This is a genomic window from Allofournierella sp. CML151 (assembly GCF_027853465.1).
In the GTDB taxonomy this organism is placed as follows: Bacteria; Bacillota; Clostridia; order Oscillospirales; family Ruminococcaceae; genus Allofournierella.
Map to the genome: position 1 here is coordinate 1 of NZ_JAPNNW010000016.1, position 55,312 is coordinate 55,312.

Annotated in this window: 53 protein-coding genes (1 of these 53 cut by a window edge); 22 read left to right on the forward strand and 31 right to left on the reverse strand. The window is 62.9% G+C overall.

Annotation, left to right across the window (positions count from 1 at the left end):
* Positions 1 to 85 precede the first annotated feature (85 nt).
* The 3 genes from PH256_RS11280 to PH256_RS11290 are packed head-to-tail and all read right to left on the reverse strand — an operon-like array spanning position 86 to position 3,236.
* Positions 86 to 997, reverse strand: coding sequence for an alpha/beta hydrolase fold domain-containing protein (locus PH256_RS11280; RefSeq protein ID WP_270914262.1), 912 nt, complete (start codon positions 995 to 997; stop codon positions 86 to 88).
* Positions 998 to 1,027: 30 nt separating this feature from the next.
* On the reverse strand, positions 1,028 to 1,915 hold the full coding sequence (locus PH256_RS11285) for an alpha/beta hydrolase (protein WP_270914264.1): 888 nt from the start codon (positions 1,913 to 1,915) through the stop codon (positions 1,028 to 1,030).
* A gap of 19 nt (positions 1,916 to 1,934) precedes the next feature.
* Entirely contained in the window at positions 1,935 to 3,236 is a 1,302-nt protein-coding gene (locus PH256_RS11290; protein WP_270914265.1) for an SLC13 family permease, read from the reverse strand.
* A 592-nt stretch (positions 3,237 to 3,828) separates the two neighbouring features.
* Between PH256_RS11290 and PH256_RS11295 the strand changes: the two genes are divergently transcribed.
* Both PH256_RS11295 and PH256_RS11300 read left to right on the forward strand, forming a co-directional pair.
* Positions 3,829 to 4,827, forward strand: a complete 999-nt coding sequence (locus tag PH256_RS11295) for a LysR family transcriptional regulator (RefSeq protein WP_270914266.1) — start codon at positions 3,829 to 3,831, stop codon at positions 4,825 to 4,827.
* A 2-nt stretch (positions 4,828 to 4,829) separates the two neighbouring features.
* On the forward strand, positions 4,830 to 5,720 hold the full coding sequence (locus PH256_RS11300; RefSeq protein ID WP_270914267.1) for a LysR family transcriptional regulator: 891 nt from the start codon (positions 4,830 to 4,832) through the stop codon (positions 5,718 to 5,720).
* A 65-nt stretch (positions 5,721 to 5,785) separates the two neighbouring features.
* On the opposite strand, the gene PH256_RS11305 is transcribed toward PH256_RS11300, so the two are convergent.
* Positions 5,786 to 6,949, reverse strand: a complete 1,164-nt coding sequence (locus PH256_RS11305; protein WP_270914268.1) for an MFS transporter — start codon at positions 6,947 to 6,949, stop codon at positions 5,786 to 5,788.
* A 321-nt stretch (positions 6,950 to 7,270) separates the two neighbouring features.
* Between PH256_RS11305 and hisS the strand changes: the two genes are divergently transcribed.
* Positions 7,271 to 8,515, forward strand: coding sequence for a histidine--tRNA ligase (hisS, locus tag PH256_RS11310; RefSeq protein ID WP_270914269.1), 1,245 nt, complete (start codon positions 7,271 to 7,273; stop codon positions 8,513 to 8,515).
* 75 nt (positions 8,516 to 8,590) lie between these two features.
* On the opposite strand, the gene PH256_RS11315 is transcribed toward hisS, so the two are convergent.
* Positions 8,591 to 9,340 (reverse strand): TraX family protein, encoded by a 750-nt coding sequence (locus tag PH256_RS11315; protein ID WP_270914270.1) that lies wholly within the window; start codon positions 9,338 to 9,340, stop codon positions 8,591 to 8,593.
* A gap of 220 nt (positions 9,341 to 9,560) precedes the next feature.
* Here PH256_RS11315 and PH256_RS11320 point away from each other — a divergent pair, with 220 nt between their 5' ends.
* Both PH256_RS11320 and PH256_RS11325 read left to right on the forward strand, forming a co-directional pair.
* Positions 9,561 to 12,074 (forward strand): ribonucleoside-diphosphate reductase subunit alpha, encoded by a 2,514-nt coding sequence (locus PH256_RS11320; RefSeq protein WP_270914271.1) that lies wholly within the window; start codon positions 9,561 to 9,563, stop codon positions 12,072 to 12,074.
* A 30-nt stretch (positions 12,075 to 12,104) separates the two neighbouring features.
* Positions 12,105 to 13,148, forward strand: coding sequence for a ribonucleotide-diphosphate reductase subunit beta (locus PH256_RS11325; protein ID WP_270914272.1), 1,044 nt, complete (start codon positions 12,105 to 12,107; stop codon positions 13,146 to 13,148).
* A gap of 71 nt (positions 13,149 to 13,219) precedes the next feature.
* On the opposite strand, the gene glpK is transcribed toward PH256_RS11325, so the two are convergent.
* The 5 genes from glpK to PH256_RS11350 are packed head-to-tail and all read right to left on the reverse strand — an operon-like array spanning position 13,220 to position 18,952.
* The gene (gene glpK / locus PH256_RS11330; RefSeq protein WP_270914273.1) at positions 13,220 to 14,719 is read right to left on the reverse strand and encodes a glycerol kinase GlpK; all 1,500 of its coding nucleotides are present in this window, start codon (positions 14,717 to 14,719) and stop codon (positions 13,220 to 13,222) included.
* Entirely contained in the window at positions 14,716 to 15,093 is a 378-nt protein-coding gene (locus PH256_RS11335; RefSeq protein ID WP_270914274.1) for a DUF1667 domain-containing protein, read from the reverse strand. The genes glpK and PH256_RS11335 overlap by 4 nt, the downstream gene beginning before the upstream one ends.
* Entirely contained in the window at positions 15,090 to 16,361 is a 1,272-nt protein-coding gene (locus PH256_RS11340; protein ID WP_270914275.1) for an NAD(P)/FAD-dependent oxidoreductase, read from the reverse strand. The genes PH256_RS11335 and PH256_RS11340 overlap by 4 nt, the downstream gene beginning before the upstream one ends.
* Positions 16,358 to 17,803, reverse strand: coding sequence for an NAD(P)/FAD-dependent oxidoreductase (locus PH256_RS11345; protein ID WP_270914276.1), 1,446 nt, complete (start codon positions 17,801 to 17,803; stop codon positions 16,358 to 16,360). The genes PH256_RS11340 and PH256_RS11345 overlap by 4 nt, the downstream gene beginning before the upstream one ends.
* A 15-nt stretch (positions 17,804 to 17,818) precedes the next feature.
* Entirely contained in the window at positions 17,819 to 18,952 is a 1,134-nt protein-coding gene (locus PH256_RS11350; protein WP_270914277.1) for an endonuclease/exonuclease/phosphatase family protein, read from the reverse strand.
* Positions 18,953 to 19,302: 350 nt separating this feature from the next.
* Between PH256_RS11350 and PH256_RS11355 the strand changes: the two genes are divergently transcribed.
* Positions 19,303 to 19,869 (forward strand): glycerol-3-phosphate responsive antiterminator, encoded by a 567-nt coding sequence (locus PH256_RS11355; RefSeq protein WP_087184960.1) that lies wholly within the window; start codon positions 19,303 to 19,305, stop codon positions 19,867 to 19,869.
* A 5-nt stretch (positions 19,870 to 19,874) separates the two neighbouring features.
* Here the strand turns inward: PH256_RS11355 and PH256_RS11360 are convergent, their stop codons facing one another.
* A complete protein-coding gene (locus PH256_RS11360) occupies positions 19,875 to 20,225 on the reverse strand; it encodes a hypothetical protein (protein ID WP_270914278.1) in 351 nt (116 codons plus the stop codon).
* 126 nt (positions 20,226 to 20,351) lie between these two features.
* Positions 20,352 to 20,771 (reverse strand): Hsp20/alpha crystallin family protein, encoded by a 420-nt coding sequence (locus PH256_RS11365; protein ID WP_270914279.1) that lies wholly within the window; start codon positions 20,769 to 20,771, stop codon positions 20,352 to 20,354.
* Between the two features lie 409 nt (positions 20,772 to 21,180).
* Here PH256_RS11365 and PH256_RS11370 point away from each other — a divergent pair, with 409 nt between their 5' ends.
* From PH256_RS11370 to PH256_RS11410, 9 genes are all read left to right on the forward strand, one after another.
* On the forward strand, positions 21,181 to 21,501 hold the full coding sequence (locus PH256_RS11370; protein ID WP_087184957.1) for a PadR family transcriptional regulator: 321 nt from the start codon (positions 21,181 to 21,183) through the stop codon (positions 21,499 to 21,501).
* Positions 21,498 to 22,007, forward strand: a complete 510-nt coding sequence (locus tag PH256_RS11375) for a DUF2812 domain-containing protein (RefSeq protein ID WP_270914280.1) — start codon at positions 21,498 to 21,500, stop codon at positions 22,005 to 22,007. The genes PH256_RS11370 and PH256_RS11375 overlap by 4 nt, the downstream gene beginning before the upstream one ends.
* A 58-nt stretch (positions 22,008 to 22,065) precedes the next feature.
* A complete protein-coding gene (locus PH256_RS11380) occupies positions 22,066 to 22,440 on the forward strand; it encodes a DUF5655 domain-containing protein (RefSeq protein ID WP_270914281.1) in 375 nt (124 codons plus the stop codon).
* Between the two features lie 105 nt (positions 22,441 to 22,545).
* Complete coding sequence (locus tag PH256_RS11385) at positions 22,546 to 22,995, forward strand: helix-turn-helix transcriptional regulator (protein ID WP_270914282.1); 450 nt, start codon at positions 22,546 to 22,548, stop codon at positions 22,993 to 22,995.
* Positions 22,992 to 23,222 carry a hypothetical protein gene (locus PH256_RS11390; RefSeq protein WP_442866662.1) on the forward strand — a complete coding sequence of 77 codons (231 nt, stop codon included), beginning with the start codon at positions 22,992 to 22,994 and terminating at the stop codon, positions 23,220 to 23,222. Before PH256_RS11385 ends, PH256_RS11390 begins: the two co-directional genes overlap by 4 nt.
* Positions 23,223 to 23,325: 103 nt before the next feature.
* The gene (locus tag PH256_RS11395; protein ID WP_270914284.1) at positions 23,326 to 23,871 is read left to right on the forward strand and encodes a hypothetical protein; all 546 of its coding nucleotides are present in this window, start codon (positions 23,326 to 23,328) and stop codon (positions 23,869 to 23,871) included.
* A gap of 203 nt (positions 23,872 to 24,074) precedes the next feature.
* Positions 24,075 to 25,058, forward strand: a complete 984-nt coding sequence (locus PH256_RS11400) for a helix-turn-helix domain-containing protein (protein ID WP_270914285.1) — start codon at positions 24,075 to 24,077, stop codon at positions 25,056 to 25,058.
* Between the two features lie 185 nt (positions 25,059 to 25,243).
* Positions 25,244 to 27,613 carry a chitobiase/beta-hexosaminidase C-terminal domain-containing protein gene (locus PH256_RS11405; protein WP_270914286.1) on the forward strand — a complete coding sequence of 790 codons (2,370 nt, stop codon included), beginning with the start codon at positions 25,244 to 25,246 and terminating at the stop codon, positions 27,611 to 27,613.
* A gap of 122 nt (positions 27,614 to 27,735) precedes the next feature.
* Positions 27,736 to 28,890: a helix-turn-helix domain-containing protein gene (locus tag PH256_RS11410; RefSeq protein WP_270914287.1), complete on the forward strand. Its 1,155-nt coding sequence runs from the start codon at positions 27,736 to 27,738 to the stop codon at positions 28,888 to 28,890.
* An 89-nt stretch (positions 28,891 to 28,979) separates the two neighbouring features.
* On the opposite strand, the gene PH256_RS11415 is transcribed toward PH256_RS11410, so the two are convergent.
* The 4 genes from PH256_RS11415 to PH256_RS11430 all read right to left on the reverse strand — a co-directional run bounded on the left by PH256_RS11415 (position 28,980) and on the right by PH256_RS11430 (position 33,046).
* Positions 28,980 to 30,191, reverse strand: a complete 1,212-nt coding sequence (locus tag PH256_RS11415) for an NADP-dependent isocitrate dehydrogenase (protein ID WP_270914288.1) — start codon at positions 30,189 to 30,191, stop codon at positions 28,980 to 28,982.
* 48 nt (positions 30,192 to 30,239) lie between these two features.
* Positions 30,240 to 31,424 carry an aminotransferase-like domain-containing protein gene (locus PH256_RS11420; RefSeq protein ID WP_270914289.1) on the reverse strand — a complete coding sequence of 395 codons (1,185 nt, stop codon included), beginning with the start codon at positions 31,422 to 31,424 and terminating at the stop codon, positions 30,240 to 30,242.
* 67 nt (positions 31,425 to 31,491) lie between these two features.
* Positions 31,492 to 32,670 (reverse strand): cation diffusion facilitator family transporter, encoded by a 1,179-nt coding sequence (locus tag PH256_RS11425; protein ID WP_270914290.1) that lies wholly within the window; start codon positions 32,668 to 32,670, stop codon positions 31,492 to 31,494.
* Positions 32,671 to 32,827: 157 nt separating this feature from the next.
* The gene (locus PH256_RS11430; protein ID WP_087184946.1) at positions 32,828 to 33,046 is read right to left on the reverse strand and encodes a DUF896 domain-containing protein; all 219 of its coding nucleotides are present in this window, start codon (positions 33,044 to 33,046) and stop codon (positions 32,828 to 32,830) included.
* Between the two features lie 65 nt (positions 33,047 to 33,111).
* Here PH256_RS11430 and PH256_RS11435 point away from each other — a divergent pair, with 65 nt between their 5' ends.
* From PH256_RS11435 to PH256_RS11445, 3 genes are all read left to right on the forward strand, one after another.
* Entirely contained in the window at positions 33,112 to 33,258 is a 147-nt protein-coding gene (locus PH256_RS11435; RefSeq protein ID WP_270914291.1) for a hypothetical protein, read from the forward strand.
* Positions 33,259 to 33,621: 363 nt separating this feature from the next.
* The gene (locus PH256_RS11440) at positions 33,622 to 34,263 is read left to right on the forward strand and encodes an epoxyqueuosine reductase QueH (protein WP_270914292.1); all 642 of its coding nucleotides are present in this window, start codon (positions 33,622 to 33,624) and stop codon (positions 34,261 to 34,263) included.
* Positions 34,264 to 34,575: 312 nt separating this feature from the next.
* The gene (locus PH256_RS11445) at positions 34,576 to 35,445 is read left to right on the forward strand and encodes a hypothetical protein (protein WP_270914293.1); all 870 of its coding nucleotides are present in this window, start codon (positions 34,576 to 34,578) and stop codon (positions 35,443 to 35,445) included.
* Positions 35,446 to 35,518: 73 nt separating this feature from the next.
* Here PH256_RS11445 and PH256_RS11450 read toward each other — a convergent pair whose 3' ends face one another.
* From PH256_RS11450 to PH256_RS11495, 10 genes are all read right to left on the reverse strand, one after another.
* On the reverse strand, positions 35,519 to 36,664 hold the full coding sequence (locus PH256_RS11450; protein WP_270914294.1) for an aldo/keto reductase: 1,146 nt from the start codon (positions 36,662 to 36,664) through the stop codon (positions 35,519 to 35,521).
* 191 nt (positions 36,665 to 36,855) lie between these two features.
* Complete coding sequence (locus PH256_RS11455) at positions 36,856 to 40,077, reverse strand: M56 family metallopeptidase (protein WP_270914295.1); 3,222 nt, start codon at positions 40,075 to 40,077, stop codon at positions 36,856 to 36,858.
* A gap of 17 nt (positions 40,078 to 40,094) precedes the next feature.
* Positions 40,095 to 42,260, reverse strand: a complete 2,166-nt coding sequence (locus PH256_RS11460) for a M56 family metallopeptidase (protein ID WP_270914297.1) — start codon at positions 42,258 to 42,260, stop codon at positions 40,095 to 40,097.
* Between the two features lie 4 nt (positions 42,261 to 42,264).
* Complete coding sequence (locus tag PH256_RS11465; RefSeq protein ID WP_270914298.1) at positions 42,265 to 42,645, reverse strand: BlaI/MecI/CopY family transcriptional regulator; 381 nt, start codon at positions 42,643 to 42,645, stop codon at positions 42,265 to 42,267.
* A 199-nt stretch (positions 42,646 to 42,844) separates the two neighbouring features.
* Positions 42,845 to 43,738: a TPM domain-containing protein gene (locus PH256_RS11470; RefSeq protein WP_270914299.1), complete on the reverse strand. Its 894-nt coding sequence runs from the start codon at positions 43,736 to 43,738 to the stop codon at positions 42,845 to 42,847.
* On the reverse strand, positions 43,735 to 44,301 hold the full coding sequence (locus tag PH256_RS11475; RefSeq protein WP_270914301.1) for a LemA family protein: 567 nt from the start codon (positions 44,299 to 44,301) through the stop codon (positions 43,735 to 43,737). The genes PH256_RS11470 and PH256_RS11475 overlap by 4 nt, the downstream gene beginning before the upstream one ends.
* A 3-nt stretch (positions 44,302 to 44,304) precedes the next feature.
* A complete protein-coding gene (locus PH256_RS11480; protein WP_087292985.1) occupies positions 44,305 to 45,474 on the reverse strand; it encodes a toxic anion resistance protein in 1,170 nt (389 codons plus the stop codon).
* 80 nt (positions 45,475 to 45,554) lie between these two features.
* Positions 45,555 to 46,184, reverse strand: a complete 630-nt coding sequence (locus PH256_RS11485; protein ID WP_270914302.1) for a 5-bromo-4-chloroindolyl phosphate hydrolysis family protein — start codon at positions 46,182 to 46,184, stop codon at positions 45,555 to 45,557.
* Between the two features lie 130 nt (positions 46,185 to 46,314).
* Positions 46,315 to 46,794, reverse strand: coding sequence for a DNA-deoxyinosine glycosylase (locus PH256_RS11490; protein WP_270914303.1), 480 nt, complete (start codon positions 46,792 to 46,794; stop codon positions 46,315 to 46,317).
* A 12-nt stretch (positions 46,795 to 46,806) separates the two neighbouring features.
* The gene (locus PH256_RS11495; RefSeq protein WP_270914304.1) at positions 46,807 to 47,604 is read right to left on the reverse strand and encodes a Cof-type HAD-IIB family hydrolase; all 798 of its coding nucleotides are present in this window, start codon (positions 47,602 to 47,604) and stop codon (positions 46,807 to 46,809) included.
* Between the two features lie 195 nt (positions 47,605 to 47,799).
* On the opposite strand from PH256_RS11495, the gene PH256_RS11500 reads away from it, so the two are divergent.
* Both PH256_RS11500 and PH256_RS11505 read left to right on the forward strand, forming a co-directional pair.
* A complete protein-coding gene (locus tag PH256_RS11500) occupies positions 47,800 to 48,531 on the forward strand; it encodes an AzlC family ABC transporter permease (RefSeq protein WP_270914305.1) in 732 nt (243 codons plus the stop codon).
* Entirely contained in the window at positions 48,528 to 48,836 is a 309-nt protein-coding gene (locus PH256_RS11505; protein ID WP_058962706.1) for an AzlD domain-containing protein, read from the forward strand. The genes PH256_RS11500 and PH256_RS11505 overlap by 4 nt, the downstream gene beginning before the upstream one ends.
* A gap of 74 nt (positions 48,837 to 48,910) precedes the next feature.
* On the opposite strand, the gene PH256_RS11510 is transcribed toward PH256_RS11505, so the two are convergent.
* Complete coding sequence (locus PH256_RS11510; protein ID WP_270914306.1) at positions 48,911 to 49,261, reverse strand: arsenate reductase family protein; 351 nt, start codon at positions 49,259 to 49,261, stop codon at positions 48,911 to 48,913.
* A 19-nt stretch (positions 49,262 to 49,280) separates the two neighbouring features.
* On the reverse strand, positions 49,281 to 50,135 hold the full coding sequence (locus tag PH256_RS11515) for a Cof-type HAD-IIB family hydrolase (RefSeq protein ID WP_270914307.1): 855 nt from the start codon (positions 50,133 to 50,135) through the stop codon (positions 49,281 to 49,283).
* 317 nt (positions 50,136 to 50,452) lie between these two features.
* Here PH256_RS11515 and PH256_RS11520 point away from each other — a divergent pair, with 317 nt between their 5' ends.
* Together PH256_RS11520 and PH256_RS11525 are read left to right on the forward strand one after the other, a co-directional pair.
* Positions 50,453 to 51,793, forward strand: a complete 1,341-nt coding sequence (locus PH256_RS11520; protein ID WP_270914308.1) for a D-serine ammonia-lyase — start codon at positions 50,453 to 50,455, stop codon at positions 51,791 to 51,793.
* Between the two features lie 69 nt (positions 51,794 to 51,862).
* Positions 51,863 to 52,417, forward strand: coding sequence for a cupin domain-containing protein (locus PH256_RS11525; protein ID WP_270914309.1), 555 nt, complete (start codon positions 51,863 to 51,865; stop codon positions 52,415 to 52,417).
* A gap of 104 nt (positions 52,418 to 52,521) precedes the next feature.
* Here the strand turns inward: PH256_RS11525 and nagA are convergent, their stop codons facing one another.
* From nagA to PH256_RS11540, 3 genes are all read right to left on the reverse strand, one after another.
* Positions 52,522 to 53,652 (reverse strand): N-acetylglucosamine-6-phosphate deacetylase, encoded by a 1,131-nt coding sequence (nagA, locus tag PH256_RS11530; protein ID WP_270914310.1) that lies wholly within the window; start codon positions 53,650 to 53,652, stop codon positions 52,522 to 52,524.
* Between the two features lie 223 nt (positions 53,653 to 53,875).
* Positions 53,876 to 54,745 carry a putative manganese transporter gene (locus PH256_RS11535; RefSeq protein WP_242956202.1) on the reverse strand — a complete coding sequence of 290 codons (870 nt, stop codon included), beginning with the start codon at positions 54,743 to 54,745 and terminating at the stop codon, positions 53,876 to 53,878.
* A 241-nt stretch (positions 54,746 to 54,986) separates the two neighbouring features.
* Positions 54,987 to 55,312, reverse strand: the 3' portion of a protein-coding gene (locus PH256_RS11540; protein ID WP_270914311.1) for a hypothetical protein. It continues 235 nt past the right edge of the window; only the last 326 of its 561 coding nucleotides appear in the window; its start codon lies beyond the right edge, outside the window — the gene reads right to left on this strand; its stop codon occupies positions 54,987 to 54,989.

The following is a 55,312-nucleotide window of genomic DNA, read 5'->3' on the forward strand; positions in this document are numbered from 1 at the left end:
GGGGCGCCGTATACACGGCGCCCCTTCTGCTGTGAGAAATAGAAATGAACTTGGACGTGGATATCGAAAGAGCAATGATCTCGGGTCAGACCCGTGCGCTGCAAATGCTGCGCACGATCAGGTCCGCCGCCTCCCGCCAGCCCTCGATCAGGTGGGGAATGAAGCCGTGCCGCTCCTGCACAAAGCGCTTTACGGTAACCTCCACTCCCACGGAGGCGATGCGCATGGCATACTCCTCATCCTCGTAGCGGAAGTTGCACCCGCCCGCCGAAATCACCAGAGTACGGGGCAAGCGGCGCAGCTGTTCATCGGTGGCGTAATTGGGTGAGCCGTAGGCACTGGCCATGGCCGCGGTATCATCGCCGAAATACAGCTCACTGAAGGCCCGCTCCCGTTCGGCAGGCAGCACCCGCTGCAGGCCGCCCCGCTTGTAAATGGGGTCGATCACATTGTCCAGCGGAGGGTAGCCCAGCACCTGCAGGCAGAGCCGGAAATCGCCGGTATCCGCCGCCTTCAGGGCAACGCCCGCCGCCAGCACACCACCGGCACTGTAGCCGCCCACGGAGACCCGGCTCGAGTCCGCGCCCCACTCGGCGCAATGGGCAAAGGCATACTGCACCGCGTCGTAGCACTGGTCAAAGGCCACCGGCCACTGGGCATACAGCGAGGTGGTGTAATCCAGATCCACCACAATGCCTTCGGTACGGTCGGCCAGATAGGCACTGTACATGGAATCACAGTCCGCGTGCGGTCCAACAAAGCCGCCGCCGTGGATGTTCACGTGCACCGGACAGCCCGGGGTGCGGTTCTTCGCCCGGTGGATATAAAGGTGGTAATCGTGACCATCCACTGTGCGGGTCACGGTCTCCTGCTCCGTCAGGGTCAGATAGTCCTTGTATTCCTGAGGATATTCCGGCGCGGGCGCATTCTTGGGGCGCAGCGAGGTGCGCTCCAAGACCTCCAGCAGCTCCCGGCGGCGCTGTTCACTCAAAGCCATGTAAAAACGCTCCTTTCTCTGGGCACAGGCTCACAGCCCGGCCTCGTTGATAGTGCGGATAATCAGCTCCTGAGCCTGCTGCCACTCCCCTGCCATGCGTACAGTAAAGCCGTGGGGGCTTTCCATAAAGCAGCGAATGGTCACCTCAGTTCCCATGGCGGCCATGCGCAGGGCATACTGCTCGTTGTCCTTTTTGAAGGGGCAGCGGCCTCCGTTGATCACCAGGGTGCGGGGCAAGCCGCGCAGCATCTCGTCGGTGGCAAAGGCCGGGCTGCAGAAGGGAAGCTGCAGCACCCGGTCATCGCCGTCCGCATACAGCTTGGAAAAGGCGCGGGAACGCTCGTTGCCGTCCGGCAGCACCGACTGGTAGTTGTCCAGCGCGGAATAATCCAGAACCTGCAGGCAGAGGTCGAAATCCTTGGTGGCGGCAGCGCGCATCGAAATGGCAGCCGACAGGCAGCCCCCGGCACTGTGGCCGCCGATGGAGATCCGCTTGGGGTCACCGCCCCAGCTCTCGCACTGCTGGAACACCCATTTCACCACCGCGTAGCTCTGCTCAAAGGCACAGGGAAAGGGATGGTCCCAGGAGGTGGCATAGTCAATATCCACCACGATGCCGCGAATTCCGGCAGCCAGATGGGCACAGTACAGATCGTCGTCGTGGTCCTGCGGGTAAACAAATCCGCCGCCGTGCATGTTCACGTGGACGGGGCAGCCGGGCTGCTTGTCCTTCGCGGTGGAGATCACCAGCCGCACCGGGGCAGCCGGAGCCTCCAACGGCAGGGTCATTTCCTTCTGCTCCACCTGGTCCAGAAAGGCGGTGTATTCCGGCGGGATCACCCGCTCGGCGTTCCGGTGGCCGCTGGTGGTATTCAAAATTTCCTTGTAATATGCCTTATCGGCCTGTGTCAGTGCCATAAAACCAAAACCTCCAGACTTAACCGTAAACAGGGAAGAAGATGTTCGCGCTGATGATCAGCGTGACGATCATAATCAGAACATAGGGCAGGGTAAACTTAAGAGTCTTGATGGGGTTAAAGCGGCCCACTGCATAAGCTACGGTGGCAGCAGCGCAGCCGGTGGGGAAACCGATGGCCAGGCAGGAACCGCAGAAGACCAGGCTCACCACGGCGCGGGGGTCCATGCCGCCGGCGATGGCAGTGGAGGCGGCGATGGGAGTCAAGATAGCACTCGTTCCGGTGTTGGACATGAAGGTGGTCAGGATCGCGGCGACCAAAACGAACACCACGGTGACCAGCAGGCCGCTGGGGTTTTCACCCAGCATCTTCAGCACCAGATTGCCCACAAATTCGCCGGCGCCGGACTGGCTCAGCGCAGTGGAGAACACCAGTACACCGGCGACCATAAAGACCATATCGCTGGCCAGACCACCCAGAATATCGCGGGTGCTCATTACGCCGGTGAAGGCAAACACGATGATGACGATGGCAGGAATCAGGTAGACCAAATTCCCCAACTGGTTGGAGAAGAAGAAGCCCACGATGGTAGCCAGGAAGCCGACGTAGACCAGCAGCTCATGGGTCTTGGACATGGTGGACTTGCCACCCTGGCCAGCTGCGCCCAAGTCAATGGCGGAGGTGTCGATCTTCTGCTTGGGAATGAGCTTCCAGGCAAACAGGCAGTACAGCGTGCCCACGATGGAGGGCAGCAGACCAACCTTCAAGAAATCGAACACGCCCAGCAGATATTCGGAGTTTCCGCCGACCAGACCCTCGTAGTAGGCATTGCTGGTCAGGGGCAGGGCCGCGCCCATGCCGATGGGGAAACGGCCGAACCAGGTGCAGATGGTGGTGGCGCACAGGAACAGCAGCCGGGACTGGCAAAGTTCACTGTCATCGTCCATCGTCTGGATGAACATGAGCATAATGGCCATTACAGCGGTCTGGCCCATCAGCTGAGTCAGAAGCGCAGTAAAGGCGCAAACCAGCAAAATCAGCAGGATACCGCTTTTGCCCTGGGCCTTGGCCATGGCGCTGCGGACGCGCTGGATCAGGCTGGTTTTGCCAATGGCACCCGCAATAACCATCATGGTGGCAATCAGGATCGTGGTAGTATTGGAAAAACCGGAAAACGCGGTTTTCACATCAACTACACCGGTCAGCGCAAGAGCAATAATACAGGTCATGGCGGTCAGGCCATAGGACCATTTTTGAATGACGAACGAAACCATCATAAAGACCATCACGACGAGTGTGATGATCAGATTGATATTTTCCACAAATAAGCCTCCTTCAGCGAAAAACGGGCGAAACAAAACGGCTGCTGCCGCAAACCTCGTGTCCCGGGGGCCCTTCCGGAATCCGCACAGCCTTTCCCGGAACAAGTCCGGAAAGGCAAGCGAAAAAACTTGCATTCGCCTTTTCTGCCTTCATTATACCGTTCGCACTGTGCGGGAACAATCTGAAAAAATCTGGCGATTGCATAGAAAAAAATTATGGTTTGATTCGGCTTCAACCATAATAAACCTTTATGAAAACCGGAACAAATGGTTATGCAGCGCCTGTTTTTCCGCTTTTTTGTTGCAGGTTCGCCAAACACAAGCTCAAATTCCGGGCAGTTTTACCCAAGCATTTTTGCCAGAAAATAGGCGGAGAATGAGGGGAAATACAGTAAAATCCGCTTACCCGCCTTTGTGACCTGCTTTGTTGTTTGACAACCGACCGCTGCCGTCTTACAATACAAGCAGGAACACAACGCAGCGGCCGCCTGCCGGCAAGCTCGCATAACTTTTATCTATGGGTTTTCCGGGTGTTTTGCATGTCCGCAGGGGTGCGGGTTTACCCGGGCACGCGCGAGGGAGGAAATCCGCCATGAATCTCAAACAGCTGCCCTATTTTGTATCCATCGCCGAAACCGGCAGTCTCTCGGCGGCCGCCCGGCGGTCCGGTGTTTCGCAGCCCGCTATCAGCAATTATCTGCAGGAGCTGGAGCGTGAGCTGCAGATCACGCTTTTTCGTCGCGTCCGCGGCCGGATGGAGCCCACCGAGGCCGGACGCATCTATCTGGAAATGGCCCGTCAGGTGCTGGCGCTCCAGGCGGATGCCCAGGCACTGATCGGTGCCCGTGGCCGTCAAAAAAAGCAGGTGATTCGGGTGGGCATCTCGCCTCACCGGGGCGCGCAGGCCCTGGCGGCAGCCTATCCTCAGTTTGCCCGCCGCTTCCCGGACATTGGCCTGCAACCGGTGGAAAGTTACGCACAGGGGGTACTTACCCTGCTGCAGGAAGGCAAAACAGACCTGAGCTTTGCCACCGCAGGGCAGTCTGAGTCGGGCGGCGAGCTGCACTTTCTTCCGCTGCATCGGGAAGAGATCGTGCTTGCCCTCCCCTCTTTCCACCGGCTTGCTTTCTTCGCCAGCCGGGATGTGACCCAGGCTCCCCGGCTTGCTTTGGAGGAATTCCGCGACACGCCCTTTGTAATGATGTCGCCCTCCAGCACGGTGGGGCAGGTCAGCCGCCATCTGTTTGCACAAAGCGGCTTTGAGCCGGTCAGCGTATTCGAATCCAGCAACGTGATCATGGTGACGGATATGATCCGGGCCGGGTCCGGTGCCGGGCTGATTCCCGCCTATTACGCGCTGCCCTCGGATAAAATGGTATACTTCCGCCTGAAGCAGCCCGGTTATCTCACCTTTTCCGTGGTCTGGCGCGCCGGCCGGCAGCTCAGCGAAGCCGAGCGGTATCTGATTTATCTGAAGGAACGGTTGTACGACCGCAAGCAACTGCGGCTTTTGAACGAGATTCTGCCTTCGGAGGAGTTCGACCGCATCGCAGCGGAATTCGAGCAAACACCCCCGGAAAAGGAGCCGTAAGTATGAATACACAGGTATTGGAATATCTCATCGCCATCTCGGAGGAACACAGCCTGACCCGCGCTGCGGAACGGTTTTATCTGTCCCAGCCGTCGTTGTCCCATCATCTGGCCAACGTGGAGCGGGAACTGGGAGCCAAGCTCTTCCGCAAGGAGGGCCGCGCCCTCTGGCCCAACGAGGAAGGGGTTATCTTCATCAACAAAGCCCGGGCCATCCTGCACGCCGAAGCCCAGGCCCGCCAGCAGATCGAGGCCCTGCGGGCCCAGGCACGGCCCTACCTTCGCCTCTGTATGGATACAACGGAGGGAACCTGGTTCCGGCAGAGGGTACAGCCTCACCTGGAACGGCTGCAGGTCCGCATCGAGTGTACCCGGCTGCCCGCCGGGCAGGCCCTGACCGCGCTGGAACAGGGCGAGCAGGACCTCGCCCTGCTGCTTGTGTGCGGCCCGCCGCCCCAGCTTCCGTGCAGCACTCGAACCCTCTGGCAGGGCGAGATCGCTCTGGCGGTTCCCGCCGCAGCGGTCGGAGAAGCACGCGCCGCTCTGACGGACCTGTGCTATCTTCGGTTCGAAGCGCCGCCCGCCTGGGATGCCCAGGCGGAGCATAGCCTGACCAGTGCCGGAATCACACCGCGCATGGTGTGCACCGCACCGGATCAGACCACCGCGTCGGAAATGGTTGCTGCCGGGCACGCCTTCGCCTTTCTCCCCCGCGCACGCATTGCAGCCGGAGCGGGGCTTGCGGCATACTCGTCTGCTCCCGCCTGGCAGGCAACACTCCTGGCCTGTTTTTCCACGCCAGAGCATTCCGCCTGCGCCGAAGCGCTTCCTGCCGTGCTGGAGGCTCTCCAGCAAGCGGCCGGACAAGATTCACAAACCGGCACACCGGGTTAAAGCCGGATCCTCCCCGTTTGCATCCGCCGGGGCGGGTCCTTTTTCTTTCCGTTTTCGGGGCGCTGTCAACCAGCGGGTTTCTTCTTTTTCGCCGGGCCCAGCCTCCACAGGCAGAAGGCCCCGGCCAGCGCCGCCCCCACCGCCAGCCAGTGCCGCCCGGTGTCCAGCCCGAAGGCCTTTGCCGCGAAGGGAAAGCCCAGACTGCCCGCCGCCATGCCCAGCGCCAGCAGGCCGTAGTTTGCCCCGGTGTGGGCCAGGCCGAACCGCTCGGTGCAGAGGCTGGGCAGCACCGCCGCCTGCCCGGCGTAGAAAAAGCACAGCCCGGCGTAAACGGCCAGAAAGAGCCATTCCTTTGCAAAGGCAAACCCGGCGGACAAAGCGGCCAGCGCCCCGAAGGCGGCAATCAGCACCGCCCGGCGGCCCAGCTTATCCCCCGCCGCGGCAAGGCTCAGCCGCCCGGCGGCAGACCCCGCCGCGCCCACCGCCACCATCCAGGCAGCGGCGGTCTCCGGCAGGCCGCTCTGCCGGGCCAGTTCCAGAATACGGGGGCTGAACAGCAGCACCGCCGGGGTGGCCAGCGCCACCGAGGCGGTGATCCACCAGTAGGCGGAGGTGCACAGCATTTCACCCGGGGTCATGCCCTGCTGCGTTTGGGCGGCGGGCCTTTCTTCCGGATTCTGCAAAAAAAGGCTGGCCCCGCCGCACACAAGGCCCAGCAGCGCACCCAGCGCCCAGAAGCAGCCCCGGATGCCCCAGAGCCCGGTGAACCACTTCACCAGCACCGTGAGCGCCGCACCGGACAGCCCCACCGCCACGCCGATCACCCCGGTGGCAAGGCCCTTTTTCTCCGCGTACCATTTCTGGGCGCAGCCCATCACCGCCGGGTACAGAAAGGCGCAGCCCGCCCCCACCGGGGCACTGAAGGCCAGATAAAAGAGCCAGGGCTTTTTCGCCGGTACAAAGCCCGCCGCCACAAACCCGGCACAGAGCCCGGCGCTGCCCAGAAGGGCCGCGAAGCGGGGGCCGAGCCTGTCCTGCAAAAAGCCCCCGGCCACCCCGCCCGCGCCGAAGGCTGCCACCAGCCAGCTGAGCACAAAGCTGGCCGTTTCCTCCTCAAAGCCGTATTCCGCCCGCACCGGCTCCTGGAACACGCCCCAGGCGGTGGGGATGCCCGCCAGCAGCTGGATGGCCGCCCCCGCCGCCAGAATCACGAAAGGGTGTTTTTTCACAAACTGCCCCATTGTTCGTTTTCCTCCCATGCTTTTTTGACTTAGTATACCCCCTTTTTGTTGAGGCAATACCGCACAATTCACGGCAAACGCCTCAGACGGCGTATCGCGCCAAAATTTTCCGTGATATTTCCCAAAAATGCTCGCGGGTCCCCCCAAGGATTGTCTGCGCTTTTTGCTTCATCTCACAAAAAATTTTACGGCGTGCTCCACCATCTGGAATTGCGCGGTATTGCCTTGACAAATACTTCCCCGCCGGGCTATCATTAGAAGATAAAAGTGCTTTATTCTGTTAAAATATAAAATGTGGGAGGAACATCAATGAAAACCAATCCGCTGAAGGGCATGAAGGACTACCTGCCCGCCGAGCAGGCACTGCGCGACTATGTGCAGGGCCGTATTCTGGAAACCTACCGCGCCAGCGGCTTCGAGCGCATCTCCACCCCCATGCTGGAGGATATGGAGAACCTGGACAAGAGCGACGGCGGCGACAACCTGAATCTGATCTTCAAGGTGCTCAAGCGGGGCGACAAGCTGGCTTCTGCCATCGCCTCCGGCAATGAGAAGGATCTGTCGGACATGGGCCTGCGGTACGACCTGACCCTGCCCCTCTCCCGCTACTATGCCGCCAACAAGGACAAGCTGCCCACCCCCTGCAAGGTCATCCAGACCGACCGGGTGTTCCGTGCCGAGCGGCCCCAGAAGGGCCGGATGCGGGAGTTCGTCCAGTGCGACATCGACATTCTGGGCGACGGCTCCTGCAACGCGGAGATCGAGCTGATCGACGTGACCGCCCGGGCTCTTTTGAACATCGGCTTTGACGACTTCACCGTGAACATCAACGACCGGCGCCTGCTGCGCGGCATGCTGACCAGCATGGGCTTTGCCCCCGAAAGCCTGGACAGCGTGTGCATCACCTTCGACAAGCTGGATAAGATCGGCGCGGAGGGCGTGGCCAAAGAGCTGACCGAGAAGGAGTGCCCCGCCGAGGCGGTTGCCGCCCTGAGCGATTTCCTGGCCAAGGGCGAGTTCAGCCTGGAGGCCATCGGCGCTCTGTGCGAGGACAAGACTCTTGCCGAGAACCTGGGCAAGGTGATCGCCACTGTGGAGACTCTGGCAAACGGCAAGTATAAAATTGCCTACTGCCCCAGCCTGGTGCGCGGCCAGGGCTACTACACCGGCATGGTGTTCGAGGTCACCTGCGCGGCCTTCAGCGGCGCGGTGGCAGGCGGCGGCCGCTACGACAACATGATCGGCAAGTTCATCGGCCAGCAGGTGCCCGCGGTGGGCTTCTCCATCGGCTTCGAGCGCATCTGCGGCATTCTGGCCGAGCAGGGCTTCGCCATTCCGGCCCAGAAGCCCAAGATGGCCCTGCTCTACCTGCCCGACGCGGACTTCGCCCAAGTGCTGGCCAAGGCGGCCACCCTGCGGGAGGGCTACACCGTGACCGTGCTGCCCCAGGCCAAGAAGCTGGGCAAGCAGTTCGGCACCCTGGAAAACCAGGGCTTTGCCGCCGTGGCCTTCGCGGACAACGACGACGTGAAGACCCTGGGCGCAAACGGCTGATTTTCCGGCCCCATTTTTCAACACAAAAAGGCTCTGCCTGTGGAAAACCCACGGGCAGAGCCTTTTTCTTTTTTATTATTGTAATACCAGCAGCTTCACCGCCGCCAGCACCGCCAGGTGGGCCGGATAGAACAGATAGAAAAACCACTTCCAGAACGCCCGGCCGTGCTCGGCCCGCTTTCCATTATAAAACAGCAGGATCACCGCGCCCGCCGCCAGAATGCCCAGCGAGCTTGCCGCGGCCTGCAGCATTGCCTGCGCCGTCCACTCCTCCTGCAGGTTCAAAAAGAAAAAGATCAGCGCGTCCCCCACAAAGAGCCTCGCCAGCCCTGACCGGGTGCCGCAGGCTGGGGTATCGCCGTACCGCCAGGACGCAAACATCAGGGTGAACACAGGGGCCAGGATTGCCCAATCCATGAACAGGCTGGCGAAAACCAGGCCCAGCACCGCCAGCGCCTTCTGAGGCCCCTTGTCCGCGCCCCAGCTCACCCACACATGCACGATGCCGAAGCAGACCAGCAGGGTGAACAGCATGTTCAGCTGGAAAAATCCCAGCGCCAGCTGGTAGGGGATCTGGGCAATGAGGGCAAATACCAGCAGCCGCAGCGCGTAGGCCTTGCGGTCATGGGTGTACTCGTAGCCCTCGGCCAGAAAATAGCACATGGTCACCGCGGTGAAGTAGCCGATGTCCACCAGCGGCTCAAACCAGGGATTTTCCGGCGAGAGCAGCGCATTTGCAATATGATTCAACAGCATGGTGGCCATGGCGATGGCCTTGATGGCATCCCGGTTCAAGCAGGGCCATACTCCGATACTGGGCTTCATGGGCGTTTTCCCTCCCCTTGTTTTGTTTTCTTTATTCTAACAGAACATGGGGCAGCTTGTCATCCCGCCCGGCGTTTCTCTTGGTTGCATTTTCTCTATTTTGTACACTATTTCAGTATAATTCACACACCAGATATGGGTTTTGCGCATTGAACCGGATGCTAGATGTGGTGTATAATAGGAAACGTTGCAAAATAGACGATTCACGGGAGGAAACACCATGCAGATTCAAAAGCGCAGCGGCCAGGCCGAGGCCTTCGACGGGGGCAAGATTCTTGCCGCCATGGAAAAATCCTTTGCCAGCGTGGGCCAGGCCCCCAGCGTGGAGCAGCTGGCCGGGCTGCTGGACGCGGTGACCGAGCGGCTGACCGGCGAACTGGTCACGGTGGAGCAGATTCAGGACCAGGTGGAGCGGGCGCTGATGGAGCAGGGCCACTTTGAGGCCGCCAAAAGCTACATTCTTTACCGTTCCCGCCACGCCGAGCTGCGGGCTGCCCGCCAGACCATTGCGGCGCAGGTGAACGCGCCCGGTCTGGAGGAGTGCCTGGTGGGCATCCAGAAGGACTTTGACCAGCTGGTTTATCCCCTCACCGCGCTGGCGGCCCGGTTCGCGGGCTTTGCAAAGCCGGAGATGGACACCGCCGAGCTGCTGGCCGCTCTGACCAAGGCGGCGGTGGAGCTGACCAGCCCCGAGGCCCCCAGGTGGGAGTTCGTGGCGGCGCGGCTGTTGAACCTCTCGTTTTCGCTGCGGCTGGAGAGCGAGCTTTCCCGCCGGGGCATTCATACCCTTTATGACAAGCTGCGCTACCTGACCGACGAGGGTCTCTACGGCAGCTACATTCTGGAGCACTATTCCCGGGCCGAGATCGGCGAGGCCGAGAGCTTCCTCTGCCCCGAGCGGGACAAGCTGTTCACCTATTCCGGTCTGGACCTGCTGCTCAAGCGGTATGTGATCCACACCCGTCAGCACGTGGCGCTGGAAACGCCCCAGGAGATGTTCTTGGGCATCGCGCTGCATCTTGCCATGGAGGAGAAAACCGACCGGCTGGGCTGGGTGAAAAAGTTCTACGACATGCTCAGCCGGATGGAGGTGACCATGGCCACCCCCACCCTGTCCAACGCCCGCAAGCCCTACCACCAGCTGTCCAGCTGCTTCATCGACACGGTGCCGGACAGCCTGGAGGGCATCTACCGCAGCGTGGACAACTTCGCCCAGGTGAGCAAGTTCGGCGGCGGCATGGGCCTTTACTTCGGCAAGGTGCGGGCCGCGGGCGGCAGCATCCGGGGCTTTGAGGGCGCGGCCGGCGGCGTGATCCGCTGGATTCGTCTGGTGAACGACACCGCGGTGGCGGTGGACCAGCTGGGCGTGCGCCAGGGCGCCGTGGCGGTGTATCTGGACGCCTGGCACAAGGACCTGCCGGAGTTTCTGCAGCTGCGCACCAACAACGGCGACGACCGGATGAAGGCCCACGACGTATTCCCGGCGGTGTGCTACCCGGACCTGTTCTGGAGGCTGGCCAAGGAAAATCTGGACGCCCCCTGGCACCTGATGTGCCCCCACCAGATCGAGACGGTGAAGGGCTACTGCCTGGAGGATTACTGGGGTGAGGAGTGGGAGACCCGTTACCGGGACTGCGTGGCCGACCCCCGCATCCAGAAGCGCACCGTCACCGTAAAAGAACTGGTGCGGCTGATTCTGAAAAGCGCGGTGGAGACCGGCACCCCCTTCACCTTCAACCGGGACGCGGTGAACCGGGCCAACCCCAACGGCCACAAGGGCATGATCTACTGCTCGAACCTCTGCACCGAGATCGCCCAGAACATGGCCCCCATCGAGACGGTGAGCACCGAGATTTCCACCGAACAGGGTGACCCGGTGGTGGTCACCACCACCCGCCCCGGCGAGTTCGTGGTCTGCAATCTGGCCAGCCTGTCGCTGGGCAACCTGCCGGTGACCAACAAGGCCTACATGAGCCAGGTGGTAGCCACCGCGGTGCGGGCGCTGGACAACGTGATCGACCTGAACTTCTATCCCCTGCCCTATGCCAAGCTCACCAACCGGAAGTACCGGAGCATCGGTCTTGGCGTGAGCGGCTACCACCACATGCTGGCCAAGGCGGGCATCCGGTGGGAGAGCGAGGAGCACCTGACCTTCGCGGATGAGGTGTTCGAGACCATCAACAGGGCGGCCATCGCCGCCAGCAGCGCCATTGCCGCCGAAAAGGGCAGCTACTCCGCCTTTGAGGGCAGCGACTGGCAGACCGGGGCGTACTTCACCAAGCGCGGCTACGACAGCCCCGAATGGCGGCAGCTGGCCGCCACCGTGGCAAAACAGGGCATGCGCAACGCCTATCTGTTGGCCGTGGCCCCCACCAGCTCCACCAGCATTCTGGCGGGCACCACCGCGGGCGTGGACCCGGTGATGAAGCGCTTCTTCTTAGAGGAGAAAAAAGGCAGCATGCTGCCCCGGGTGGCCCCCGAGCTGGGCCCCCGTACCTACTGGTATTACAAGAACGCCCACCAGATCGACCAGAGCTGGAGCGTGCGGGCGGCGGGCGTGCGCGGGCGGCACATCGACCAGGCCCAGAGCATGAACCTGTACATCACCAACGACTACACCCTGCGCCAGGTGCTGAACCTGTATCTGCTGGCCTGGGAGCAGGGCGTGAAGACCATCTACTACATCCGCAGCAAATCCCTGGAGGTGGAGGAGTGCGAGAGCTGCTCTTCCTGACCCCCGGCCCATTTTGAAGGAGTGTGAACCATGACTCAGCTGATCAAAAAGCCCCTCTTCAACCCGGGCGGCGACACCGACGTGCGCCTGCGGCGGATGATCGGGGGCAACACCACCAACCTGAACGACTTCAACAACATGCGCTACGCCTGGGTGAGCGACTGGTACCGTCAGGCCATGAACAACTTCTGGATTCCCGAGGAGATCAATCTGGCCCAGGACACCAAGGATTACCCGAACCTTTCCGCTGCCGAGCGCACCGCCTACGACAAAATCCTCAGCTTTCTGGTGTTTCTGGACTCCATCCAGACCGCCAATCTGCCCAACATCGGCGAGTACATCACCGCCAACGAGGTGAACCTGTGCCTGTCCATCCAGGCGTTTCAGGAGTGTGTGCACAGCCAGAGCTACAGCTATATGCTGGACAGCATCTGCAGCCCGGTGGAGCGCAACGACATCCTCTATCAGTGGAAGACCGACGAGCACCTGCTGCGCCGGAACACCTTCATCGGCGATCTGTACAATGAGTTCCAGCAGCACAAGGACCCCTTCACCCTGCTCAAAGTGATGATGGCCAACTACATTCTGGAGGGCATCTACTTTTACAGCGGCTTCATGTTCTTCTACAATCTGGCCCGCAACGGCAAGATGCCCGGCTCGGCCCAGGAGATCCGCTACATCAACCGGGACGAGAACACCCACCTGTGGCTGTTCCGGAACATCCTGCTGGAATTGCAGAAGGAGGAGCCGGAGCTGTTCAGCCCCGAGAACGTGCAGGTCTTAAAGGCGATGCTGGAGGAGGGCGTGCGGCAGGAAATCGCCTGGGGCCATTACGTGATCGGCGACGCCATCCCCGGCCTGACCAAGCAGATGGTCACCGACTACATCCGTTATCTGGGCAATCTGCGCTGGACCGGCCTCGGGTTCGGGCCCCTCTTTGAAGACAACCAGACCGAACCCGCCTCCATGAGCTGGGTGAGCCAGTATTCCAACGCCAACATGGTGAAGACCGATTTCTTCGAGGCCAAAAGCACCGCCTACGCCAAGAGCACCGCGCTGGTGGATGATTTGTAAGCCTGATTTTAACTTTCCCATAACAGCAAAAATCCCCGATGGGTTTCCATCGGGGATTTTTGTATACTCGGTTATTCCTCCGGCCGGGCCCAGTCGAGACTGCGGCCCACGGCCTTGTGCCAGCCTGCCAGCAGCTGATGGCGCTTGTCCTCGGCCATGTCGGGGGCGAAGTCCACATCACAGCTCCACAGGCGGCTGATCTCGCCGGTGTCCTTCCAGACGCCCACCGCCAGACCGGCCAGGTAGGCCGCGCCCAGGGCGGTGGTCTCCCGAATCATGGGGCGGCGCACCGCCTTGTTCAGGATGTCCGCCTGGAACTGCATCAAAAAGCGGTCCCGGGAGGCGCCGCCGTCCACCTTCAATACGCTTAAGGGGATGCCGGTGTCCTTCTCCATGGCAGCCACTAAATCCGCCGACTGATAGGCGATGGACTCCTGGGCCGCCCGGATGATGTGCTCCCGCTTGGTGCCCCGGGTGATGCCCACAATGCAGCCCCGGGCGTACATATCCCAGTGGGGCGCGCCGAGGCCGGTGAAGGCGGGCACCAGATACACGCCGCCGGTGTCCTGCACCTTCTGGGCGTAGTACTCCGCATCCCGGCTTTCGGTGAAGAAGCGCATCTCGTCCCGCAGCCACTGGATGACCGCGCCGCCCACGAACACGCTGCCCTCCAGCGCATACTGCACCGGCTGGCCCTTCACGGTGGCGGCGATGGTAGTGAGCAGGCCGTTCTGGCTCTGGTGGCGGGTCTCGCCGGTATTCATTAAAAGGAAGCAGCCGGTGCCGTAGGTATTTTTGGCCTGCCCGGCTTCAAAGCACCCCTGCCCGAAGAGGGCGGCCTGCTGGTCGCCCGCGATGCCCGCCACCGGCACCTGCACCGGGCCGATGGTGGTATAGCCGTAAATCTCGCTGGAAGAGCAGACGGTGGGCAGCATGGCCCGGGGAATGTCCAGCAGCTCCAGCAGCTCGTCGTCCCAGTCCAGGGTGTCGATGTTATACAGCATGGTGCGGGAGGCATTGGTGCGGTCGGTCACGTGGGCCGCCCCGCCGGTGAGCTTCCAGACCAGCCAGGTGTCCACGGTGCCGAACAGGATTTCGCCCTTGGCGGCCCGTTCCCGGCTGCCGGGCACCTGGTCCAGAATCCACTTGATCTTGCTGGCGGAGAAGTAGGCGTCCGGCACAAGACCGGTCTTTTTGCGGATCATGTCGCCGTAGCCCTTCGCCACCAGCTCGTCGATGATGGGGGCGGTGCGGCGGCACTGCCACACGATGGCGTTATAAATGGGGCGGCCGGTCTCCTTTTCCCACAGGATGGTGGTCTCCCGCTGGTTGGTGATGCCGATGCCCGCGATGGCCGCCGGGTCCACCCCGCTTTTTGCCACCACCTCCATCATCACGCTGTACTGGCTGGACCAGATCTCCATGGCGTCGTGCTCCACCCAGCCCTCTTTGGGGTAGATCTGCTCAAACTCCCGCTGGGTCATTTCCAGGATGTTCTGCTCCTCATCGAACAGAATCGCCCGGCTGCTGGTGGTTCCCTGGTCCAGGGCAAGGATATACCGGCTGCTCATTGCATTTCCTCCTTTGCCGCGCCCTGGGCCTCCAGCGCGCGGGTGGTCACAAAGTCCGCCCCGGTGCCGCACACGTTGGCCACCGCCACCTGGCCAAGGGCCACCGGTGCGGTCAGCTCCAGGCCGTCCAGCGTTTGCATGGCTTCAAAAATCAGTCCCTTGGGAATGGGTTTGGTGGTCTTCACCGGGCAGCGGGGATGGGCCGCCCCCCGCACGGCCACCGTGCTGGTGATGGTGCGGGTGGGGTTCGTTAGTTCTATTTTACCATATTCTTCGCCCCGTGGGCAGGTATTTCCCGTCACTTTGTACCCATCGTTCTCGTCCACGCGCAGACGGCAGCCCTTGGGGCACACAATGCAGATCAGTTCCTTCATGCCTGTTCCTCCTCTACCGCCACTTCCAGCGCGCCCTTTGCCTTTGCCAGCAGGGCGGCGGGCAGGGTGATATGCTCCATCTCGCCGGGGGCCAGATGCTCCCGCTTGAAGCGGGCCAACGGCTGGCCCTCACTGGTGACCACCACCGCCGAATTGCCGTACACCCGGCGCACCCGGAAGAAGATTTCCAGCTTTTTGTCCACCGCTGCCGGGCGGACTTTCTGTGGCACGGTGTAGCCCACGCCCTCGCCGTTGGTGATCTCCACCGCCGGGCCGTGGTTTGTCTGGCCGCTCGCATACCGGGCGGCGGCGGCGCCGGCCCGCTGGCTCTCGGCGGTGACGAAGTCCACCAGATCGTGCACATGCACCACGTTGCCGCAGGCGAACACGCCGGGGGCGCTGGTCTCCATGTTTTCAAATACCACCGGCCCCTTGGTGCGCGGGTCCAAAGTGATGCCCGCGCCGCTGGTGAGCTCGTTTTCCGGAATCAGGCCCACACTCAGGAGGATGGTATCGCAGTCAAAGACCATCTCGGTGCCGGGGATGGGGCGGCGGTTTTCGTCCACCTTTGCCACCACGGCCCGCTCCACCCGGTCCTTGCCCTGGATGTCGATGATGGTATGGGAGAGATACAGGGGGATATCGTAGTCCTGCAGGCACTGGACGATGTTGCGCATCAGGCCCCCGGAATAGGGCATGACCTCCACGCAGGCCAACACCTTGGCGCCCTCCAGCGTCATGCGGCGGGCCATGATGAGGCCGATGTCGCCGCTGCCCAGGATCAGCACCCGCTTGCCCACCATGTAGCCTTCCATGTTCACATACCGCTGGGCCGCACCCGCAGTGAACACGCCCGCCGGGCGGGTGCCGGGGATGCCGATGGCGCCCCTTGTGCGTTCCCGGCAGCCCATGGCCAGCAGGATGCTTTTGCCCCGCAGCAGCCGGTAGCCCAGCGTTTTGCTGATGGCCTGCACGGTATGGGCCTGGGCGTTTACCTCCAGCACCATGGCCCCCAGCATCACTTCGATGCCGGTGCCCTCCAGCTGCTGGATGAACCGCCCGGCGTATTCCGGGCCGGTGAGCTCCTCTTTAAAATGGTGCAGGCCGAAGCCGTTGTGGATGCACTGGTTCAGAATGCCGCCCAGCTCCTCGTCCCGCTCTAAGATCAGCACCTGCTCCGCGCCGTTTTCCCGGGCGCTCAGGGCGGCTGCAAGGCCCGCCGGGCCGCCGCCCACCACAATTACATCATATTCCTGCCGGTCTGTCATACGGTTTTGTCCCCCTTTGCCTGTTTCGTCCGGCCGGTGAGCAGAATGCTCGCCGCCCCCTCCTGCGGGATGTCCAGCGGGCTTTTGCCCAGCTCCCGGCTTAAAATCTCCATCACCCGCGGCCCGCAGAAGCCGCCCTGGCAGCGGCCCATGCCCGCGCCCACCCGACGCTTGACCCCGTCGATGCTGCGGGGCGGGATGGCCGTATGGCAGGCGGCGATGATCTCGCCCTCGGTCACGGTCTCGCACCGGCAGATCACCCGGCCATAGCTGGGCTCCCGGGCGATGATCTCCGCTTTTTCCTCGCCGGTCAGTTCTTTGAAGCGAATCCGGGTGCGTCTGGTCACCGGGTTCGGTTTCTCCGTCAGAACAAGGCCCGCCCGCTCGAGCAGGGCCACGGCCTCCTCACCCACCGTGGCAGCGGCGGAAAGGCCCGGGCTCTTCATGCCCGCCAGGTCCAGCATACCGGGGGCCGCCCACTGGATGACGAAGTCCGGCCGGTCGGTGTTGGCCCGGATGCCCGCAAAGTTGCGGATGCAGGCGGAAAGGTCCACGCCGGGCACGCTTTTGCGGGCGCTTTGCGCCACCTGGGCAAGGCCCTGGGCGGTGGTGGCTGTGTCGGCGGAATCGGGAATGTCCTGGGCGTTGGGGCCGACGATCAAGTTGCCGTGTACCGTGGGGGCCACCAGCACGCCCTTGCCCGCGGCGGTGGGGCACTGGAAGATGACCCGGCCCACGGTATTGCCGGCGGATTTGTCCAGCAGGTAATACTCGCCCCGGCAGGGTTTCGTCACAAAATTCTCCGGCGCGGCCAGCGCGTGCACTTTGCCCGCGTCCACACCGGCGGCGTTCACCACAAAGCGGGCTTCAAAGTCGCCCTTTGTGGTCTCGATCTTCCAGCCGCCCTCGATGGGAGCAAGGCCGGTGACCCGGGTTTCCAAGCGCAGGTCAGCCCCGTTTTCCACCGCGTTTTCCGCCATGGCCAGCGCGAACTCCCAGGGGCTCACGATGGCCGCGCTGGGCGCGTGCAGGGCGGCGGTGATCTCCGGCGAGAGGTTCGGCTCCAGCTCCCGGGCGGTTTCGCCGCTTAAAATCTCCAGCCCTGGCACCCCGTTGGCGATGCCGTTTTCATACAGCCGCCGCAGGGTCTTCTCCTGCTCGGGGCCGAAGGCCACCACGAAGCTGCCGGTCTGCTTATAAGGCACATCCAGCGCGGCGCAGATTTCCTTTGCCATTGCGCTGCCCCGTACGTTCAGCCGGGCCATGGCGGTGCCGGGCTCCGGGTCGTAGCCCGCGTGCAGAATGGCGCTGTTGGCCTTGGTGGTACCCATGGACACATCGTTTTCCGCTTCCAGAATCAGCACGCTGACCTGCTTTTTCGCCAGGTGGTATGCCACCGCCGCGCCGGTCACGCCGCAGCCGATGATTGCCACATCTACCATAACTGTTTCCTCCTTTTATTCCGCAGCCTGACCCAGCCGGAAGGTGAGCTTCACCGGGTTGTGGTCGCTGTAAGCAAAATTGGTGTCGATATTTTCCGCCGTGGCGGTGATGTTATCCGAAACGATAAACCCGTCCAGCACGGTGGTGTAGTTGACCCCCGGCTCCCAGGGAATGTCTGCCGTGCGGCAGGTGGGGGTCTGGTACTGGTTTTCCGCCCGCTGGAGGGAAAAGCCCTCGGGCAGGTCCTCGTCGGTGAGCTGGGCCACCCAGCCCGGCAGCTGCTGGCCGCTTTCAAAGGCCTCGGCCATCCCCTCGCCCAGGGCGTGGTTGAAGTCGCCGCCCACGATCACGTAATTCCCCTTTTCGTATTCCTCACGCATCACGCCGCAGAGCATTTCCAGCTGGCGGGCCCGCACGGTGCCGCCCTCGTCGTAGGCGGACATGTGGCTGTTGATGAGCACCAGCTCTCCCCCGCCCTCCACCGGGATGCGCAGCTGGGCAAAGCAGCGGTCCAGGTCGGTGAATTTTACAAAGAAGCTCTCGTCCACCGGGTAGCTGCGGCGCACCGCCTCGCTGACCGAATACCGGCTGAAGGTGAGCAGGCCCGCGTCCACCGCGCCGTGGGGGTCGTGGAAGGGGTAGAACAGGTACCGGGTGTGAAAGTTGGAGGCAAACACCGCGCCGTAGCCGGGCAGGCCCTCTTTCAGCAGGGCGCTCTGGTCCACCTGCCAGCTGCGATGGGCGTCCACGTCCACCTCCTGCAGCAGCAGGAAGTCCGCGTTCTGGGCGGCGATGGTATCCAGCGCGCCCTGGGTGTTGGCCAGCACCGCATCCTTGCTTTTGGCCTTGCCCCAGCGGCCCTGCACCGGGGTGCCGTCCGCCATGGTGCCGGTATCCATGAAGAAGCTGTAGTCCGGCCCATAGGCCCCGAAGCCGATGTTGTAGGTCAGGGCGGTGTAGTCCTGCCCGGGGGCCAGCTGCCCAGCCTGGGGATTTTCCACTGCCAGAACCTCCCCGTCCGGAATGCGGTAATAGCCGGTTTGCAAATAGAGCACATAGCCGCCCACCGCCAGCACCAGAGCCAGCAGAAGCACCAGCAGCGCCAGTGCGATTCGTTTGAACCATTTTCGTTTGGGTTTTGTCATCATGCACCTCGTTTTGATCGCTGAATTTCGGGGCAGGCTCGCCCAACTGGGCGGTGACACGGCCTTCCAGGTGGCAAAAAAGAGCAGCAGAAATACACCGTCATGGCGTTTGTTCTGCTGCTCTTCACTCTTGCACAGGCCGGAGCCTGCCGAAAGCCCCGGGCATTTTTTTGGCGGCACCGTGGCCGCGTTTATTGGTCATACTATTATTATAGAGGCCGCTGCCGCCGGGGCGCAATGGGCAGACCCGCAAAAAATATCCCCGGCTTTTTGTGCCATGCGCACAAAGCGTTGTGGGGCCCGGCTTTTGGGTGCTATAATAGGTATCATCACAAACGAAAAGAGGATGCCCCATGATCACCCCGCTGCCCGCTCTGCTGGAGGAAAACCCCATCATCATCGCCATCAAGGACGAGGAGGGCCTTTCCCGCTGCCTTCAAAACCCGAAGCCGGTGGTGTTTGTTTTGTACGGCTCGGTGGTGAGCATCCCGGACATCGTCCGGCGGCTGAAAGAGGCGGGCAAGACCGTCTTCGTGGACGTGGACCTGCTGGACGGCCTTTCCGCCCGGGAGGCGGCGGTGGAATATCTGGTCGGGGCCACCGAGGCGGACGGGGTCATCAGCACCAAGGCGGCGCTGGTGCGGCGGGCCAAGGCCCTGGGGCTTGCGGGGGTGTACCGCACCTTTTTGTTGGACAACATGGCCCTGCAAAGCCTGCGCAAAAGCGGCGGCAGCCAGTGGGCGGACTTCATCGAGATTCTGCCCGGCCTGATGCCCAAGCTCATCGCCCGCTTAAGCCACGAGCTGAACGCACCACTCATTGCCAGCGGCCTGATTGCCGACAAGCAGGATGTGATCGATGCACTGGGCGCGGGCGCGGTGGCGGTGTCCAGCACCTGCCCGGCGGTGTGGGAGCTGTAACGCCGTTACAGCCGTCGGTATTCCCGCGCGATGCACACCCCACCTGCCCCGGCCATTCCGATGCCCAGCATCAGCAGCCACACCCGCCAGGTGCAGAACAGATGGCTGGCATACGGCCCCAGTACCGTATACCAGGCCTGATAGGGCTGCTGGCTTTCAATCAGAGCAAACAGCAGCGCCGCTGCCGCCAGCACCACTGCCGCCGCCATGCGAAAATGTGCCTTTGCCCGCCGGGACTGCTCCCGACCGTCCGGCTGCTCCAGATCTCCCGGCTGCGCCGGGCTTTGAGCGCCGAACAGCAGGGCATCGGCGCTGACCGAAAAGACGCCGCACAGCTGTTCGAATTTTTCCAGCACGCCGGGCGGGAATTCCGCCCGCCGGATGCGTCATCCTGCTCAAACATACAAAAAAAGTGCCCCGGCCAGCGGACTGCTGGCCGGGGCACTTTTCTGTTTTTTTGCCGCGGGGGCTCTGCTCTGCGCTTAGCCCTCGATCTGGATGCTGCGGGAGGCGGGGGTGACTTCGCCCTTCTTGGGCAGGGTCAGCTCCAGAATGCCGTTGTTGTAGGCAGCCTTGATGGCGGTGGTGTCGATGCCGCTCACGTCGAAGCTCCGGCTGAAGGAACCGAACTTCCGTTCACGGCGCACGTAGTTGCCCTTGTCGTCCTTCTCGCCGCTCTCGGAGTTGTGGCGGGCGGTGATCATCAGGTTGTCACCGTTCAGGTCGATGGCGATGTCCTCTTTGTTGAAGCCGGGCAGCTCCGCCTCCATCAGGTAGGAATCGCCCTTATCCTGAATGTCGCAGCGGAACTGGCTCATATCGCCGAAACCGGTGAACAGGCTGCGCTCCATGTTATCCAGATAGTTGAACAAACTGTTTTCTTCACGGCCAAACGGAATCATACCAAACATAAATTGCTCCTTTGCTCCGCGCCATTTGAAATGGATTTTTATTGTAAAGCGGTGCGCATGGTACGCGGGGGCTGCACCGCTTTGTCAATCGGAATTGTCCGGGTCGGCTTCCAAGGACCCTTGCCCTTGGCTCCCGTTCCCTTTTGACAACTATATTCTACCGCCGGTTTGTGACATAAAATCGGTTGATTTATGAACATTTTGTTAATTATTAGCACTCTACCGCTTAGAGTGCTAATTCATTTTTCCTACCCTTTCCGCCATAGATTTTTGTCGCAAACCTTCCCATTTCAACCCTGCTGCCGGGCACCCGGCCGCTTGACAAATATATCGGCACCTGATATAGTTATATCGGAAGACGATATAACGCTTTCCGAGCAAGCGAAAAGGAGGGCCGCAGATGAACGAACACATCGCGCTGACCGAGGCCTTTTATTACATTCTGCTTTCGCTGTATCAGCCGCTGCACGGCTACGGCATCATGCAGAAGGCCGAGGAATTTTCCGGCGGGCGGGTGCGGCTGGCGGCGGGCACCTTATACGGCGCGCTGAACACCCTGCAGGACAAGGGCTGGATTGAGGCGCTGCCCTGCACCCCGGGCAGCCGGAAGAAGGAATACCGCATCACCGCCGCGGGCCGCGCCGCCGTGGAAAACGAGCTGGCCCGGCTGCGTGAGCTGGTGAAAAACGGCGAACAGGTCACAGGAGGGAATCCGGTATGAAAAAGATCATCCACCGCACGTTTTTTATCTGGAACTTTGAAAAGGAGATCGCCTGGCTGAACGAGATGAGCCGCCAGGGCTGGCAGCTGTGCCGGGCGGGGTTCTTTGTGTATGAATTCGAGCAGGGCGAGCCGGACGAGTACCAGTACCAGCTGCAGCTGCTGCGCAAGGCCGACCCGGATTACCTGGCCTTTCTGGAGGAGACCGGCATCCAGGTGGTGGGCCGCTGCCTGAACTGGATCTATCTGAAAAAGAAATCGGACGGCCAGCCCTTTGAAATCTTCTCGGACCTGGAGGGCGTGCTGCGCCATCTGGACGGCGTGCTGGCCCTCTGCGGCGTGATCACGGCGGCGAACCTGCTGCCCGGCTTTGCCAATCTGGCCAACAGCAACCTGCACCAGCTCAGCTGGCTGAACCTGGCGCTGGCCGCCGTGGGCGCGTTTGGCTTCTGCAAGCTGTATCTGCGCCGCCGGGCGCTGACCGCCGGGCAGGACCTGCACCGCTGACCGTTGCCCCGCCCCGCCCGCCGGGGATATAATAAAGAAAAAAGGCAGGTGTGCAACCATGACCGACGACGAGCTGCTGTTTTTTGACTCCATGCCCCAAATGCTGCCCATCTACGAGGCGTTTTGCCAAGGGCTTGCGGACCGGGGCCTTGCCTTCACCGCCAAGGTGAGCCGCACCCAGATTTCGCTGCGCAACCGGTATGTGTTCGCGGCGGTGTCGCTGCCCTGGCGCAAGGTGAAGGGCTGGCCGGAGGAATACCTGCTGGTGAGCCTGGGGCTTTCCTATCGCAAGGAGTCCCCCCGGGTGGCGGTGGCCACCGAGCCCTACCCCAACCGCTGGACCCACCACATCCTGCTCACGACCCCCAAAGAGGTGGACGCCGAGCTGCTGGACTGGACCGAAGAGGCCTACCAATTTGCCCTCATCAAATGATGTTAACAAACCGGGCGAAAGCGGCAGGTTTGGTTGGTGGCCTTTTGCCGCGGCTGGCGGTATACTGAAAGTGCAGAATACACAAGCCAACAGGAGGTTTTACCCATGATCTTTGCAAGCGGTTTGTATCACGCCCGCAAAAAGAGCGGCCTTTCCCAGGAGGATGTGGCCGGAAAGCTGGGTGTTTCCCGCCAGACCATCTCCAAGTGGGAAACCGGAGAAACATTGCCGGACATCCGCCAGTCCAAGCGGCTGGCCGTTTTGTACCACATCACGCTGGACGAGCTGGTGGAATACGATTTCGACGAGCAGCAGGCCCGGGAGATGATCGACAGCGTGAGCGAGGAGGCCCAGGCCAAGATCGACTGGAACAAGGTATGGAGCAAGAAATACCCGGTGCTGGCCACCTACCACAAAACGGTGCGCATCCAGGACTACGCCCCTCAGCTGCGGGAGATGCTCACCCAGCTGCAGGTGGAATACGGCTACAACACCACCGACGCGCTGCTGGTATTAAAGGACATTCTGGCCCGGGTCTGGAAGGGTCAGATGTGATATTTCAGAAAGGACACCCCATGGACTACACCCGCGAAGAGCTGGCCGAAGCAAAGCGCCAGATCGACTCCACCCTGCACAAGCTTCGCCAGACGGTGAAGACCTTTGAAGCAAAGGAAGACCCGGCCCGCTACAAATCCCAGCTCACGCTGGCAAAGCGGCGCATCGAGGCCTTCACCATCGCCAATGAGCTGATCCAGCGGGAGCTGGACACGCTGGGCCGGTAATTTTACCGCAGCCGGGGCAATTCAAATTGTTCCCCGGCTGTTTTTTTGGTATAATGGGAAATAATTCACCCAATCGTTTTTGATCCCTGCGAGGTATCTCGTTATGCCCATCGACATGAAGCTGGTGATCTCCGGCCAATTCAAGGAGCTGGTGCGCCGGGGCAATGTGGACAAGATCACCGTGACCGCGCTGATCGAGGAGTGCCACATCTCCCGCCAGACCTTTTACTACCATTTTCAGGACATCAACGACGTGATGGAGTGGTCCGTCCGCCGCGAGACCGAGCAGCTGCTGCGTCAGAGCCTGGAGCTGCCCCAGCTTCGCTGCGGTCTGGAGCTGCTGATCGCCCACACCGCCGGGCAGTTCGACGTGCTGAACAAGCTGCTCTGTTCCCACCGGCGGCAGTGCTTTACCGACGCCCTCACCGCCTGCGTGCGGGTCTTTCTGAACGGGCTGCTGGAACGCTTCCGGCCGGACTTCGCGGTGAACCAGCCGGACCGGGAGGTCTTTCTGGATTACAATTCCCGGGCGCTCACCGGCGTGCTGCTGGACTACGGCGACCGCCGCGAGCTGGACGCCGCCCGGCTTTCCGCCCAGCTGGAACGCATCCTGCTGCGCCAGCTGGCCGAGCCGCTGGAAGAGATGTGACATCAAAACAAAACAACGCCCGGCCCTGTTGTAACATGGGCCGGGCGGCTTGTTTTTGCCCGGAGAACGGGCCTGCACGGCCGGTTTTCCCCACCTGCAACCGCCGGTTGACAAATTGAACAGCAAACTGGGTGGCGGGTAACCGGCGCTTTTGCTACAATGAGAGCAACAAAACAGAACCTGTAAGAAGGAGTTGTGGGAATATGATCTTAGCAGAAAAAATCATGAAGCTGCGCAAGGCCCAGGGCTGGTCCCAGGAGGAGCTGGCGGTCCAGCTGGGCGTGTCCCGGCAGTCGGTGTCCAAGTGGGAGTCCATGGCCTCCATGCCGGACCTGGATAAGATTTTAAAGATGAGCGAGCTGTTCGGGGTGAGCACCGATTATTTATTAAAGGACAACGCCGCCGAAGAGGAGGGCTGCGCCGCCCCCATCCTGGAGGAAGGCCCCGCGCCCCGGTCCATCTCGCTGGAGGAGGCCAACGCTTACATGGACCTGAGCGAGCGCTGCCACAAATTCATTGCGCTGGCGGTGGCGCTGTTCATCCTGTCGCCGGTGCCGCTGGTGGCCATTGCCGGTATGGCAGAGCACGGGCGGCTCGCCCTCAGCGAAGACGTGGCCGCCGCCATCGGCCTGCTGTGCCTGTTCGTGATCGTGGCGGCGGGCGTGGCCATCCTGCTGCCCAGCGGCATCAAGCTGGAGCGGTATGAATTTCTGGAAAAGGAGCCCATCGCCCTGGAATACGGCGTGGCGGGCATCGTGGAGACCAAGCGGGAGGCCTTTGCTTCCACCTACCATTCGGGCCTGGTGGTGGGCATCGTGCTGTGCATCCTGAGCGTGGTGCCGCTGTTCTTCTGCATGGCGCTGGAATCCGAGCTGGCCTGCGTGTTCGCGGTCTGCCTGCTGCTGACCCTCATCGCCGTGGGCGTGTACATCATCATCCGGGTGGCCTGCCTATGGGAGACCTACGAAAAGCTGCTGGAGGAAGGCGACTACACCCGGGAGCACAAGGCGGAGAACCGGCGCAACGACCCCTTCGCCGGCTTCTACTGGTGCCTGACCACTGCCATCTATCTGGCGGTGAGCTTTTACACCGGCCAGTGGGCCCGCACCTGGATCATCTGGCCGGTGGCGGCGGTGCTGTTCGCGGCGCTGCTGGCTCTGCGCCGGATGCTGCGCCAGCCCCGCTGACCTTCTGCCCCAGACCCGAGTTCCCCGGGTCCGGGGCTTTTTTGCGCCTGTCCTCCAATCGCATCTGGCAAAGCGCCGCCGGGTGTGATATGGTATTGTTGGATTGGCCCACAGCCCGCCCCCCACCGCGGCGGACACGGCCCGAAAAAAACTCCGCGCCGCCCGGCGGCCGGGGGGAGGACGTTATGAAAAAAACAGCCATCATCAACATCTACAACTTCATCCGCAAGTCCCACGAGGAGCCCAGCCGCTTCATTCAGGACGATTTCGACACCATCCGAAAGCAGATTCAGCTGGTGCGGCAGTACGGCCTGCCCGCCACCTACGCGCTGAAATACGACGCGCTCACCGACCCCCGCTACCAGAAGCTGCTGCGGGAGGAGACTGCCCCCCAGGACGAAATTTCCGCCTGGTGGGAGATCACCCGGGAGCTGTGCGAAAAGGCCGGGGTGCGCTTTCGCGGCCAGGTGACCGAGGAGTTCGACGAGCGGGTGAACAGCGCCTACTGCATCGGCTACGAGCCGGAGGAGCGCAAGCGCCTGGTGGACGCCTACATGGACACCTTCTTTTCCGTCTTTGGCCGCTACCCCAAAAGCATCGGCTCCTGGGTGCTGGACACCGTGACTTTGGAATACGCCGCCGAACGATACGGCATCACCGCCGCAGCCACCTGCCGGGACCAGATCGGCACCGACGGTTTTACTTTGTGGGGCGGCTGGCCCAACGGGGTCTACTTCCCCAGCCGCCGGAACGAGAACCTGCCCGCCCAGGACCCGGCGAACCAGCTGCCGGTGCCGGTGTTCCGTCTGCTGGGGCCGGACCCCATCTACAACTTTGAACAGAACCTGCGCCCGGACTTGTACGGCATGGTGTTCACCCTGGAGCCCGCCTGGCTCACCGGCCGGGACGAGCAGTGGATCAGCTGGATGTTCGACACCATCACCAAGGAGGACTCGCTGGGCATCGGCTACGCCCAGGTGGGCCAGGAGAACAACTTCCTGTGGGAGAACATCGGCCCCGGCCTGCTGCCCCAGCTGAATCTGGTGGAGCGTCTGGCCAAAGAGGGCCTGGCCCGGGTGGAGACCATGGCGGCCAGCGGCGAGTGGTTTTGCAAAAAATACCGCATCACCCCGCCCATGACCTGGCAGGCTTCCCACGACTGGAACACCGCCCACGACCTGAGCGCCCAGTGGTACGCCTCCTGCTGCTACCGGGTGGGCTTTCTGGGCGAAAAGGGCCGTCTGCGGGTGCGGGACTTCTTCCTCTACCGGGATGAATACCTCTCCCGCTACCGCCGGCATGCCATGACAAACGCCAAGAGCAGCTTCGACGCCCTGCCCCTGCTCTTCCCCCAGCTTTGGGCCGGGCAGGACGACCCCCGGCCCTTCATCCGGCTGGTGGGTGCGGACGGCGCCGAGCCGGAGGGCCGCATCCGCTTTTATGCCGAAAGCGAGACCGAGGCCCGAGCCGAGCTGACCGACCCGGCAACCGGCGCGCTGCTGGCTCGCTTTTCCATGCTGCCGGACCGGCTCGTTCTGGAAGGCGAATCCGACCTGATCTTCGACCGGCTGCCGGTGTTCCGCGCCGCCGAGGGCCGGTGCGTTGAGATGATGCATGAGGGCTTTGCCTACCGCTTCACGGTGGAGACCGGCACCCTGACCCGGGCCGGGGCAGACGGGGTGCGCATCGCCCCGGAGGCGAGCAAAATCTGCCTGCTGCTGGCGGATACTCCCCTCACCGAATCCATGTTCACCGCTCAGTATCTGGAAGACCCCGCGCCGCTGGACAGCGTACAGACCCAGTGGACGGAGAGCGGAGCCGTGCCGCCCTTCACGCCCCGGCTGGACCCGCCCGAACGCGTGTTCCCGGCGGGCACCCAGGCCAGCATCACCCTGACCGCCCGGCAGGAGGGCGTTCTGCGCTATACCACCGACGGCACCCTGCCCGACGAGCATTCCCCGGTGTATACCGGGCCCATCCCGCTGCAAAAGGATACCACCCTCTGCGCCCGGCTCTTTCTGGCGGATGGCCGGGTGAGCGAGCCGGTGTGCGCCCACTACCAGTTCGTCCTCACCGGGATGGAGCTGCAAAGCCCCACCTGCTTTGACCCCCGACCGGTGTTCTCGGCGGGCGGCATTCAGGGACTGCTGGACCCCCGGCGGGGCAGCTGCGACTACCTCTGCGGCCAGTGGCTGGGCACGCTGGAAAATCTGGACGTGACCGCCCTGCTGCCGGAGGAAACCGAGGTCGAGAGCATCGGGCTGGGCTTTTTGTCCCACCACCGGTCCGGCATCGTCTTCCCGGAGTATATCGAGCTGTTCACCGGGCCGGACCCGGAGCATCTGACCTTAAAGGACACGCTGCACCTGCCCTGCGCCCCCTGTGCGCGGGAGATCGCCCGGCAGGATTTTGTCTTCCCGGTGAACGAGCCGCTGCGCTGCTTCCGGCTGGTGGCCCACCGCTACGCCAAAATGCCCCAGTGGTGCGCCTACAAGGGCGTGCCCGACGTGTTCACCATGGCAGACACCCTGCTGGTAAAACCAAAGCAGGCCTGAGATTTTTGAAAAAAGCAAGCGCCCCGGCGGCCAAAAAAACGGCTGCCGGGGCATTTTTGTAACCGGCGGGCAGAAAAACCTGCCCGGCGCGTAACCACCCGTCGCTTGTGGCGGCGGGCGGGATGCACTACAATAAAAGCAGAAGGAGCGTGGCGCACATCCACCCATTTAACCCGAACAAGGAGCACACCATGGAACTGAACCGGATGAAGATCGGCGCGGCCATCGCGGCCCGCCGCAAAGAAAAGGGCCTGACCCAGGAGCAGCTGGCGGCCCGACTGGGGGTGAGCGCCCCGGCGGTGAGCAAGTGGGAGACCGACACCTCCTACCCGGACATCACCCTGCTCTGCCCGCTGGCCCGGGCGCTGGGCACCAGCGTGGACGCGCTGCTGCAATTTGAGGAGACGTTGAGCGATGAGGAGGTGGTGCGGCAGGTAAACCAGCTGCTGGAAACCGCCATGCGCCAGCAGCCGGACGGCTGGCAGGCCGCCGAGCGGCAGCTGGAGGAGTTACTGCACCAGTACCCCAGCTGCACCGCCCTGCAGTACAACGCGGTGGCCAGCTACGACGCGCTGACCATGTTCTTCCCCGCGGCGGGCGAGGAGGTGCGCACCCGCTGGCGGGCCCGCAAGCGCCAGTTGCTGGAGCAGGTGCGCGAAAGTGGCAACGCCGCCTACTGGCAGACTGCCACCATCGGGCTGGCGGTGCTGGAGCTCACGGACGGCGACGCGGAAACCGGCGCGGCGCTGCTGCGCCAGCTGCCCGAGCGGGTGGGCGACCCCACCGGGGCCTGGGCCCAGTATTACCTGAAAACCGGCCAGCCCGGCAAGGCGCTGGAAACCATCCAGAAGCAGCTGTACAAGCTGATCAGTCAGGCCCAGAGCCTGCTGGCCACCATGATGGACCCGAAGCTGCTGCCGGAGCCGGAGCGCCAGCGGGCGGTGTGCGAGGTCTATGGAGCGCTGGCTCGGGCCTTCGATTTCCCGGACATGAGCGCAGGCCTTGCCATGGAGCTGTGCCTGCAGGAGGGCCAGCCGGACGAAGCCGCCGCCTGCTTTGCCCGGTATGTGGAGGTGCTCACCGGCCCGCCCGCCTTCCCCCGGGCGGACATCTTCGCCCCGGGCGTGACCGCCAAGCACCCGGAAAGCGCCCAGGCCAGCCACCGGGAGCTGCGCCGCCTGCTGCTGGATGAAATCCGGCAGGAGGAAAAATACCGTTCCCTAATGGACCACCCGGTGTTCGCCCAGGCTCTTACCCGGCTGGAAAATAGCATTTGACCCTTTCCGTTCCACACAGAAAAACCGCCCCGGCAGCCGAATCGCTCGGCCGCCGGGGCGGTTCTTTTTCTACTCGTTTAAACCTGCGCTCAGGCCAGCTTGGCTTCCAGGTTGGCGCGGATGGCGCGGATGAATTCCAGGCTGTCCACGGGCTTGGTTTCCACGCCCTCGGCCAGGCCGCACAGGTCCTTGGTCATCACGCCGCTGGCCAGGGTGTCCAGGCAGGCGGCTTCCAGGGTCTGGGCGAACTTCACCAGAGCCTCGTTGCCGTCCAGCTCGCCCCGCTTTGCCAGCGCGCCGGTCCAGGCGAAGATGGTGGCCATGGGGTTGGTGGAGGTGCTCTCGCCCTTCAGGTAGCGGTAGTAGTGGCGGGTCACGGTGCCGTGGGCGGCCTCGTACTCGTAGTTGCCGTCCGGGCTTACCAGCACGCTGGTCATCATGGCCAGACTGCCGAAGGCGGTGGAGACCATGTCGCTCATCACGTCGCCGTCGTAGTTCTTGCAGGCCCAGATGAAGCCGCCCTCGCTGCGCACCACGCGGGCCACCGCGTCGTCAATCAGGGTGTAGAAGTATTCGATGCCCGCGGCCTCGAACTGCTCTTTATACTCCTTCTCGTAGATCTCGGCAAAGATGTCCTTGAAGGTGTGGTCGTATTTCTTGCTGATGGTATCCTTGGTGGAGAACCACAGGTCCTGTTTGGTGGACAATGCGTAGTTGAAACAGCTGCGGGCAAAGCTCTCGATGGAACTGTCCTTGTTGTAGGTGCCCTGCAGAACGCCTGCGCACTCGAAGTCATAGATGGTCTGGCGCAGCTCGGTGCCGTCCGCGCCGGTGAACACCAGCTCGGCCTTGCCGGGGCCGGGGATGCGGAACTCGGTGCCCTTGTACACGTCGCCGTAGGCATGACGGGCGATGGTGATGGGCTTTTTCCAGGTCTTGACCACCGGCTTGATGCAGTCCAGCAGGATGGGCGCGCGGAACACGGTACCGTCCAGCACGGCGCGGATGGTGCCGTTGGGGCTCTTCCACATCTCGTGCAGGTCATACTCGGTCATGCGCTGGGCGTTGGGGGTGATGGTGGCGCACTTCACCGACACGCCGTACTTCTTGTTGGCCAGAGCCGCGTCCATGGTCACCTGGTCGCCGGTGGCGTCCCGGTTGGGCAGGCCCAGGTCGTAATATTCGGTGTTCAGCTCCACAAAGGGGCACAGCAGCTCCTCCTTGATCCACTGCCACAGCACGCGGGTCATCTCGTCGCCGTCCATCTCCACCAGGGGGGTGGTCATCTTGATCTTTTCCATCGGCTTGTCCTCTCTTTCTCTCGTTTTGGGGGAATCGGGGAAAGCGCGTTACGCGCCCAGCTCCCGCAGAACCTTGTCCATGATCTCCACGCCCTGGGCGATCTGCGCCTTCGAGGGGGTGGAGAAGTTCAGCCGCACGCTGCGGCAGGGCGCGTCGGTGGTATAGAAGGCGCTGCCCGGCACCACCGCCAGCTTATTCTCCAGGCACTTTTTCACGAAAGCGTCGGTGTCCACTGCTTCGGGCAGGGTGGCCCAGAGGAACATGCCGCCCTCGGGCTTGATGTAGGTCATCCGGCCGGCCAGTTTTTCGTCCATTTCGGCCATCATGTAATTGGCCTTGTCCCGGTAGATGTCCTGCAGGCGGGCCAGGTGGGCGTCCATGTCGGTCTGGGTCAGGATGCGCTCGCAGACCCGCTGGGCCCACACGTTGGTGTGCACGTCGCTGCCCTGCTTTGCCACCACCATCTTGCCGATCAGATCCGGCTGCCCGGCGCAGAAGGCCAGGCGCATGCCCGGGCACAGCACCTTGCTGAAGGACCCGGCATACACCACCGCGCCGGTGGTGTCGAAGTGCTTGATGGGCGGAATCGCTTCGCCGGAGATGCGCAGTGCGCCGTAGGGGTCATCCTCCAGCACCGGCACGCCGTAGCGCACCGCCAGCTCGCAGATGGCCTTGCGCTTTGCCAGGCTGGTGGTGTAGCCGGTGGGGTTCTGGAAGTTGGGGATGCAGTAGAAGAACTTGGGCTGCTGGTCCCGGAAGACCTGTTCCAGAGCCTCCAGGTTCACGCCGTCCGCCTCCAGGGGCACACCGGCCAGCCGCGCGCCGAAGCTGCGCATGGAATTGTAGGCGCCCAGAAAAGCGGGCTCCTCCACCGCGATCACATCGCCCTCGTTGCACAGCAGCTTTGTCATGAACTCGATGATCTGCTGGCTGCCGCTGGTGATAATGAGATCATCCGCATCACTCACCACCGGCCACTGACGGTTGGCGTAGTCCCGGGCGGCTTTGCGCAGGGGGCCGTAGCCCTCGGTGACGGAATACTGCAGCATGCCCACCGGGTCGGTGGCCAGCAGCTCGTCGCTGAATTTGCGGATGGTGTCCGCGGGGAAGCTGTCCGCCGCCGGGTTGCCGCCCGCAAAGCTGATCAGCTGCGGGTCGCTCATCTGCTTGAGCAGCTCGCGGATGATGCTGGGCTTCATCTGTTTGACCTTGTTTGAATAACGGAATTCCATGCTGAATCGCTTCTTTCCTTTATAAAATATACCCAGTCGGCGTCGTTTTCTTGTGCCACACCGGCTTTTAATGGGGGATGGAGGCGTAGCTGCTCTCCACCGTGATGACGCAGAAATAATCCGGGCGGCGGCTGCGCACTGCCTGCTTGATGGCCTGTTTCAGGTCGGCCTCGTCCATCTCGAAGCCCGCGGGGGTCACGCAGTCGAAGATCAGGTTGGTGTGGGTGGGGCCCGCCACCATGCGCAGGTCGTGGATGGTCAGCGCCGGGTCGATGTCCTTCACCAGCTCGCCCAGCCAGTGGCGGGCGTCGTTCACCTTTTCGTTGCTGGTGATGATGGGGTCAAAGTGGATGACCACATGCAGGTGGTCGTTGTCCCAGAAGTCCCGCTCGATGTTGTCGATCACATCGTGGCTTTCCATCACGTCGCCCTCAGCGGCCATCTCCACATGCACGCTGGCGAACTGACGACCGGGGCCGTAGTCGTGCACCATCAGGTCATGGGTGCCCAGCACGCCCGGGTAGCTCATCACCTTGTCGTGGATGTAGTGCACCAGCGCCTCGTCCGGCGCCTGGCCCAGCAGCGGGTCCAGCGTCTCCTTGATCAGGCCCGCGCCGCTGTACAGAATGAACACCGCCACTGCCAGGCCCATCCAGCCGTCCAGCTCCAGCGGAGTGAACCGGCTGATCAGGGTGGCCAGCAGCACCGCGCCGGTGCTGAGCACGTCGTTGCGGCTGTCCGCCGCGGTGGCCTGCAGGGTGGAGGAGTCGATCAGCTTGCCGATGTGAGTGTTGAACACCGCCATCCACAGCTTCACCAGGATGGACGCCGCCAGCACCGCCACCGACAGCCAGCTGAACACCACCGGGGTGGGATGCAGAATTTTGTCCAGACTGTTCTTGGCCAGCTCCACGCCGATGACCAGCACCATCACCGCCACCGCCAGACCCGCCAGATATTCAAACCGGGCGTGGCCGTAGGGGTGGTCCTCGTCGGCGGGCTTCTCCGCCAGCTTGAAGCCGATCAGGCTCACAATGTTGGAGGACGCGTCGGACAGGTTGTTGATGGCGTCCGCCGCAATGGCGATGCTGCCGAACACGGTGCCCGCGATGAACTTGCCCGCGAACAGAAGCAGGTTGCAGCAGATGCCCACCACACCGGCCATACGGCCGTAAGCGCCGCGCACGGCGGGGTCGCGGGTGTTCTCATGGTTTTTCACAAAAAGCCGGATCAGGGCTTTGGTCACGTTGAATCCTTCCTCTCTTTGGGCGAACCGAACCGGATTATTCGATTCACCGCTTTATTATAGCATAGCAAAAGCCCGTTGACCAGTGGTTGTACGGGCTTTTTGCGGGATACCGCCTGTTTAGCCGGTGTGGCACAAGAAAACGCCGGCTGTTTTATCAGTTCTTCGTTTTTTTCAGGTCGGACACCGGGCGGCGCACGCCCTTGTCGTCGATGTAGTCGGCATTGTCCAGCTGGCTGCGCAGGCTCTGCTTCATCTCGTCGATGTACTCCCGGCGCAGGGCGGCCTGCTCGGCCTTTTCAGCCTCGGTGAGGCCCTCCTCGGTGCGGGATTTTTTTGCCAGCTCGTTGATGCGGGCAATCTTTTCCTTGGTCATATTCTATGTCTCACTTTCTGTGTTCATTGCTTTTGGGATACAAAGGCAATACCGCGCAATTCCAGATGGTGGAGCACGCCGGAAAATTTTGGCGTGATACGCCGCCTGAGCCGGCAGGCGTGAATTGTGCGGGGTTGCTTTTGGATATAAAAGTTATTGTAGCAGATTTTACCGTAAAACGCAAAGTCAGCCCGGCATTTCTGCCGGGCTGACTTTGCAACAGCGATTATAAGGAAGCTTTCCTTTACAGAGGAAAACGGAGATGGTTGTCTGGGCCCGGCTCGGCACTGCAATGCCTCGCATCGCCGGGCTCCAGTGTAAGTGCGCAGCGGGCAGCAATTCGGCCCTGGCCGCCCTGCCGCAGCAGTAATACCGGGTTTTGAAAGACGATTGTCTTTCCTTCGGTCTACGCTTATTATCTTACAGGCAAATTGTGGATAAATCGTGATAGGCCTATAAACATTCTGCGAAAACCGTGAAACGCGGGGCCGCTCTGGCGCGGCGGGGCAAAACGTGATACAATAGCGCCAAAGGGCCGCTTCTCCAAAAGGCCCGCACAAAGGAGATTTTTCCCTATGGCAAACCGCCCCAATTACCCCAAAATGATGGAACAGGTGCTGCTGAGCCTGGGCGACACTCGCCCCCGCCTTTTGCTGCACGCCTGCTGCGCCCCCTGCTCCAGCGCCGTGCTGGAGATACTGTGCGGCTTTTTTGATATTACTATTTTATATTATAACCCGAACATCTGGCCCGCATCCGAGTACCGCCGCCGGGCGGACGAATTGCACCAGTTCGTGAAGCAGGCAAAGCTGCCGGGCATCACGCTGGTGGAGGAGGGCTACGACCAGAGCGAGTTTTACACCGCCGTGGCCGGGCTGGAGGCAGAGCCCGAGCGGGGCGGCCGCTGCACCGTGTGCTACCGGCTGCGGATGGAGCACGCGGCCCAATACGCCGCCGCCAACGGCTTCGACTGGTTCTGCTCCACCCTCTCGATCAGCCCCCGCAAGGACGCGGAGAAGATCAACGCCATCGGCCGGGAGCTGGAAGAAAAATACGGCGTGCGCCATCTGCCCAACGAGTTCAAGCGCAAGGAGGGCCACAAGCGCAGCCTGGAGCTTTCGGCCCAGTACGGCCTCTACCGGCAGGACTGGTGCGGCTGCGAATTCTCGGCCCGGGGCAGCGCCCCGAAGCCGGAGGAACCCACCCCCGCAAAATAATTTTATCCCTCTCGCCCCGCGCTGGCCCAAACGCTGCGCGGGGCTTTTTTGCGTCCTCTTCCTCCCCGCCGCGAAAAGCCCGGATTTTTCCGCCATTTGACCCTTGAAAAGCCCGGATTTTTTCAGTGTTTGACCCTTGGCAAGCCCGGTTCATCCCGTGCTATTCTGTATACTGAGAAGATCAGGCGAGGTCATTCATTGGCCCCGCCTTTTTTAGAACCGTCATCCGGTGCGCGCTGTTTTTAAAACAGGCGCGCCGGGGGCGGTTTTTGTTTTCCCCGGTTTATCTCTGAGCGAAAAGGAGGGTCACATATGCGTTATTCCTTTGATACCGACATCGCCGCCCGCTACGGGGTGGAAGAGGCCATTCTGCTGGATCACATCCGGTTCTGGTGCGACAAAAACCAGTCGAACCCGGACTGCCAAAAAGAGGGCCGCTGCTGGATGTACGCCAGCGCCGCCCGGCTGGCCGAGCATTTTTCCTTCTGGAGCGTGTCCCAGATCCGCCGTCTTTTAAAAAGCCTGGTGCGGCAGGGTGCGCTTTTAGAGGGCCGCTTCGGCCGTTTCGCCTTTGACCGCACCCTGTGGTATGCAATCAGCGAATCCGCTGCTTCCATGCTTCAAAATCGTCACTTGCAACAAACGAATCCGGAACATTCAAATGACGAATCCGAAAGAGCTATAAAAGATACCCAAAAAGATATCCAAGAAGATACCCAACACACATACACCGCCTGCGGCGGGCGTGTGCCTTCTCCCTCCTCTGAGAAATTGGGGAACGCGGAACCGAAAGCAGAGCCGAAGCCCGAACAGCTTTCAGCCGATACGACAGCCAGCTTTGAGCGGTTCTGGCAGGCCTATCCCCGCAAGGCAGACAAGCGGGCCGCCCTGCTGGCCTGGAAGGCGCTGCGGCCGGATGAATCCCTGGTAAACACCATGCTGGCGGCTTTGGCCGTCCAATGCGAAAGCGCCCCCTGGAAGGAAAGCGGCGGGCGGTATATCCCCCACCCGGCCCGCTGGCTGACCCACCGCCGCTGGGAAGATGCGGCCCCCACTGCCCAGGCGCAGAAGTACCGGATGCCCGCCTGGCTCCAGCAGACCAGCCGACCCTTTGACCCGAACACCGCCGTGGACTTTCTGGCCCCGCGCCGCCCTCGCCTTCTCAAGCGGCTGGATGCCTGACCGGCCCACGGCAAAAAGACAGCAAAAAAGCGAAGCGCATACACGCTTCGCTTTTGTTTTGAGCAAAACCAGGTTATTTCTTTTCCAGCTCGGCCTTCATCGCGGAAATCTTTTCGTGGATGACCGGCATCAGGGTACTGGATTCAATGTGCTGCGGGCAGATCCCCTCGCACTTGCGGCAGGCGCGGCAGGCGTCGGCCTGCTTTGCCAGGGACGCATATTTCTCCACGGTCACCGCGCGGGAATCGTTCACGGTCTGGTTGTAGATCTCGTAGATGCCGGGGATGTCCAGCCCGAAGGGGCAGGGCATGCAGTAGGCGCAGCCGGTGCAGGGCACCAGCGCCATCTTCTGGTATACGCTGCGGGTGTTAGCCAGCATTTCCAGCTGGGCCTGGCCCAGCATGCCGATGGAGGAGCGGGATGCATATTCCAGATTCTGCTCCACCATCTCCTCGCTGCCCATGCCGCTGAGCACCACCGACACCTCCGGGCGGTTCCACAAGAAGTCCAGCGCCCACTCCACCGGGGTGCGGCTGCCGTCCAGAGTGTTCTTCACCTGCGGGCTCAGGTTTGCCAGCTTGCCGCCCAGCAGCGGCTCCATGATGACCACGCCCAGTCCCTTTTTGTGGGCGGCTTCCAGCCCGCGCAGGGTGGCCTGATTTTCCACGTCGATGTAGTTCATCTGAATCTGACAGAAATCCCACCCGTCAAAGCCGTTCAGAATTTCCAGGAAGGCGGCCTCGTTGTCGTGGAAGGAAAAGCCCAGATAGCGAATCTTCCCTTCCGCGCGGGCTTTTTGGGCCTTGGTCAGCAGGTCGAATTTCAGCACCTTGTTTTTCCAGCTGTCCAGGCTGAGGGCGTGCATCAGGTAAAAGTCGATGTGGTCGGTCTGCAGGCGCTCCAGCTGGTTGTTGAGGAAGAAGTCGAAATCCTCCTCCTTTTCCACCGAGAACACCGGCATTTTGGTGGCCAGGTTGACCTTTTCCCGGTAGCCGTCCCGCAGGGCCTTGCCCACCAGCGGCTCGCTGGCCTCGTGGTGATAAAAATAGGCGGTGTCGATGTAGTTCACGCCGCTGTCGATGGCGTGGCGGATCATGCCGATGGCCCGGGCCTCGTCGATGCAGTTGTCGGGCTGCCCTTCCAGAACCGGCATGCGCATGCAGCCAAAGCCCAGCGCGGAAACCTCCACACCGGTATTTCCCATTTTGCGGTACTGCATAGTGAAAAACTCCTCTCGCTTTTCCGTGAAGGCGCAGGCCGGTCCACGGATGATGGTTTCATACTGTTTATAGCACGAAGCAAAGCGGCTGTCAAAGCGCACCGGCACAAAAAAGGGTGCCGATGAAACCATCAGCACCCTTTGGCCGGTGTGGCCGGTATACACTTGGGGGTCTTGCAGCACGGGCCCGCTCAGGCCGCGCTGACGGTGATGCCGATTTCATCCACCGTGTAGCGCCGCCATTTGCCGGAGGTGCTGCCCTTCGGCTCGCTGCCCAGGCAGAGCTCCAGCTCCATGGACGCTGCGTTTTCCGGGTTGGAGTGGGTCACCAGCTGACCGGTTGCGTCCCGGTAATCGATGGTGAAGGTCTGGTACTGGCTCACCTTCCCGGTGAAGGCCAGGCCGAACTCCGGGTTGGGGGCCTGGCTGTCCCGGTAGTAGAGATTCAGATACACTTCGCCCCCGGCCAGACTCACGCCCTCGGGGGGCTGAATCTGCAATGCCACCAGCTCCTGGGTGCGGCCGTCCAGCTCCAGCGAGCCCTGGGCGCGTACCCGGCCCGCCGGGTAGCCCTTGCCGCCCAGCGTTTCGATGGGCATGGGGGTGGGCGTGGGGCTGAGCGTGGACTGGCTGGCCACCCAGTTCTCATACTGCTGCTCGGCCTCATCCGCCCGCGCCTGCTGGTCGGCTTCCGGGCGGATGGGGGTGGGGGTAGGCGCAAGCGGTGTGCCGGACAGGCCCAGCCGGAACTGCACCCAGCCGCCCAGCACCGTGTTCTTTGCCTCCATCTTCCAATCGGACCCGGACATGGTTTCGGCGTCCACCGTCGCCTGCTGGCCGGGCTGCCAGCCCTGGCTCACGAAGGCATCCGGCAGACCGGCGGACACGATGGTCCAGCTGCCCCGGCTCTCGTTGTAGCGCAGCAGGCGCAGCTCCCACTCGCCGACTTCGGCGGTTTCGGGGATGGTCACGGTGAGGGAACCGCCCTGGCTGTACTGGAGATTCTCCACCAGTGTGTCCAGCCGCTGCTGGAATTCCTCGGTCTGCGCCGGTTCCACGTTGTAGAACTCATAATCCGCCTGGGGGGCGGCGCTGCCCGGGTCGCCGGGCGCAGGGATCACCGTGGGCAGCGGCTGGGCCGATGCGGGCAGCCAGATCTTCTGCTCCTCGCGGGTGGTTTTGTCCCGCAGCAAGAGCACCGGCTGAACATTGCCCCGGCCCGCGCCGTTCACGGTGATGGTATCGCCCGGCTGCCAGGTCTGGCCGGTGAACAGCCCCTGCTCGTCGCTGACCATGGTGATGTCGGCGCTGCTGCGGTTCAGCTTCAGGCGAATTCCCCGCTCACCCCAGCTGATTTCCGAGAACATGAAGGTGCTCCCGTTGGCCCAGCCGAAGCGCAGCTCCACCTCGTTGGGGGAAAGGTCCGCCGGAATGGTGAAGGTGAAGTTCTGCTCCTGCCAGATGCAGCTGGCCCACAGTTGCTCCAGCGCCTGCTGGCGCCCGGTTTGCTCCCGCTCGGAGGCCGGATATTCGGCGATCAGCTCCGCGTCGGTTCTGGTCCGGATGCTCTGGTGAGCGGTTTGGTCGCCGTAGATGCCGGTTGCCATCGAGAACACGTCATGCACCGCGATGGCCATATTCCCGGTCAGCACATCCTGGCCGGGCTCATTGCTCAGCCGGGCAATCAGGGTGACCGGGCCGTCGGTCAGGCAGTCGGCGGGCACAAGATAGCTCTGGCCCGGCTGCCAGTCCTGGCTGGTGAACACCTCCGGCAGGCCCTGGGTGAGGGGCTCGCCCTCGCCGCCGTCCAGCCGCCAGAGGGTGAGATGCCAGTCCTCCCCGGTCCAGCCCGCGACGGCTGGGATGGTGAACCGGATGCCGCCCTCCGCCGACTGCAGGCTGCCCACCAGCTGCTGCAGCACATCGTCCTGTATCGACGCAGTGGCCGACTCGGGGGTATTGTATTCGGGGGGCTCCTCCGGCTGAGCCGAGAGCTCGCCGCTCCGCCAGTCGTACCAGACCGACTCGCCGTTCGACTGGTAGAGATGCACCTCCAGCAGCTGCACGGTGTCGTCGGCGGTGGGGCGGGCGTAGTCTCCCATGCTGCCGTCCGCAAATTGTGCGATCACCTGAATGGGCTGCCGGTTGGACAGCCGCCCCTCGTAATGCAGGGTGTTTTCGGCGGTGTTGTCCCGGTTGCTGTTCCAGTAATAGAGCTTGAACCAGCCCTGACCGTCCCGCAGGCTCTCGCCCTCAGGGGCCGCGCTGGCCTGCACCAGAATGATCTCCTGGGTGCCGCTCTCCTGCTGCCAGCTCACGCGGCGGCGCACGGTCTCGCCCTCGCCGATCAGCTCGTCGGCGCTGGCGATGGTCTTTTCTCTCGCTCCGGTAAAGGTGCAGGCGGTGAGCAGCACCACGCCCGCCAGCGTCAGGGCAATGGCGGCTCGGCGGGGCTTTTTCGCGGTGACAATGGCCTTTAACCGCTGCTGCATGGAATGGGCGGTGCCGCTCATGGAGGTGGCGGCCAGCAGCGCAGTGCCCGGCGCGCGCCGGGGGATCAGCTCCACCAGGCAGCGGCCGTAGTCCCGCCGCCGGTCCTCTTCCATGGACGCGGTGACCGCCTCGTCACAGGCAAGCTCACAGTCCCGTTTGGAGGCTGCCGCCGCCCACCAGACCAGCGGGTCGAACCAGTACGCCGCCAGAACAAAGCAGCGCAGCGCGCCCCAGAGGTGGTCTTTGTGGCGGTGGTGGACCTTCTCGTGGGCCAGCACGAACTCCAGCCGGTCGGGACTTTCCAGCGCCGCCGGGTTCAGATAGATGGCCGGATGAAGCAGCCCATGCAGGCAGGGACTGGCCAGATCATGGCAGAGGTAGACCGGCAGGCCGCCGGTGCGTTCCGGGTCCAGATCCAGCAGACAACGCTCCCGCCGCAGCTGCAGCGAAAACCGCAGATTGGCCCAGAGCATCGCCCCACCGGTGAGCAGCGCGCCCGCCGCCCAGACCACAGGCAGCAGCGCCGCCGGGTTCAGCGACCATTCCGGGTGCTGTGGGGCGGATGCGGCGGCATCCGAATCGCCGCCGGAAAGACTCGCCTGGGTGCCGCCGGTGGCGGGCTGGGCCAGGTCGGTTTCCGGGGCGGTATCGGTTTCATTTTGCATGACCGTATCCACCGGGGCGGGCAGTGCTTCGCCCCGCTCCGGCTGCGCCGAAGCCATCAGGCTGACCTGCGCGGTGTCCGGCAGGGCGTTCAGCACGCTGGCCCGGCTCTGGGGCAGGCTGACCGGCAGCAGCAGCCGCAGCAGCACCAGGCCCCACAGGGCATACTGCATCCGGCGGCTGATGCGCCCGGCCAGCAGCGCCCGCGCCGCCAGCACCGCCAGAATCAGCAGGCTGGAGGTGATGAGCAGTTCCATCTTGTTCCCCTCTTTCTTTACTCAAATTCCACCGACAGGGTGGTGTTCCACAGGGTGTTGGTGGCGTCCAGCCGGTAGTGGCCGCCTTCCGGCAGGTCTGCGCCCTTCAGGGTGACCGTCTCGCCGGGCTGAGGTTCCGCGTCCGGCAGCAGGGCGGACCGGGTGACCCAGCTGTCCCGTTCCGGATTCCGCTGGCTCAGCTCCAGCGTCCACTCGCCGGGTTCGGCGGTTTCGGGAATGGTCACGGTGAAATCCCGGGTGTCCGGGTCCCACCGAACGGTCTCGGAAAGGGCGGTCATCGCCGCCTGATACTCCATCAGTGCGTCGCCGGTGGGGGCTTCCTCCTCACTCCGGGTGGAGAAAAGCGGCCCGGTCAGGCGCTGGTAGTCCGCCAGGGAGGTGATCGGAAGCGGCAGCATATCCTCTTTTTCCATCAGAAGCTGCAGCGAGGCGGTTCCCTCGTTGCCGGTGGGCAGGGCATCCAGCGGGATGGCGTATTCCTGCCCCGGCTCCCATTCGCCGCTGGCAAAGGGCTCCGGCAGGCCCTCGGTGATCTCAATTTCTCTGGTTTCTCCGGCGGGCAGATAACTCAGCGCCAGCCGCCAGTGTTCCGGCCGGTCCTTCAGCCCTTCCGGAAGGGTGAAGCGGAGGGCGTCGCCCTCCTGATGGATGCTGTTCGCCAGCTGGGTGTTCAGGTCCATCAGCTCCCAATCCGTCTGCATGGAGTCGAACGGCTCTTCGTTCTCAACTCTGCGGGTCTTGATGAGGGTCAGCGGCGCATCCCGGTTCAGATTGAACTGCAGCCAGGTGCCGTCGGGTTCCAGAAGCACCACATCCAGCGTTCGGATACCGGCCGGGTCCTCGCTGCCCTGGTACGGCTGCACCCGCACCACCCCGGACTCCGCATCCGGGTCAAGCGTCTCGTCGCTCCAGGTGGCCTCCAGCGAACCGTTGGCCACCGGCCCGGCGAATTGCAGATAGTTTTCCTGGGTTTCGGCGGCGCTGTCCCAGTAATAGACCTTCACGTACTCCTGGCCCTGGGCAAGGGGTTCGCCCTCCGGGGCCGGGGCCCGCGCCACCAGAAGCTCCTGCATCCGGTTCTCGTCGCCCAGGGCACAGAGCTTCCACTCGGTCTCGCCCTCGGCCAGAAAATCCCGGGCGCCGGTAACAGTCTTCTCGCTGGCCCCGGTGAAGGTGCAGGCGGTGAGCAGCACCGCACCCGCCGCCGTCAGGGCGATGGCCGCCCGGCGGGGCTTTTTCGCGGTGACAATGGCCTTTAACCGCTGCTGCATGGAACGAGCGCTGCCGCTCATGGAGGTGGCGGCAAGCAGGGCGGTGCCCGGTGCGCGCCGGGGAATCAGCTCCACCAGGCAGCGGCCGTAATCCCGCCGCCGGGCTTCTTCCATGGCGGCGGTGACCGCCTCGTCGCAGGCAAGCTCACAGTCCCGCTTGGAGACCGCCGCCGCCCACCAGACCAGCGGGTCGAACCAGTATGCCGCCAGAACAAGGCAGCGCAGCGCGCCCCAGATATGGTCTTTGTGGCGGTGGTGGGCCTTCTCATGGGCCAGCACGAATTCCAGCCGCTCCCGGCTTTCCAGCGCCGCCGGGTTCAGATAGATGGCCGGATGAAGCAGCCCGTGCAGGCAGGGGCTGGCCAGATCGTGGCAGAGGTAAACCGGCAGGCCGCCGGTGACTTCGGGCGCAAGGTCCAGCTGGCACCGCTCCCGCCGCAGCCGCAGCGAAAACCGCAGGTTGGCCCAGAGCAGCGCCCCGCCGGTGAGCACAGCGCCCGCCGCCCAGACCAGGGGCAGCAGCGCCGCCGGGTTCAGCGACCATTCCGGGTGCTGTGCGCCGGATACGGCGTTGTTGGTGATTTCAGCAAGGCCCGCCTGCATCTCGCCAGTTATGGCGGTGCCGGTCTGCGTCTCGGTGCCCACCGGGACGGGCAGCGTCTCGCCCCGCTCCGGCTGCGCCGAAGCCATCAGGCTGACCTGCGCGGTGTCCGGCAGGGCGTTCAGCACGCTGGCCCGGCTCTGGGGCAGGCTGACTGGCAGCAGCAGCCGCAGCAGCACCAGGCCCCACAGGGCGTACTGCATCCGGCGGCTGATCCGCCCGGCCAGCAGCGCCCGCGCCGCCAGCACAGCCAGAATCAACAGGCTGGAGGTGATGAGCAGTTCACGCATGGGATCACTCTCCTTTTTCTCCGGGGGCCTCTTCCAGAATCTTCAGCAGCTGGGCGCGCTCGGTTTCGCTGATGCCCTTCTGCTCCACAAAGGCGTTGACCAGAAGGCCCAGGCTGCCGCCGTAGATGCGGTCCAGCAGGCTCTCGGTCTCCCGCAGGGCCACCCCGGCCTTTTCCACCGCCGGGTAATACTCCTTGGCCCGGCCGCCCTCCTCGTGGCGCACCGCGCCCTTGGCCTCCAGCCGGTTGAGCATGGTGATGACGGTGTGCTTGGACCAGCCGGTCTCCTCGGCCAGATCGGCCACCAGCTGGGTGATGGTGCGGGGGGCGTTTTGCCACAGCTGATTCATCAGCTTCCACTCCCCGGCAGACAGTTCCACGTTCATATTTCTTCCTCCCCTCGAAAAAGGTAGTCTCTTGTCTACCTTAAGCATAGCAGACAGGTAGACAGCTGTCAACCAAAATTTAAAAATTCCCTTTCCCTCCGCCCGCCGGACGCAAAAAAGCGCCCGTGCCCCGGCGTTTTCGCCAAAGCACGAGCGCTTTCTTTATTCAGTTTTCCGCAGCAGGGAACCGCTCAGGCCATCAGCCCCGGCCCGCGCCGCCGCCCCGGGAGCCGCCGCCCCCGAAGCCGCCGAAGCCTCCGCCTCCGCCGCCAAAACCACCGCCGCCGAAGCCGCCTCCGCCAAAGCCGCCGGGGCCGCCGAAGCCGCCGCCGAAACCGCCCGGTGGGGGCCGATGGTAGGGCCGGTGATAATAGCGGGGACGGCTGTAGCCGCCCAGGAACAGGGGCCAGAACACCACGTCACGGCCACCGCCGCCGCCACCACCGCCGCCGCCACGGCCGCCGCGGCTGCTCAGGGCAATGGCCACCACGATCAGCACCACGGTGACGATCAGGATCAGCATGGTTTCGGCATTGTCGTCGTTTTCCACCGGTTTGGGCTGGGGCTGCCCCTCGCCCGGAGTGATGCCGTACAGGCTGCACAACTCGCTGTACACAGCGCCGGTGAACTCGGTCACGCAGGCGTCATAGTCGCCCTTGGCAAAGCCGGGCTCGGCGTAGTCGTTCAGCAGGCTTTTCAGCCGGCTGTAGGTGATTTCGCCCTCAAGGCCGGTGCCCAGGGTGCAGTAGTAGTTCTGATCGCCGGTCACCAGCAGAAACAGCACGCCGTTTTGCTTTTTCTTGTCGCCGATGCCCCACTCGTTGAACACCTGCAGGGCGTAGTCGTCGATGCTCAAGTTCCCGGTGAAATCCACCGTGAGCACGCCGATCTGGGCCCCGGTGGAGGAAAGGGCGTTGTTGTAGCCGTCCACCGTGCTGATGGTTTCCTGGCTGAGTACGCCTGCCTGGTCCAGCACCGCGTGGCCGCTGGGTGCGGCGGGAATGTCGGCCGCGAAGGCCGGAAGGGCCAGCGCGGCCAGCAGAATGGCCGACAGCACAAGGCCGGTCAGCCGTCGTTTGATTGCCTGTTTCATGCAAAATACTCCGCTTCGTCCACGCCCCACAGCGCGCCGATCAGGCTGGCCGGGAAGGCGTTTCGGTCCTTGTTGAACTGCTCGGCTTCTTCGTTATAAGAGCTGTTGCGCAGGATGGTGCCCCGGCTCATAAACTCGGAATGCTGCTCGCTGAGCAGGTCCTTCTGGTCCGCGCTTGCCAGGGGCAGGGCCGCGTCGTACAACGCCTCCACCGCAGCGTCCAGCGTCTCGTTGGCCGCGTAGGTATCCGCCGGGCCCAGGGGGGCGCTCAGCGCGTTCACCGCCTCCTCGGCGGCGGCGAGCAGAGTCTGGTCCACCCCGGTGATCTTCTTCGCCACCGTCACCACGTTGGCGGCGGCGCTCACCCGCTGGTCCAGGTCGGCGGTGATGCTGTATTTGCCGGTGGTAAAGCCCGCCATGGTACCCGAATAATACCCGGCCAGCTTGGCCCCGCCGACGCCGAACACGCTCACCGCCAGCAGCACCAGCGCCGCGGCCTGGGGCACGCCGGTCTTTTTCAGCACGGCGGGCAGGTTTTGTTCCAGCTTTGCCAATTGTTTCATCTGTTAGTGCAACTCCATCAGCTTTTGTTTCAGCTCGCCCTCGATGCGGCCCAGCTCCTGCTCGGCGGCGGCGCGCTTCTGCTTGCCCTCGGTCTGGATCTTGGCCAGCTCGTCCAGGGTCTCGATCAGGCTCTTGTTGGTCTGCTGCAGGGTCTCGATGTCCACAATGCCCCGCTCGGACTCCTTCGCCGTGTCGATGGTACCCTGCTTGAGGGCGGCGGCGTTCTTTTTCAGCAGCTCGTTGGTCATGTCGCTCACGGCGCGCTGGGCGTCGATGGCCTGACGGGAATGGGCCAGGCCCAGGGCCAGCACCATCTGGCTCTTCCACAGGGGGATGGTGTTCACGATGCTGGTCTGGATCTTCTCCGCCATCATGGTGTCGTTGTTCTGGAGCAGCCGGATCTGGGGGCCCATCTGGATGGAGATGGTGCGGGTGAGCTGCAGGTCATACAGCTTTTTCTCGAACCGGTCGCACATGTCAGAAAGGTCGCGGGCCGCCTGGGCGTCCTCGGGCAGACCGCTGGCCTTGGCCTTGTCCATGGCCTGCTTCAGGTCGGTTTCCCGCACCTGGGCCAGCTTCTTCTTGCCGGCCAGAATGTACATGGTCAGCTCTTTGAAGTAGAGCATGTTCATCTGGTACATCTTGTCCATGAGGGCGATGTCCTTGAGCAGCTGCACCTGATGGGCCTCCAGCATGGCCTCGATGCGCTCCACGTTGGTTTCGGCCTTGGCGTACTTGGTCTTCATCTGGTCGATGTTGTTGCCCGCCTTCTTGAAGAAGCCGAAGATGCCCTTGGACTCCTCTTCCTCGGCGTCGAAGTTTTTCAGCTCGCCCACAAGGCTTGCCAGGGCTTCGCCCACCTCGCCCAGGTCCTTGGTGCGGACTTTATCCAGAGCAGCTTCGCTGAAGTCGCCCACCTTTTTCTGGGTGGCCGCGCCGTACTGCAGCACCATCTGGCTGTTGGTCACGTCGATCTTATTGGCGAATTCCTCCACCATCTTCTGCTCCTCGGGGCTCAGCTTGGCGGCTTCCTCGGCCAGCGGGTCCGGCGCGGGGGCGGGCTCGGGCTTGGCTTCCTCCTTGGGCTGCTCCACCTCCAGCGTAAGGCTGGGCATGGCGGTGGCGTCAAAGCTGTCGAAATTCAGTTCGGGGGTCATCTTGTTGTCGTCCATCTTGATTGCTTCCTTTCTGTTCTGGCAATGCCGCATCCTTCACGCCGGTCACGCCGGTCGGCTGGCTGCGGAGTCGCCGTTTAGTCCACAAGGCCCTGGCCCTTCAGCATGCCGTTCAGCACTTCCAGGTCGGTGCTGATGTCCAGTGCATCCCTTGCGAACAGGCTGTCCAGCTGATTTTCAAAAGCGGTGGCGATGGTCTGGGCGTTCTGAGCAACCTCGGCCCGCACCCCGGCCGCGTTCTCGCCCTGCACGCCCTTCTCTTCCAGCTCGGCGTAAAGGGTGAGGATCTTCACCGCGTCCTGCAGATAGTAATTGGCGAACCGCCGCACCTGGGCGGCCTTTTCCGGGTGCTGCTCCACCTCGCTGAGAATGCCGAGGCAGGCCTTTTCCATCCGGTCCATGGCGGCGCTCAAGGGTTCGTCCTCGATGCGCACGTTGAGCTGGTGCAGCTCCTTGCGCTTTGCGTCGATGAGGGCCAGCATCTGGTCGGCGTCCTCCTGGCCGGTCATGAAGGGCACCTCCTTGCGACTGACCACATCCGGGCAGATGCGCCGGGCGGCAAAAAAGCCCGCCACCGAAAGCACCGCCACCACCGCCAGCGCCCACAGCTGATAGATGGGCAGCACCAGCGCGCCCACCAGCCAGACAAGCCCGGCGAAATACCAGGGCAGCACCGACTTGCGGCGTACCTCGATCCATTTGCTCATACTTGTTACCTCCAACACCGCGCCAAAAGCGTGCTGTATCTTTATTCTTTTATGATACCAACCGCACCCCGAAAAATCAATGAACAGGGTGTTAAACCTCTTTAGCAAGCAAAAGTATTTTCCGCCCCGTTCACCCGAGAAACGGCCCCAGCGCCGCGCCCCAGGCGGCGGCCAGCCTGTCCGGGCTCCAGGCCGCGTTGGCCGGGCTGGTGCTGGGCAGCTTTACCGCAGGAATGCCGCTCACCGGCTGCAAAAACCGGCCGTACAGCGTGTACGCCGCCGCCCCGTTGCAGAACACCGCCTCGATGGGCGAAGAAGCCAGCACCCGTTTCAGATCCACCGGCACCGGGTCGCGGATGGTGGCATCCTGCGCGCCCTCGATGGTGCAGTGCTCCAGCACATCCCAGAGGGCCAGACCGTGGGTCAAAATCAGGGCTTTCTTTTCCTCCGCCGTGCCGGGCGTTTCGCACCTGCACAGCCTTGCCAGCAGCGGCCAGAACCGGTTGCGGGGGTGGCCGTAGTAAAAGCCCTCCTCCCAGCTTTTGGGGCTGGGCCAGCTGCCCAGAATCAGCGCCCGGCTGCCGGGGCCATACACCGGTTCAAAGCTCATGGAATTTCCCCCTTACTTCAAAAACAGCTCTTCCAGAACCTGACGCACGCCCTCTTCCTGCACGCCGGGGGCGATGTGCTTGGCGGCGGCCTTGGCCTTTTCCGAGCCGCTGCCCATGCAATACGAGCAGCCCGCCAGGCCCATCATGGCCACGTCGTTGTCGTTGTCGCCCACGAAGACCAGCTCCTCCGGCTTCCAGCCGGTGAGCTTCATCAGCCGCTCCATTCCCTTGGTTTTGTCCACGTCCGCCTGCATCACGTCGTAATAGCCGGGGCGGTAGGGCACGAACTTCAGGCCCAGATAGCCGTACCGCTCCTGGAAGGCGTCCACCTTTTCCGGCGGCAGGATGGCAAAAGCCCCGCAGGGCATGCTTTCCAGATGGCGGTCCTGGTCCTCGCCGTCCGCCACGTACTCCCCGTGGCCGGTGGCGCTCTGGTAAAAGTCCTTCATTGCCTTGTATTCCACATACACGTAGTACTTATCCCCGAAGCAGAAGGCCAGCGGATAATCGAAGTCCTCGAAGAAGTCCACCAGGGCGTACATCTCCTCGGCGGTCATGTCCTGGCTGGACAGCAGGCGGCCCTGCCCGTCCAGCAGCTGGGCGCCGTTGGCGCAGATCAGATAATCCGGGCGTATGCCGCCCAGAATGGCGGGTTCCACCGCAAAGCTGGTGCGCCCGCTGGCGATGACCACCTTCACACCCTGCTTCTGCACCGCCTTCACCGCCGCGGCCACCGCCGGGCGGGCGCTGGGCTCGCCGTGAGCCACCAGAGTGCCGTCCACATCCAGAACGATTGCTTTATACTGCATACTTCAAAATTCCCCTCTTACTGTTGTTACGCACCTCATGAACCGGTTCGTTTGATTCTGATTGTATTATAGGGCATTTGCCCGCCGGGGACAAGGCTGGCGGCGGGCCGGTCCGGCCCGAAATTCCACTCTTTACTTCCCATCGCTTTATTTGTATAATGTGATACAGCACTTTGTTTAAAGGGGGAACGCCCCATGAAAGGGGAATATAAGGCAGGCCTTGCGGACGGGCTTGCCATCGGCATCGGTTATTTTTCGGTGAGCTTCACCTTCGGTATTCTGGCGGTAAAGGGCGGGCTTTCGGCGCTGACGGCCGGGCTCATCAGCCTGACCAATCTGACCAGTGCCGGGCAGTTCGCCGGGCTCACGGTGATCCTGGCCCACGGCTCGCTGGTGGAGCTGGCGCTCACCCAGCTGGTGATCAACCTGCGCTACGCGCTGATGAGCCTTTCGCTGAGCCAGCGGCTGGGGCCGGAGTTCACCACCCGGCGGCGGATGACCATTGCCTTTGCCAACACGGATGAGATTTTTGCGGTGGCCATGGGGCGCAAGGCCCCGCTGACCCCGGCCTATATGTACGGCCTTGCCACCCTGCCCATTCTGGGCTGGACCCTGGGCACCCTGAGCGGCGCGGTGGCCAGCGGTTTACTCAACGCGGCGGTGCGCAGCGCGCTGGGCGTGGCGCTCTACAGCATGTTCGTGGCCATTGTGGTACCGCCCATGCGCCAGCTGAAAAGCGTGCGCATCGTGGTGGCGGCGGCGGTCATCGTCAGCTGCCTGATCGCCTGGGTGCCGCTGTTCAAGTTCATCTCCAGCGGCTTTGCCATTATCCTGAGCACGCTGGCGGCGGCCGCGCTGGGTGCCTGGCTGTTCCCGGTGGACCTGGCCGACGAGCAGCCCGCAGAGAAACAGGAGGCAAGCGCATGAGTCTTTTCTGGTATTTGCTGGTCATGGCGGGTGTGACCTATCTCATCCGCATGCTGCCGCTGACGCTGCTGCAAAAGAAGATTCAAAACCGGCGGCTGCGGTCCTTTTTGTTCTATGTGCCCTACGCCTGCCTGGCGGCCATGACCTTCCCGGCCATCCTCTCGGCCACCGAAAGCCCGATCAGCGCCTTCGCGGCCCTGGTGGTTGCGGTGGCGGTGGGCTTCGCCGGGCGGGGCCTGGTCACGGTAGCCGCCTGCGCCTGCGTGACCGTGTTCGTGGTGGAGCGGCTGCTGGCGCTGCTGTGACCGTTTTCAGACAAAAAAAGAAAACCGTGGAAGCCGGAAAAGGACCGGCTCCACGGTTTTTTCTTTTTAAAATATTACAAAAGCTTGGCCCACTCCTCGGCCTTGAAGCCGGGGAACACGCCCTTGTCGGTGACCAGAATCGGCCGCTTGACCAGCATGCCGTCGGTGGCCAGCAGGTCGAAGACCTCCGCGTCGGTTATGGCGGGCAGCTTATCCTTCAGGCCCATGGACTTATAAAGCAGGCCGCTGGTGTTCACGAACTTTTTCACCGGCAGGCCGCTTTTGGCCTGCCAGGCAGCCAGCTCGGCGGCGGTGGGGTTTTCCTCTTTGATGGGGCGGGCGGTGTAGGCAGCGCCCTGCTCGTCCAGCCACTTTTTCGCCTTCTGGCAGGTGGTGCATTTGTCGTAGCAGATGAAGGTGGTCATGGTATCTCCTCCTTTTTGATCAAAACGGGAACTCTTCCTCCGGGGGCAGCTCCACTTCCTCTTCGAAGATGAACTTCTCCACCGCCAGGCCCACGCCGTCGTGGTCGTTGTCGGCGGTGACCCAGGTGGCCTCCTGCTTGACCTGCGGCACCGCGTTGCCCATGGCGATGCCCACGCCCGCCAGCCGGATCATGGAAATATCGTTCCAGCCGTCGCCGCAGGCCATCAGGTTTTCCTCGGTCAGGCCCAGGATGGTCAGCAGCGCCCGCAGGCTCTGGGCCTTCTCCACACCCAGAGGCATGATCTCCAGAAAGAACGGCATGCTCTTATAAATCGAGAGCTTGCCCGCGAACTTCTGCTGCATGAGCTCCTCCACGTGGACCATCCGGTCCGGCTCGGCGGTGACCAGCAGCTTGTTCACGTCGTAGTTGATGTAGCTGCCCAGGTCCTCCACCCGGGAGGCGGGAATGCGGTTGATGGTGCACTCGATCTGCACATACTCATCGTCGGGGTGCTCGCTGACCACGCCCTCGTCGTTGTAGCTCAGGGCCACCGCGCCCGCGGCCCGGGCCTCGTCGCACACAGGCTTGATCAGGTCCAGCGGGAAGGCCTCCTGGGCCACCACCTTGCCGGTGGCGCAGTCCAGAATGCAGCCGCCGTTGTAGCTCAGGATGTAGCCGCCCAGCTTTTCCAGCTGCAGCTGACGGGCCAGAGGCCAGATGCCCACGGTGGGCCGGCCGCTGGCCAGCACGATGCGCACGCCCGCGGCGGCTGCCCGCTGCAGCGCCTCCAGGGTGCGGGGGCTGATCTCCTTTTTGGTATTGGTCAGGGTGCCGTCCAAATCCAGCGCCAGTACTTTAATGGTATCGTTCATGGCAGTATCTCCTGTTGGTCAAAGCGGCCCGCCGCCCGGGCGGCGGGGGCCGGGAAATGTCTTGGGCAATGCCCTCACTTTTCCCATTGTAGCGAAAAGAAGTGCGCTTGAAAAGCCTTTTTGTCGCAATTTCGCGCCTTCCCTCTCCAAACTTTCGACCGCCGGGGGCCGATTTTCTGTGCCATCTGCCCGTGCCGGGGGCAAGGGTCAAAAAATTTTTGCCCTGCCCCATTGACATTTAACAAGCGTTTATCTATAATGAACATGCAACTTAACAACCGTTTATTATTATTGAACACTTACAGGAGGGACCCCTTATGATCGATGTACAGGCAGCCATTGCAGCAAACCCCGCTCTGGGCCGGGTGGCCCGCGCCGAAGAGACGGTCTGGATCAACCCGCTTTATCTGCCCGTGGAAATGACCGACGGACTGTGCCAGCTGGTGGTGCCGGACGCGGCCATCGACGATGCCGAGGCCCGGCTGGCCCGGTTTGCGCCCTTCATCCGCCGTCGCTTTCCGGAGACCGAGCCCACCGGTGGGCTGATCGAATCGCCTCTGGAGGACATCCCCCGCATGCAGCAGGCGCTGGAGCGGGAGTATCACTGCACCATCCCCGGCCGTCTGATGCTCAAGATGGACAGCCACCTGGCCATTGCGGGCTCGGTGAAGGCCCGGGGCGGCATCTACGAGGTGCTCAAGCACGCCGAGGATCTTGCCATCGCCGCGGGAAAGCTTTCCCTCACCGACGATTACGCCCGGCTGGACAGCGAGGAGATGCGCGCCTTCTTCCGTCAGTACACGGTACAGGTGGGCTCCACCGGCAACCTGGGCATGTCGATCGGCATCATGAGCGCGGCGCTGGGCTTCCAGGTGAAGGTGCACATGTCCGCCGAGGCCAAGCAGTGGAAGAAGGACCTGCTGCGCAGCCACGGCGTAGAGGTGCTGGAGTACAGCGGCGACTACTCCAAGGCAGTGGCCGAGGGCCGGGCCAACTCGGAACAGGACCCCATGAGCTATTTTGTGGACGATGAAAAATCCGTGGACCTGTTTCTGGGCTACGCGGTGGCGGCCCGCCGCCTGAAAAAGCAGCTGGACGACCGGGGCATCGTGGTGGATGCGGAGCATCCCCTGATCGTCTACCTGCCCACCGGCGTGGGCGGTGCGCCCGGCGGCATCACCTACGGGCTGAAGCGGCTGTTCAAAAATAATGTACACTGCTTTTTGGTGGAGCCCACCCAGTGCCCCTCGGTGCTGCTGGGCATGGCTACCAGGCAGTATGAAAAGGCCAACGTGCGCGACTTCGGCCTTTCCGGCAAAACCCATGCGGACGGCCTGGCCTGCGCCTCCCCCTCCAGCTTTGTGACCCGGGTGCTGGGCAACCTGGTGAGCGGCGACTTCACGGTGGCGGACGCGAAGCTCTACGACTACCTGCGCCTGCTGGATTCCAGCGAGGGCAAGCGGATCGAGCCCTCCAGCTGCGCGGCCTTCGCGGGCCCCCGCGGCCTGCTGACCTTGCCCGGCAGCCGGGATTACTGCGCCGCCCACGACCTGACCGAGCAGGTGCTCAATAACAGCGTGCAGATCGCCTGGGCCACCGGCGGCCGCCTGGTGCCCGCCGAAATCTGGGACCAGTACCTGGCCACCGTGCTGGACTGAGCGGCTTTTCCCCCGGGCGGGTTTGTGGTATAATCAGTTCTGTTACCAGCAGAACGGAGGGGACCCGGCATGGATGAAGAGCTGAATATTGGGCGGAAGGTGCAGCAGTTCCGCAAGCAGAGCGGGCTGAGCCTGCGGGAGCTGGCCGCCCGGGTGGAGCTGAGCCCCTCGATGCTGAGCCAGATCGAAAACGGCGCGGTGAACCCCTCCATCAATACCTTAAAGAACATTGCCCAGGCGCTGCGGGTGCCCCTGTTCCGCTTTTTCAAGGAGGAGCCCCCTGCCGAGCGGCTGATCGTGCGCCGGGGTGAGAACCGGATCATCGGCCATCCCGGCGAGGAGGTGCTGTACAAGCTGCTCACCCCCACCGCGGACTGCGCCATCGAGTTTTGCCTGATGGAGATTCCCGCCCACACCGCCTCTTCGGACATCGACCGGGAGCACACCGGCGAGGAGGTGGCCTATGTGATCAGCGGCCAGGTGGACCTGCATCTGCGGGGCAGCGTGTACCGGCTGGCCGCCGGGGATTCGGTGCAGATTCCCCCCGCCACGCCCCACCGGTGGGTGAACGACTCCGACGAGGAGCTGCGGGCCGTGTTCGCTGTCACCCCGCCCAGCTTTTAAACAAGACAAAACCGCCCTTTGCACAAAGGGCGGTTTTCTTGTTTCATAACATCAAGAAAAGGCCCGGTCCTCAAATGAGGACCGGGCCTTCGTGTTTGCAAAAATTACTGCTTTACGCCGCCGATGATGATGGTCTCGGGCTGCAGGGTCTCCTTGTTCAGGAGCAGCACGTCGGCGCGCTTGCCAACGGTGATGCTGCCCACCTCATCGAACAGGTTTGCGGCCTTGGCGGGGTTGATGGTGGCGGCCTTCAGAGCGGTCTCCAGGGGCACGCCGAACTTCACGGCGCGGCGGAAGCACTCGGCCAGGCAGGTGGCGCTGCCCGCGATGGTGCCGTCCTCCAGGGTGGCCTTGCCGTCGTTCATGAAGACTTTCTGGCCGCCCAGGCTGTACTCGCCGTTGGGCATACCGGCAGCACGCATGCTGTCGCTGATCAGGCAGACGCGGTCGTTGCCGAACATGGCGAAGACGGCGCGCACCACAGCGGGATGCAGGTGGATGCCGTCGCTGATGATCTCCACATGAGCGGCATCATCGGCAGCCGCGCCCACAACGCCGGGAGCGCGGTGGGTGAAGGCGGGCATGGCGTTGAACAGGTGGGTGGTGTGGGTAGCGCCCGCGGCGAAGCCGGCCTTGGCCTCCTCGTAGGTGGCGCAGGTGTGGGCGATGGACACGGTGCACAGCTTGCTGGCCTTGCGGATGAAGTACAGCGCGCCGGGCAGCTCGGGAGAAACGTCCACCAGACGGATGTTCTTGCCGGACTTCTCATACAGGCGCTGGAACATCTCGAGATCGGGGTCGATGATGTACTTCTCGGCCTGAGCGCCCTTCTTGGCCTTGTTGAAGAAGGGGCCTTCCATGTTCACGCCGCGCAGCACGGCGCCCTCGCCGTCCTGATAGAAGCGGGGCTTGGCAGCCTCGAACACATTGGTCAGAATCTCCTCGTCAAAAGCCATGGTGGTGCCCAGGAAGGTGGTAACGCCCTGGCTGCCCTCGTAGCGGCTCATCTTCACCACGTCCTCGGTGGTGGCGTCGCAGAAGTCGCTGCCGGCGGCGCCGTGGATGTGGATATCCACAAAGCCGGGGGTGACGTACTTACCGGTGGCGTCGATGACCTCGTCGCCCTCCAGGGTGCCGGCGGGAGCGATCTCCACAATGCGGTCGCCCTCCAGCTTGATGTCGGCCTGCATGAAGCGGCCCAGATCGGTGAAAATATGACCATTCTTGATAATCATATGAAATACTCTCCTTCCTGATGGAAAAATTCCGGTCGGTTCTAGCCTCATTATAGCGCAGCCGCCGGGCCGGAACAATCGGCAGCGGGCAAAATACGCAATTGTGCAAATTAAACAATAAAAACGCCCAAAGCGAGGGGCAAACTGGTTTGTTTCCATGCAGTTGTAAAGCAGCAAAAAATCCCCCGGACTACACAAAGTCCGAGGGATGTTGCAAAATCTTTTAAACGCCCAGCAGCTGCAGCACCATGCCGGTCACGGCGCCCGCGCCCCACAGAAGGCCGATGATGAACAGGTTCTGCTTCCAGCTTTTGTTGGCCTTCCACAGCACCACCAGGCCTACGCCCGCGCCGCTGCACAGGCCCGCCACCGCCGCGCCGAAGCTGATGGAGCCGCCCAGATACAGCTGGGTCAGCAGCACGCTGGCCGCGCAGTTGGGCACCAGACCGATGAGGGCCGCGAAGATGGGCTGGAACACGCCCAGGTTGGCCAAAAAGGCGGTGAAGACCTCCTCGCCCACCAGCTCCATCACAAAGCCGATGGCAAAGCTGAAGCCCAGGATATACAGGAAAATAATAAAGGTATGCCACAGCGCCGAGATAAAAATGCTCTGGCGCTCGGCGTGGTGCTCGTGGCAGTCCACCTCGTCGGCATGGCCGGTGTAGCCGCCCCGCAGCGAGGCGGGCACCAGGCGCACCAGCAGCACGTCCAGCACAAAGCCCGCCAGCAGCGCCACGCCGATCTTCACGGCGATGAGCAGCACCAGCCGGGGCCACTGGTCCGGTACGGCCAGCAGCATGGGAATGGCCTCGTCGCTGGTGGCCAGGAACACCGCCAGCAGGGTGCCCAGGCTGATCACCCGGCTGCCGTAGAAGTTGGCGGCCATGGCGGAAAAGCCGCACTGGGGCACGCAGCCCAGCACCGCGCCGGGCACAAAGCCCCAGTGGCCGCCGCCCTCCAGGGCATTCTCGATGCGGCTGCCGTGGAACCGCTCGATGTATTCGATCAATAAATAAGCAAGATACAAAAAGGGCAGCATGGGAATGCTGTCTTCAAAGGCATGCTCCAGGGCATGCAGCAGTTCGTGCATCATAAAAGCAATCTCTCTCCTTCCCCATCCGGCCGCCCGCAAACATCTGCGCCGGGCGGCAGCATTGACTAGTATAGCCGCATTTTGGCCCTGACACAATGCCCCCCCGCCCCATTCCGAGGCGCTTTTTTGCCGGTTTTTGTGATTTTGTGCAACAAATCAAAGGCCCGGCCCCGGTTTTCGTTTCCGGGCCGGGCGTTCTCGCTTGTTTTTTGTATGCGGAGAGTTGGTTCTTCCCTCCCGCTCAGCCGGTTTCCCGCAGGCTGGAAAGCCAGGCCTCCAGCTCCTTGCAGGCGCCCACGCTCATGTTGCCGTGGTCCTCCTCCAGCGCCGCCAGCTGCTCCAGCCGCCGGAAGAACTCCTCCTGCCCCACAAGCCGTTGTTTTCCGGCGCAGAGGGCCCGCGCCTGGTCCAGCATCCCGCGGGCGGTGGGCAGGCCGCACAGCGCCAGCAGCGCCTGCCTGTCCCCGGCGCTGAGGGCATCGGTGGGCGGCAGCTCCGGTTCGGGCTCCGGCTCGGGTTCCGGCTCCGGCTGGGCCGGGGCGGCGGGCTGCTGTTCCGGCTGCGGCT

What these genes read in the sequence shown, in the direction of transcription:
- PH256_RS11280 (WP_270914262.1), bottom strand. Translation starts at nt 997, where the DNA reads ATGGCTTTGAGTGAACAGCGCCGCCGGGAGCTGCTGGAGGTCTTGGAG.
- PH256_RS11285 (WP_270914264.1), bottom strand. Translation starts at nt 1,915, where the DNA reads ATGGCACTGACACAGGCCGATAAGGCATATTACAAGGAAATTTTGAAT.
- PH256_RS11295 (WP_270914266.1), top strand. Translation starts at nt 3,829, where the DNA reads ATGAATCTCAAACAGCTGCCCTATTTTGTATCCATCGCCGAAACCGGC.
- PH256_RS11300 (WP_270914267.1), top strand. Translation starts at nt 4,830, where the DNA reads ATGAATACACAGGTATTGGAATATCTCATCGCCATCTCGGAGGAACAC.
- hisS (WP_270914269.1), top strand. Translation starts at nt 7,271, where the DNA reads ATGAAAACCAATCCGCTGAAGGGCATGAAGGACTACCTGCCCGCCGAG.
- PH256_RS11315 (WP_270914270.1), bottom strand. Translation starts at nt 9,340, where the DNA reads ATGAAGCCCAGTATCGGAGTATGGCCCTGCTTGAACCGGGATGCCATC.
- PH256_RS11320 (WP_270914271.1), top strand. Translation starts at nt 9,561, where the DNA reads ATGCAGATTCAAAAGCGCAGCGGCCAGGCCGAGGCCTTCGACGGGGGC.
- PH256_RS11325 (WP_270914272.1), top strand. Translation starts at nt 12,105, where the DNA reads ATGACTCAGCTGATCAAAAAGCCCCTCTTCAACCCGGGCGGCGACACC.
- glpK (WP_270914273.1), bottom strand. Translation starts at nt 14,719, where the DNA reads ATGAGCAGCCGGTATATCCTTGCCCTGGACCAGGGAACCACCAGCAGC.
- PH256_RS11335 (WP_270914274.1), bottom strand. Translation starts at nt 15,093, where the DNA reads ATGAAGGAACTGATCTGCATTGTGTGCCCCAAGGGCTGCCGTCTGCGC.
- PH256_RS11340 (WP_270914275.1), bottom strand. Translation starts at nt 16,361, where the DNA reads ATGACAGACCGGCAGGAATATGATGTAATTGTGGTGGGCGGCGGCCCG.
- PH256_RS11345 (WP_270914276.1), bottom strand. Translation starts at nt 17,803, where the DNA reads ATGGTAGATGTGGCAATCATCGGCTGCGGCGTGACCGGCGCGGCGGTG.
- PH256_RS11350 (WP_270914277.1), bottom strand. Translation starts at nt 18,952, where the DNA reads ATGATGACAAAACCCAAACGAAAATGGTTCAAACGAATCGCACTGGCG.
- PH256_RS11355 (WP_087184960.1), top strand. Translation starts at nt 19,303, where the DNA reads ATGATCACCCCGCTGCCCGCTCTGCTGGAGGAAAACCCCATCATCATC.
- PH256_RS11365 (WP_270914279.1), bottom strand. Translation starts at nt 20,771, where the DNA reads ATGATTCCGTTTGGCCGTGAAGAAAACAGTTTGTTCAACTATCTGGAT.
- PH256_RS11370 (WP_087184957.1), top strand. Translation starts at nt 21,181, where the DNA reads ATGAACGAACACATCGCGCTGACCGAGGCCTTTTATTACATTCTGCTT.
- PH256_RS11375 (WP_270914280.1), top strand. Translation starts at nt 21,498, where the DNA reads ATGAAAAAGATCATCCACCGCACGTTTTTTATCTGGAACTTTGAAAAG.
- PH256_RS11380 (WP_270914281.1), top strand. Translation starts at nt 22,066, where the DNA reads ATGACCGACGACGAGCTGCTGTTTTTTGACTCCATGCCCCAAATGCTG.
- PH256_RS11385 (WP_270914282.1), top strand. Translation starts at nt 22,546, where the DNA reads ATGATCTTTGCAAGCGGTTTGTATCACGCCCGCAAAAAGAGCGGCCTT.
- PH256_RS11395 (WP_270914284.1), top strand. Translation starts at nt 23,326, where the DNA reads ATGCCCATCGACATGAAGCTGGTGATCTCCGGCCAATTCAAGGAGCTG.
- PH256_RS11400 (WP_270914285.1), top strand. Translation starts at nt 24,075, where the DNA reads ATGATCTTAGCAGAAAAAATCATGAAGCTGCGCAAGGCCCAGGGCTGG.
- PH256_RS11405 (WP_270914286.1), top strand. Translation starts at nt 25,244, where the DNA reads ATGAAAAAAACAGCCATCATCAACATCTACAACTTCATCCGCAAGTCC.
- PH256_RS11410 (WP_270914287.1), top strand. Translation starts at nt 27,736, where the DNA reads ATGCACTACAATAAAAGCAGAAGGAGCGTGGCGCACATCCACCCATTT.
- PH256_RS11415 (WP_270914288.1), bottom strand. Translation starts at nt 30,191, where the DNA reads ATGGAAAAGATCAAGATGACCACCCCCCTGGTGGAGATGGACGGCGAC.
- PH256_RS11420 (WP_270914289.1), bottom strand. Translation starts at nt 31,424, where the DNA reads ATGGAATTCCGTTATTCAAACAAGGTCAAACAGATGAAGCCCAGCATC.
- PH256_RS11430 (WP_087184946.1), bottom strand. Translation starts at nt 33,046, where the DNA reads ATGACCAAGGAAAAGATTGCCCGCATCAACGAGCTGGCAAAAAAATCC.
- PH256_RS11435 (WP_270914291.1), top strand. Translation starts at nt 33,112, where the DNA reads ATGGTGGAGCACGCCGGAAAATTTTGGCGTGATACGCCGCCTGAGCCG.
- PH256_RS11440 (WP_270914292.1), top strand. Translation starts at nt 33,622, where the DNA reads ATGGCAAACCGCCCCAATTACCCCAAAATGATGGAACAGGTGCTGCTG.
- PH256_RS11445 (WP_270914293.1), top strand. Translation starts at nt 34,576, where the DNA reads ATGCGTTATTCCTTTGATACCGACATCGCCGCCCGCTACGGGGTGGAA.
- PH256_RS11450 (WP_270914294.1), bottom strand. Translation starts at nt 36,664, where the DNA reads ATGCAGTACCGCAAAATGGGAAATACCGGTGTGGAGGTTTCCGCGCTG.
- PH256_RS11455 (WP_270914295.1), bottom strand. Translation starts at nt 40,077, where the DNA reads ATGGAACTGCTCATCACCTCCAGCCTGCTGATTCTGGCGGTGCTGGCG.
- PH256_RS11460 (WP_270914297.1), bottom strand. Translation starts at nt 42,260, where the DNA reads ATGCGTGAACTGCTCATCACCTCCAGCCTGTTGATTCTGGCTGTGCTG.
- PH256_RS11465 (WP_270914298.1), bottom strand. Translation starts at nt 42,645, where the DNA reads ATGAACGTGGAACTGTCTGCCGGGGAGTGGAAGCTGATGAATCAGCTG.
- PH256_RS11470 (WP_270914299.1), bottom strand. Translation starts at nt 43,738, where the DNA reads ATGAAACAGGCAATCAAACGACGGCTGACCGGCCTTGTGCTGTCGGCC.
- PH256_RS11475 (WP_270914301.1), bottom strand. Translation starts at nt 44,301, where the DNA reads ATGAAACAATTGGCAAAGCTGGAACAAAACCTGCCCGCCGTGCTGAAA.
- PH256_RS11480 (WP_087292985.1), bottom strand. Translation starts at nt 45,474, where the DNA reads ATGGACGACAACAAGATGACCCCCGAACTGAATTTCGACAGCTTTGAC.
- PH256_RS11485 (WP_270914302.1), bottom strand. Translation starts at nt 46,184, where the DNA reads ATGAGCAAATGGATCGAGGTACGCCGCAAGTCGGTGCTGCCCTGGTAT.
- PH256_RS11490 (WP_270914303.1), bottom strand. Translation starts at nt 46,794, where the DNA reads ATGAGCTTTGAACCGGTGTATGGCCCCGGCAGCCGGGCGCTGATTCTG.
- PH256_RS11495 (WP_270914304.1), bottom strand. Translation starts at nt 47,604, where the DNA reads ATGCAGTATAAAGCAATCGTTCTGGATGTGGACGGCACTCTGGTGGCT.
- PH256_RS11500 (WP_270914305.1), top strand. Translation starts at nt 47,800, where the DNA reads ATGAAAGGGGAATATAAGGCAGGCCTTGCGGACGGGCTTGCCATCGGC.
- PH256_RS11505 (WP_058962706.1), top strand. Translation starts at nt 48,528, where the DNA reads ATGAGTCTTTTCTGGTATTTGCTGGTCATGGCGGGTGTGACCTATCTC.
- PH256_RS11510 (WP_270914306.1), bottom strand. Translation starts at nt 49,261, where the DNA reads ATGACCACCTTCATCTGCTACGACAAATGCACCACCTGCCAGAAGGCG.
- PH256_RS11515 (WP_270914307.1), bottom strand. Translation starts at nt 50,135, where the DNA reads ATGAACGATACCATTAAAGTACTGGCGCTGGATTTGGACGGCACCCTG.
- PH256_RS11520 (WP_270914308.1), top strand. Translation starts at nt 50,453, where the DNA reads ATGATCGATGTACAGGCAGCCATTGCAGCAAACCCCGCTCTGGGCCGG.
- PH256_RS11525 (WP_270914309.1), top strand. Translation starts at nt 51,863, where the DNA reads ATGGATGAAGAGCTGAATATTGGGCGGAAGGTGCAGCAGTTCCGCAAG.
- nagA (WP_270914310.1), bottom strand. Translation starts at nt 53,652, where the DNA reads ATGATTATCAAGAATGGTCATATTTTCACCGATCTGGGCCGCTTCATG.
- PH256_RS11535 (WP_242956202.1), bottom strand. Translation starts at nt 54,745, where the DNA reads ATGATGCACGAACTGCTGCATGCCCTGGAGCATGCCTTTGAAGACAGC.